The sequence below is a fragment of the Actinoplanes sp. NPDC023936 genome (assembly GCF_040639325.1).
In the GTDB taxonomy this organism is placed as follows: Bacteria; Actinomycetota; Actinomycetes; order Mycobacteriales; family Micromonosporaceae; genus Actinoplanes.
The window spans coordinates 309,213-366,591 of the sequence record NZ_JBEZZR010000005.1 but is presented as its reverse complement, the minus strand read 5'-3'; the positions used below and the strand labels follow the sequence as shown (position 1 = coordinate 366,591).

Below are 57,379 nucleotides of genomic sequence, written 5' to 3'. Positions count from 1 at the left end.
CGCAACGCCGCCGAGGTCATCGCCCTCTCCCCCGGCATGGCCGCCGGCGTGACGGCCCGGCGGCCGCGGACCCGCACGACGGTGATCCCGAACGCCGCCGACATCGACCTCTTCGCCGTGGACACCGACGACGTCGCGCGATTCCGGGCCGAGCACGACTGGCTCGGCGACCGGCCCCTCATCGTCTACACCGGCGCCCTCGGCGCGGTGAACGGCGTGGAATACCTGGTCAAGGCCGCCGCCCGGATGCGCGAGCTGGACCCGGAGATCCGGGTGCTGATCGTCGGGCACGGCAAGGAGTGGGAGCCGACGAAGGATCTCGCGGCACGGACCGGGCTCCTGCGGGAAACCGTCTTCATGTGGGAGAAAGTGCCGAAATCCGCACTCCCGGTCATCCTCGGCGCGGCCACCATGTCGTCCAGTTTCGTCCGGCCGATCCGGGGCCTCTGGGACAACTCGGCCAACAAGTTCTTCGACGCCCTCGCGGCGTCCCGGCCGATCGCCGTCAACTACGGCGGCTGGCAGGCCGACCTGATCCGGGACACCGGCGCCGGCCTTGTGCTCGACCCGCAGGACACCGACGCGGCCGCGTCCCAGCTGGTCCGGCACCTCCGCGACGAGCTGTGGCTGAAGCAGGCACGCGAGGCCGCGCACCGGCTCGCCGTCGAGCGCTTCTCCCGGGACCTGCTCTTCGCGGACTTCGCAGCGGTCCTCGAAGCGGCCGCCGGGCAATCAGCACCAGCGGCCGCCGAGCGATCGGCACCGGCGCCCATCGAGCGATCAGCACCAGCGAACTGACGAGCGGGGGAAGCGTGGAACTGCGTGCGTACGTCCGGGCCTGCCGGCGTCGATGGCTCTGGCTGCTGGTGCCGGTGCTGGTCGCCGTCAGCGTGGCGACCGGGCTCTCGCTGGCCGGCCCGCCCGCCTACACCTCCTCGATGGTCGTCTTCGTGACCGGCGGGAACGGTGATCCGGACGCGGACGCGCGGCGGCTCAACTCGTACATCGCCCTGCTGACCGGCCCGCGGGTGGCGCAGGGCGTGGTCGACCGGCTCGGTCCCGAGGTGACCGCGGACCAGGTGCAGCGCAGCCTCGCCGCGCAGGTCCGCGAGGGCACCGACCTGCTGGTCATCTCGGCGACCGCGGCGGAGCCGGAGCAGAGCCGGCGGATCGTCACCACGGCCGCGTCGGTGCTGGTCAGCGTCGTCCGGCAGATCGGCACGCCGAGCGACGACGGGCCGGCCCCGGCCATCACGATCGTGCAGGACGCGGTGACCGCCGAGCAGCCCGGCAGCCTGGGCCGCAACGCCGGTTTCGCGGCGGTGCTGGGCCTGCTGATCGGCGCGGCCGCGGTGGCGATCCGGGAGGCCACCGCGCGAACGGTCGCCGAGGAGGACGACCTGCGCCGGCTCGGCCTCGGCACGGTCGGGACGATCGCGATCGGCACCCGGCGGTCCGGCGACCCGGACCAGGACCTCGCCGAGGCGTTCCGGCGGCTGCGCAGCCTGCTGCCGGAACTGTCGGAGCTGTCGGACGCGCAGCGCGGGCCGGACCGGGGGCGGTCGGTGCTGCTCACCGGCGCCAGCCGCCGGGAGGGCACCACCGCTGTCACCTGCGGGCTGGCGATAGCGATGGCCGAGACCGGCGCCCGGGTCGCGGTGATCGACGCCAACCTGCGGACCCCCGGCATGGGCCGCTACCTCGACCTGGAGAGCTCCCGGGGGCTGGCCGAGGTGCTCACCGGCGACGCCCGGGTGCCGGACGTGCTGCAGAGCTCGCTCGGCGGCCGGGTGACGGTGCTGCCGGCCGGCGAGAACGCGCCGGATCCGGGCGAGATCCTCGCGTCGCCACGGCTCGGCGCCACGGTCCGTACCCTCACCGAGCGTTTCGACGTCGTGCTCGTCGACTCGCCCGCCCTGCACGGGGTCGCCGACGCCGTGGTGCTGAGCCGGGTCACCGACAGCGCCCTGCTGGTGGTCCGGGCCGGGCGGACCCGGACGGCCGACGTGGAGAAATCGCTGGACCTGCTGCGCCGGGTCGGCGCCCGGCTCGCCGGCGCGGTGCTCAACGCGCTGCCCCGCACGCTGCCGACCGGCAAGGACTGGCACGAGGTGGTGGCCGAGGTGCAGCCCGGTCTGGACAGCATCGGCCTGATCCCGGACGGGCACCGGATGGACGACACGTTCGTCTCGCTGCCGCCGGTCGGCACGGCCCGCGGCCGGGCCCGGGTGGAGACGGCCGCAATCTCCGACGTCCCGGAGGCAGCGGAGCAGGACGTCCCGGAGGCAGCGGAACAGGACGTCCCGGAGGCAGCGGAACAGGAGGTGGTGCGCGGCTCGGCGAAGGTCGTCACGCCGGCCGAGGTCGAGGTGCCCGCACAGCGCGAGCCGGAGCCGGACACCCCGAAGAGCGACACACCGGAGAGCGACAGGCCGGATGAGTGAGGTCGGGGTACGCCAGAGGGAGAGCACCTGGCTCCTCGGGATGCTGCGGGAGCCGTACGTTCAGCTCCTCGCGTCTCAGGTGCTCACCGGCGTGGTCGCGCTGGCCGCGAACATCCTGATGGTCCGCTCGCTCACCCCCACCCACCGCGGCGAGGTCGCGCTCATGCTCCAGGTGGTGTACCTCGCCACCCAGGTGCTGCTGCTCGGGACCGAACGCAGCTTCGTGGCCGCGTACCACAACGTCGCGCCGGCGCCGGCGGTCCGCGCGTACGCCCGGCTGTTCGCCGTTCCGGCCCTGCTCTTCCTCGGCGCCGCGGTGATCTACGCGCTGGTCGCGCCGCACCGGCTCAGCCCCGGCCCGGTGATCGTCGGGATGCTCGCCTGGTACGCGCTGATCGAGGCGGCCGGGCTGGCGACCCGCTCGATCGCGATCGCCGCCGGCCGGGTCCGCGACTTCCTGCTGTGCCGGGTCATCGAGGCGGTCCTGCTGCTCGCCGGGCTGATCGGCCTCTACACGGCGGGCGCGGCCCACCCGGAGACCTGGTTCCTGGCCTATCTGGTCGCCGGGGCCGCGCCGACCCTCGTCTACGTGGTGATCTGGCTGCGGCTGCCGGTCGCCGAGACCGACGCCCCGATCTCGCCCGAGCAGAACCGGCTGGTCCGGCGCGAGGGCCTGGCGCTCTTCCCGGCCGCCCTGTCGAACATGGCGATGCTGCGGGTGGACCGGCTGGTCATCCCGGCGCTCGCGTCGACGGCGGCACTGGGCCTGTACGCCTCGGTCGCCACGATGACCGAGTTGCTGGCGTGGCCGCTGCGCGCGTACGCGGACTCGCGTCTCGGGCGCTGGCGTGCCGCGTACCGGGAAGGGTCGCTGCGGGCGAAACCGATCGTCCTGGCCGCCACCGCCTACGTGCTGGTGGTGGTGCCGCTGGTGGCCGGCGGGCTCTACCTGCTGATCGAGCCGGTCTTCGGTCACCACTACGCGCCGGCCAAGCAGATCGTGCTGCCGCTGGTGGTCGCGGCCGGCCTCTACGGGGTGTCCCGGGTCAGCCTCGGCCTGCTGATCTCGAAAGGGCACGGCGGCCTGGTCTCGACCGCGGAGATCGCCGGTTTCGCCGTCAGCTTCGCGGCCTACGTGCTGCTCATTCCCAAGATCGGCATCCTGGGCGCGGCCTACGGCTCGCTGTTCGGCTACGGCGCCTGCCTGATCTTCTCGCTGGCGGCCACGGCGGTCGTCAAGAGATGACCGAGCGCGCCTTCTTCGCACCGGGACTCGTGCTGGTCCTGGTGACGATCGGTGGCCGGTACACCCTGGATCGGGCCGGCTTCCCGGAGCTGGCCTGGGTGGACCTGCGGGTGATCGGCCTGATCATCGCGCTGGTCCTGCTCGCCGTCGACCTCTCCCGCCGGCCGGCGCTGGGCGAGACAGCGGACAGGCGCGAGGGCTGGCTGCTCGCGGCGATCCTCTTCTTCCTCTTCCAGATCGGCTCGGCGCTGTGGGCGCCGGCCGCGTCGCGGGTCGGCCCGCAAACCCTCGACCTGGTCCTTCTCGGCGTCCTGGTCCTTGCTTTCTACGGGTACGCGGTGAGCGATCCGGAACCGGTCATCCGCGCCACGTTCCGGCTGATGTTCGCCGCCGCGATCGTCTTCGCTCTGCAGGCCCTGCTGATCAGCGGGCCGGGCGAGCAGGGCCGGTACTCCGCGTTCGGCGGCGGGCCGAACGTCTTCGTCCGGATCCAGATCCTCGGCGTGATCAGCGCGGTGGCGCTGCACATGTTCACCGGCCGGATCCTGCCGCTGCTGGTGACGCCGCTGTTCCTGCTCGCCGCGACGCTCTCCGGCTCCCGGGCCGGTCTGCTGGCCGGCCTGGTGGTCGGCGCCTACGCGCTGCTCAAGCTGCGCCGCAGGCTGAGGCCGGGCGTGGTGGCGGCGGCCGGCGTGCTGCTCGCCGCGGTGGTCGCCGCGCTGTGGGCGTTCGCCCCGCCCGAGTTCACCAGCCTGTTCCAGGAGCGGTTCGTCGAGCAGACCGTCCAGGAGCAGTACCTGTCGGACCGGACGTCGATCTGGGCCGCCGCCTGGAACCTCTTCCTGGATCACCCGGTCGCCGGGGCCGGGCTGGACGGCTTCTACGGCGCGATCGGCGTGAACCAGATGGTCGAGTACCCGCACAACTACGTGCTCGGGGTGGCGGCCGAGGGCGGCCTGGTCGGCCTGGGCCTGATGACCACCGCGATCGCGCTCTGGACCCGGTTGGTCCACGGCGGCGGCGCCCGCCCCCGGATGACCGGCCTCTGCGTGGCCGCGGCCGTCTTCGTGGCGCTCAGCAGTCTCTTCTCCGGCGACTACTACGACTCCCGGCTCGCCTGGATCTTCGCGGCGCTGGCGGCGGCGGCCGCCCTGCCCCGCGCCGGGACCACACCCGGTGACGTTGTACCGGCCGTGACAGAACGAGAGCCGGTGCCCCGATGAAACCGTTGAGCAGGCGCAGCGTGCTGCTGCTGAGTGCCGGCGCCCTCGCGGCGGCGGGCACCGCTGCGGCGCACACCGCGGTCCGCGACCACGACGTGCCGGAGGTCCGTGACCCGATGCCCGGCGCCGCGCCGTCGCCTCAGGACCGGCTGAAGGTGAAGCCGGTGTCGCACTGGACGGCCGTGTTCGGCAAGAGCTGGGACTTCCAGTACCGGCACGGCCTGCCGCTGAGCCGCTCCGCCGACAGCCGCGACCACTACGACCTGTCGTACGACGTGGACTCCTGCGTGGCGATGTTCCGGGCCACCGACCAGCGCCGTTACCTGGACCGGGCGCTGACCTTCACGGAGAACGTGGTGGCGTCGGCGCGACCGTCGTCGTCGCTGCCGAAAAGCGGCTTCAAGGACCGCTACCGGGGGTGGAAGGCGGCCGAGGAGGGCGGCGACGAGGTGCCGCTCTACGAGAGCTACTTCTGGCGGTACGCGACCTCGCTGCTCGTGGCGATGCGCGACAACCCGGGCGTGCACGGCGACGCCGGGTACCGCGCGCGGTACGACCGGCTGCTGGCCTTCGCCGAGGTGGACGTCTTCGAGAAGTGGGACAGCCGGGGCGCCGAGGACACCATCTACCGGGAGCGCACGCACATGGCCGCGCACTGGGCCCTGATCGCGCTGAACCTGTCCCGCCTCACCGCCGACGCCGGGCGCAAGGACCGCTACACCACCGTGACGAACACGATCGCGACCCGGCTGCGGGGGCAGCTGCGCCGCAATCCGGCCGAGTCGACGGCGTACTTCTGGAGCGACGTCTGGGACTCGGCGAAACGCCCCGGCCAGGACGTCGGGCACGGCAACGGCGTCATCGCGTACGTGGTGGAGGCGCGCGATCGCGGCAGCGCTCATGGCGGCGCGGCCTGGACCGACGCGGACATGGCGGCGTTCGGCGCCCTGCTCACCAAGGTCGTCTGGCCGCCCGGCCGGACCACCTACGCCACCTACGTGGACGGCACCGGATCCGACAACGGCTGGTTCGCCGACGGATTCGTGAAACTCGGCCGCTACGACCCGGCCGTGCAGCTGCGGCTGGAGAAACACCAGGTGGTGAACGACCAGTTCGCCGCGAACATGGCGCTCAACGCCCGCTTGCTGCGGGGCTGAGGCGCGGAAGGAGACACCCATGACGGCATGCCTGCTGGAGCCATCGGCCCGGGAGTGGAAGGAGACCCTCCAGCACGTCGGGCACGACATGTACCACGTGCCGGAGTACGTCGTCCTCGACGCCCGGCTCTACGGCGGCGCGCCGGCCGCGTTCTGGTTCGAGCGGGACGGCCGGCGGCTGCTGATCCCGTTGATCGTGCGATCGATACCGGGCACGGAGCTGCGGGACGCGATCTCGCCGTACGGCTATCCGGGGCCGGTCAGCGACGCGGCGCCCGGCGACGCCGGGTTCTGGGAGCAGGCCTGTGCCGCGTTCGTGGAGACGATGCGCGCCGGCGGCATCGTCTCCGCGTTCATCCGGATGCACCCGCTGCTCGGTGGCCCGGTGCCGGCGATGCGGCAGGCCGGGGCGGTGGTCCACCACGGCGAGACGGTGTCGATGGACCTCACCGTGAGCCTCGAGGAGATGTGGTCGCAGACCCGCAGCGACCACCGCAACCACATCAACCGGGCCCGGCGGGCCGGCACCCGGGTGGTCTTCGACGACTGGGACCGGCTCGGCGAGTGGGTCGAGGTCTACCACGACAACATGCGCCGGGTCGGCGCGACCGACTACTACTTCTTCACCCGGGAACATCTCGCGGCGCTGCACGACGCGGTCGGCGACCGGATGCACCTGGCGATCGCCCTGGAAGGCGACGAGGTGGTCGGGGGGAACACCTTCTTCGAGTACGACGGGATCGCCACCGGCTACGTCTCGTCGACCCGCCGGGCGCCGAAACGCTACGCCGACGAGATGCTCTACGACGAGGTGCGGCGCTGGTGCAAGGGCCGCGGTGACGAGGTGTTCCACCTGGGCGGCGGCAAGGGCGGGGCGAACGACTCGCTCTTCTCGTACAAGGCGGGGTTCTCCCCCAGCCGGCACCCGTTCCACACCTGGCGGGTGATCGCCGACCCCGCCGCGTATCGCGCGCTGGTCCGGGAGCATCGCCCGGACGCCGACCCGGACGACCTGACCGTCACGTTCCCCGCCTACCGTTAGGAGCTCGCCATGCGGATCACCTGCGTCGGTGGCGGACCCGCCGGCCTCTACTTCGCGGTGCTGGCGAAACTCGCCGACCCGAGCCATGAGATCACCGTGCTGGAACGCAACCCGGCCGGGGTGACCTGGGGCTGGGGCGTGGTCTTCTGGGACGACCTGCTGGACGACCTGTTCCGTTACGACCCGGTGAGCGCCGAGCGGATCTGGGAGTCCGCCCGCAAATGGGACGAGTACCAGGTCCGCGCCACCGGCAAACCCGACACCCACCTCGCCGGGTACGGGTTCAGCCTGGGCCGGCACCGCCTCCTGGAGATCCTCGCCGAGCGGGCGGCCGAGCTCGGCGTGCGGATCAGGTACTCCGACGAGCTCAGCGACCTCGCCGCGCTGCCACCGGCGGACCTGGTGGTGGCCTGCGACGGCGCCCGCAGCCGGATCCGGGACGAGCACGCCGAGCACTTCGGCGCCGAGGTGGAGGTCGCCCGCAACAAGTACATCTGGCTGGGCACCCCGCACGTCTTCGACACGTTCACGTTCGGCTTCGAGAAGACGTCAGCGGGCTGGATCTGGTTCCACGCCTACCCGTTCGACGCCGGGAAGAGCACGTTCATCGTGGAGTGCCAGCCGGCGACGTGGGCGGCGCTCGGCTTCGACACGCTCGACGCGCACGCCGGCACCCTCGCGCTGCAGCGGATCTTCGCGAAGCATCTGGACGGCGAGCCGCTGATCGACCACCGTGCCGAGGTGGGCGGCACCGGCTGGCTGAACTTCCGCCGGGTGACCGCGCAGCGCTGGGACCACGGCAACGTCGTGCTGATGGGCGACGCGGCGCACACCACGCACTTCGCGATCGGCTCCGGGACGAAACTGGCGATGCAGGACGCGATGGCCCTGGCGGACGCCATCGCCTCGGGCGATCCTTTACCGGTGGCCCTGGAACGCTACGAGCACCGGCGCAAGGCGGCTCTCGCGCCGTTGCAGAAAGCGGCACGGGCCAGCAGCGCCTGGTTCGAGCGCCTCCCCGAGTACGCCGGCCTGCCCGCCAAGCGGTTCTCCTACGCGCTGTCGAACCGGCGCGGCGAGTACCCGGCGTGGCGCTACCTGCTGCACATGTCGACGCAGAGCCCGATCCCCCGCACCCTGCTGCGGCGCACCCTGGCCGTCCGCCGGTGGACCCGGGCCCGCCGCCGACCTCCGATCCTGGCCGACACCGCCTGAGCGGGCCCAGCTCTCGACCGCACGACGAAGGGACGACCGATGGCCGAAGGCGCCCTACTGGAACCCGGCGACACGGCGTGGGCGGACGCGCTCGCCCGGACCCGCCACGACGTGTACCACCTGCCAGGCTACGTCGACCTGGACGCGCAGCTGGCCGGCGGCACACCCGCCGCGTTCCGGTACGACGAGGCCGACCATGTGCTGCTCGTCCCCCTCGTGCTGCGGACGATCCCGGAGACCGGGCTGCGGGACGCGGTCTCCCCGTACGGATATCCCGGCCCGATCAGCGACGTCCCCGGCGCCAGCACGGCGTTCTGGGCGCGCGCCGCGAAGGCCATGGTGGAGCTGCTGCGCTGCCACGACGCGATCACCGCGTTCGTCCGGCTGCACCCGCTGCTGCCGGCGCCGGCCGTCTCCCTCGAACGGGTCGGCACCGTGGTGCGGCACGGCGAGACGGTCGCCATCGACCTCACCCTGCCGGCCGACCGGATCTGGAGCGAGACCCACCGCACCCACCGCAACCAGATCAACAAGTCCAAACGGGCCGGAGTGGAGATCGTCTTCGACGACTGGTCCTACCTCGACGCGTGGATCGCGACCTATCACGCGACGATGCGGCGGGTCGGGGCGACAGCGTTCTACTTCTTCGAGCGCGACCACTTCCACCGGCTGCGGGACGCGCTCGGCAGCGACCTGCACCTGGCGACCGCGGTGCGCGACGGCGAGGTGCTCGGCGGCAACCTGTTCTTCTCGCACTCGTCCGAGGGGCACGGCGGCATGATGCACACCCACCTGCAGTCCACCCGGGACGGCCAGATCTGGTGGGCGGACAAGCTGCTCTACCACGAGGTGCGGCTCTGGGGCCGCGAGCACGGCAACCGGGTCTTCCACATCGGCGGCGGCCTGGGCGGCTCGGACGACTCGCTGTTCCGGTACAAGGCGGCCTTCGGCTCCCTGCGCCAGGACTTCCACACCTGGCGGGTGATCACCGACCCCATCGCGTACGAGAAACTGGCCGGCCCGCCGACCCCGGAGTCACTGGCCGGCCGGTTCCCGCCGTACCGCTGACCCGTCGCTTCTGAGGCGGCTTACCCGGGACGTCACGAATCCGCCCGGCGGCTCGGCCCGGCGGCCCGGCGCGGCCCGGCGGCCCGGCGCGGCCCGGCGGCCCGGCGCGGCCCGGCGGCTCGACGCGGCCCGGCGGCTCGACGCGGCCCGGCGGCTCGACGCGGCCCGGCGGCCCGGCGCGGCGCGCGTCATGAGGTGAGGACCGGGCGGACCTCGACCCAGCCGTCGATGACGGGGATCATGCGGCCGATCCAGACCGCATGGTCCAGGTCCGAGGCCTCCACGAGGAAATACCCGGCCAGAGTCTGCTCCGCGCCGGCCAGAGACCCACCGACGGAGACGTTGCCGCGGATCGACACAGCCTTCGACGCGGGCCCCATCGCGTTGCCGGCGACGATCCGCGCGCCGGTCTCGGCAATCTGCCGCGGCAGACGCAAGTGGGCCTCGAGCACGGTCGGCGGCGCCGCCAACGCGCTCTCCGGCACCTCACGTTCGTAGATGAGAATCATGAATCGCGGGAGCGGCGACTGCTTCTCTGACGCGTCCACGGCACCCCCATCGACTTACACCGGCACGCGCCGACGGTAGCAGCGCCACCACTTCCGCCGAATCCGTACCGCTTCACCGGCGCGTCGCGCGCGCAGGATCCCCCGCCGCGCGCAGGATCCCCCCGTCGCCAGCCGTCGCCCCGCCGCGTATGCCGACATCGCAGCAGGACGGTGTCGTGTTCGGGCCCGCCCCACGGAGGACCTCTGCCACCTTTTGGATCCTTCCCCGCTCGACGCCGGCTGCTATCCGGAGCGCACCGGAATCCGGTCGGTAGTCCAGGCATCGCAGCCGTCGGGCGGCCTGCTGCCGGCGGGACTGACGCTGGGGTCCCGCCTCCCGACGGGACTGACGCCGACGTCCCGCCTGCCGACGGCGGCTGGGCTTCGGACTGCGGCCGCGCCTCGGACTGCGGCAGGACCTCGCACTGCCGCCGGACCTCGGACTGCGGCAGGACCTCGGACTGCGGCCGGGTGGGCGGCGGAGCTTGTGGTCGCGGGTCGGCGGTGGGCGCCGGCGGGGCTACGGAACGGTCCGGTTGATCACGCAGCTGACGCAGGCGCCGGGCGTGCCGCTGAGCGAGGCCCCACGCGCGATGCCGCTCGTGCTCACGCCGGAACCTCTCCGCCTCCGGCGAATAATTGCGACGCGCAGCAGGCTCCCGCAAATGCCTCACCGGGAACAAGGAAAGCTGCGCCATAACCCATTGTCGCCCGCCCCGCCAGAACCGGCCAACACAATATCTCATACCACATATGAGTCCCGGAAATGATCGCCCCCTGCCCGTCAGGCCACGAGAAGTCCCGGACGAACAGTGCATCGAGATAAACGGCACGGCTCACCGCTAACCGATCGCTTCCAACCCATCCGGAAGCTGGCCATCCTGCATTGCCAGATTCAGCGACTGCCGGTACTCGATGGCTTCCGGCACCCTCCGACCGTGACCACCGACTCCCCGAATGCGCCGATGTTCGAGATCACGTACACGTAGCCCGCGCGGATGTTCGCAGCGCGGTAGTCGACATCGTTGATCGCCGCGTCGATCTGGGCCAGGCGTCCCTGTAGCTGGATGGCACCCTCGGTGTCCCCCTTGGCCGGCAGCGCGGCCAAGGCGTTCTGGTAGTGGGCGCGCTCCTTGTCGAGGCACGCTCGTTCCCGTTCGATCCCCTGCTGGACTTTACGCTGCTCGCGCAGGCGGGCCTTCTCTTCCCGTTCCTTCTCCTACGCGGCTTCCTGCACGTAGTCAGCGGTAAGGTTCAGCTCCTGCACGCACAACTGATGGCAGCGTCGATGAGCTTCAAACCACGTACCAGATTGTCGGCTTCGGCGTTATACGCCCGCAGCATCAACTTTGAATAGTCGCGCAGCATTGTGCGGCCTTGCGCTTCCGAGCCGTTGACCGTCCAGCTGCGCGCGGCTTGAACCGCTCCATCCTCGGTCTTGACCTGAGACTGCACCCGCGCCAACGCTGTTTGATAGGCGACCGCGTCCGGCAGCGGGTGCCGGTGCTGGTAGATGCCGGCCTCCTGCAGGAGGGCCGTCTCCTCGGTGACCACAGTCTGCTGCCGGGTCTGCGCCAGCGTTGCTTCGATCGCCGATTGCCGGCGGGCCAGGTCCTCCAGGCGAGGTTGATTGGCACCGGGTGGTCGGCACGGTGCCGGTCGTGCCTCGGCAAGTGGCACGACCGGCACCATGCACCGGTAGCGAAAGGCGCGCAACGGCCCGGAGTCGGCAGGTGGCCGCGGGGTAGGCCCGGGACGGGGTGATTGCTTCTGGGAAGGGCCGATGCCCGTACCGAAAAGGGAAGTCAGCGGCGGAGCATCCCGTGGGGGTCGAGCACGTACTTGCGGGCCGCGCCCTGGTCGAAGTCCTGGTATCCCTGCGGGGCCTGGTCCATCGGGATCGGCGTGGCGTTGACGTTCCGCGCGATCTGCACCCGGTCGTGCAGGATCGCCATCATCAGCCCGTGGTTGTACTTCATGACCGGGCACTGACCGGTCACGAAGGAGTGCGATTTCGCCCAGCCGAGGCCGAGGCGCAGGGAGAGCGAGCCGACCTTGGCGTCCTCGTCGACGCCGCCCGGGTCACCGGTGACGTAGAGGCCGGGCACGCCGATCGCGCCACCCGCGCGGGTCAGGTCCATCAGCGAGTTCAGCACGGTCGCGGGCCTCTCCACAGAGGCGTCCCGGCCGTGGCCGCGCGCCTCGAACCCGACCGCGTCGACCGCCGCGTCGACCAGCGGCTGGCCGATCGCCGGCGCGGAACGGCCGAGGATCTGCTGCACCTGCTCGGCCGGGTCGCCCTGGGCGACATTGATCGTCTCGCAGCCGAAACTGCGGGCCTGGGCGAGCCGCTCGTCGTTGAGATCGCCGACGATGACGACCGCGGCGCCGAGCAGGAACGCCGACGTGGCCGCGGCCAGCCCGACCGGTCCGGCGCCCGCGATGTAGACCGTCGATCCGGTCGTCACGCCCGCGCTCACACAACCGTGGTACCCGGTCGGGAAGATGTCGCTGAGCATCGCCAGGTCCAGGGCCTTCTCCAGGGCCTGGTCCCGGTCCGGGAACCGGAGCAGGTTCCAGTCGGCGTACGGGACCATCACGTACGCCGCCTGGCCGCCGACCCAGCCGCCCATGTCGACGTATCCGTACGCCGAGCCGGGCCGGTCCGGGTTCACGTTGAGGCAGACGCCGGTCTTGCGTTCCTTGCAGTTGCGGCACCTGCCGCAGGAGATGTTGAACGGCACCGAGACCACGTCGCCGACCCGGATGAACTCGACGTCCGGCCCGACGTCGATCACCTCACCGGTGATCTCGTGGCCGAGCACCAGCCCTTCCGGCGCGGTGGTGCGCCCGCGGACCATGTGCTGGTCGCTGCCGCAGATGTTGCTGGCCACCGTCTTGAGGATCGCGCCGTGGGGTGTCCTGCGCCCGACGTTCATCTTGTTGACGCCGGGTCCGTCCTTCACCTCGTAGCTCGGGTAGTCGATGTCGCAGACCTCGACCCGGCCGGGACCCTGGTAGACAACCGCTCTGTTGCCTGACATGGTGCGCCTCCAGTTGGTTACGTCGCTGTCACCGCCATGCTTCTCGCCGCGTGACCGGAACAGAACCGTCAGTAGTTGCGGATCGCGAATACGCCCGTGGGCGGATGTGCTCTCCGTTCCCGCCGGGCCTGGCTACCTGACCGGCCGCTTGCCGTGCTTGCCCTCCAGGTCGCTCATCGTGGCGGCGTCCGTGAAGCTCAGCATCCGCACCTCGCCGCGCTTGTTGCCGGTGACGTCCCAGACGCTGACGCTCACCCCGTTCAGCGGGGCGCGGGTGCTGGTCCAGAGCAACCGCACCACCTCGTCGGCGACCGGCACCGGATCCGAGCCCTTGGTGATCTCGACGTTCGCCTGATCTCCGGGTCAGCCATCACCGGCCTCCAGGACCGCGGTCAGATGGGGCGCCACCCAGGTCGGGAAGTCGGCGCGGTCCACCGGCTCCAGGCGGACCTGCCGTACGCCGTCGTCTTTTCCGGCTCCCCCGCCGCTACCGGCTCCGCCGCCGTACCTGGCTCCGCCGCCACCGCCGGCACCGGGAACCGGGCGCAGCCCGGTCCACCGGTTGCCGGTCAGCAGCCAGGCCACCTGACCGGCGAGAACACCGCCGTCCGGGCGCCGGCCGGTGATCAGGGCGGAGACGCTGCCCCGGGTCTGCGCGCGGGCCCGGTCGGCCAGGCCGCTGCCCGCCGGCGGCATCCACGGCTGCCACTCCAGGTCGGCGAGGTCGACAGTGCCCCGCAGCGGCCGTTCCGGATTGAGGGCGGACTGCACGGAGTCGCCGCCCTCAGGTTCGGGTACGGCCCGGAGCAGCTCAGCACCGAGATCGACGGCGTTGAAGAGGGACAGTTCCACTGTCGCGCCGGCCAGCGTGAACAGGCTCGCGCCCAGACTCCCGGCGACGCTGAACAGCCCGCGCAGCACCCGGCCCGGCACCGCGGTCTCGATCCGCACGGCGGCGATCGGGCGGGCCAGGACGGCGAGGTTGACGGCGAGGGCCTGCTCCTGCTCGGGTTCCCAGTGCCGCTCGGCCTTCGGCGCCGTGTCCTCCGGGATCAGCCCCGGTGGCAGTGTCACACCAGCGAACTCGACGAGCGCGGCCATCTCCCCGTGACTCAGCACGAGCCGGCGCGCGGTCACAGCACACGCTCCCGGCTCACGCATCGTGCCGCCGCCGCGTGCTCGATCTCGGCCGCCTGCCGGTCGGTGTCCACCCGGTCCCGGGAGAGCTGCCGCTGATAGGCCGTGGCAGCGCCGGAGACCCATCGTGCGGTCCGGCCGCGTGCCTCGTACGCGGCCGCGTCGTCGCGGATCCGGGCTGCGTCGTCGCGGATCCGGGCCGCTTTGTCGGGGATCCGGGCCGCTTTGTCGCGCAGGCCGGCCGCGAGCCGGTCCAGCTCGGCGGGGTCGCCGTAGAAAGCCATGATGCCGCCTCCCGGGAGGTGTCTCTCCCTGGGGTTTACGCCAGTGTGGACGTCGACGTTCGGTCCCGACCGGTAACCGACACGCCGCGTCTCGCGCATCCTAGGAACCTAGCTTGAAGGGCATGCGGAGGTGGGATGATGTGGCGGCACCGGAGCCCACGGTGGACGAGGGCCTGCACACGGTGGACGGCGGTCTGGCCCGGGGACCCGGTGGCCCCTCCCCACGCGGACCAGGGCACGCACTGAGCTCCGAGCCAGCGATTGCCCTGTCAGCGCCCACCCTCATCACCCGGCGTGCCACCCTCCGAGGTAAAGGCGGCGCTTCACGGAAAGACGTGGACGCCCCACGCCCCGCAGAATGCCGCAAAGCAGCAACGCTCCACCATCATCAGTCACCCACCGTGACACCAGGTGGGACCCAAAGAGCCCTAGAACCATATGCCCGATTTGTGAAACGCGGCGGATCACCCACACGCCCCGATAGCGCCCTCACGACAGCGAGGCGAGCCGACTGACATGGAGGAAAGCACGCGCCATCGCGAAAACACGCCCCGACCGCAAACCCGGAGAATCGCACCGACAAAACCGCAGCGGCAACCGCACCCACGCCGGAGAACCGCACCCCACCCCGGAAATCGAGTCACGCCGCCGACGAACGCCGCCCCGACGGCAACGCGTGCCGCCCCGGCGCCCGATGCGATCCCCCACGTGCCGCGGGCCGCGCGGCGCCTCCCGCCGACCGGGACCCCCGCGCCTCGGGCAGCTGCGGCCCGGCCCACGCCGGCACCGAGCCGGGCACGTTCAGCGTGCGGTCCGGCGGCACCCACAACGGCTGCGGCGTGGTCGGCGACCCCCACCACCGGAACGTCCCGTACCCCCGGACGAGTGGCGGCTGCAGCGCGGGCCAGTGCGCTTCCGGCGGGATGGCGAGCCGCCACGCCTCGACCGGCACCAGGCCGAGCCCGGATTGCGGCGGCACCGCGACGGTGGTGCCGGCGGGGGCCGGGCTGCCGTCGGCGGACTCGACGGCGACGGTGGCGGGCGCGGAGGCGAGCACCACTGCCGCGCCGACGGTGACGATCCCGGCGAGCAGCGCGGCGGGCTCCCAGCCGGGGCGGACGGTGTCGCCCAGCAGGGTCAGGGCGATCACCGAGGGGGCGACCACCTCGCCGGTCCAGTGGACGGCGGTGACCCGGCCGACGTCGCCCTGCTGGAGCGCGTTCGCGTACAGGATCATGCCGTTGATCGGGAAGATCAGCAGCGCCCAGACCAGGGGCTCGGTGGCGATCGCGACGACCGCCGACGGGAACGTGTCCATCGATCCGGGCGGCATCGCGAGGGCGCGGCCGGTGAGCGCGGCGCCGCCGAGGGAGAGCCCGCCGACGCCGGCGATCAGGCCGGGAATGCCGACCTTGGTGGTGAGCCAGCCGAGGATCACGACGCCGACGGCCGCGCAGCAGAACGCGACGCGCATGGTCCACGTCGGTGTCATCTCGTGCTGCTGGCCGGCCGACATGGCCAGGGTGGTGAGCGCGACGCTGGTGCAGACGATGGCGACGGCGTCGCGGTGGCGCAGCTTGGATCGCAGGAACAGCCAGGCCAGCACGGCGGTGACGGCGAGCGAGCCGGCCAGCACGGACTCGACGACGTAGACCGCGAGGTGCTGCAACGCGAACATCGCCGCGACCCAGGCGGAGATGTCGAGGGCGATGCCGATCAGGTAGAGCGGGTGGCCGAGGGTGCTCACCGTGTTGTGGCTGCGCTGCGCGCCGACGGCTTGAAGGATCGATCCCACCGCGTAACTCAGGGCGCCGTAGACAGCCAGCCCGAGCGCTATCCAGCCCGCGGTGGTCATGATCACCGCCCTTGATCACTCTGCGTTGATCGACATATCACGCAATGATGATATGCCGATCCACCGATCGACGCGACCCTAGGCGGCGACGGCGGGTTCGAACGCGGTCACCACCTCCGCCATCCGCAACAAATCCCCTGGTCCGCACCGATGATCGGCGGGCAGCGTCAGCATCCGGCCGGCCCACTCCGCCGCCTCGTGGTCGCCGCTCCACAACCGGCCGCGGTCCTGCCGCCAGTGCACCGGAGCGTAGATCCGGTTCGCGGCCAGATGCGCTTGCAGCGCATCACGCATCCGCGAGGAGGCGCACGCCAGCTGCAGGCGGAACGGGCCGTTTCCCACCAGCTCGATTGCGGGGGTACGGGCGGAGAGCAGTCCCGCCAGCTCCCGGGCCCGGGCCGCCCCCGCCGCCAGCACCCCGCCCACGTCGATCAGCGGCAGCGCCGCCCGGGTGAACGCGCAGGCCGGCCCGGCACTGCCCAGCAGGTCGTGCTCCCCTTGCTGGGCAAGCTCCCGGAACTGCTCCTTGGCGATCGGCCGCCCCGCCAGCCAGGCGGCCTTGAGCAGCATCGCCGCGAGCTTCAGATGCGCGCCGGCGCTCTCCGGACCCCGGGGCCGGGGCAGTTCGCGGCCCGACGGCGACCAGAGCAACCCGCCGTCGGGCAGGGGCAGCGTCTTGCGCAGCGAGGCCACCACGTACGCCGCCTCGCTGTCCCGCGCCCAGTCACTGAACGGGTCGTGCGAGTGGTCCTCGATCACCGGGATGCCGGGGTGCGCCCGGATCCACGCGGTCCACGGCCCGCCCCGCTCCTGCCCGAACAGGTTCTGGGCGAGCACCACGTCCCCGTCACCGGCCCGCAGCGTCTCCCAGCGCGGGCCCCGGCCGTCCGGCAGGTGCCGGTACCAGGCGATCGGCGCCCGCTCGGAGAGCGCCTCGGCGACACCCACGCAGAAGTAGGACGGCACGTGCAGCCGGCCGCCCGGCGCGAGCAGGCGCAGCACCTCGCTGAGCGCGCCGCACCCGGTGGCGAAGAGCGAGCGCCGCGCCGGCAGCCACGCGGGCGGGCCACCCCGCTCGGCGCTGAGCAGGGCGGCCGGGTCCCAGTGGAATTCCGAGCCGATCTCAGGAGACACGCGAGACGTCCTTCTCCGTCTCCATCGTGGCGGCGGCTTCCACCGTGGCGGCGGCTTCCACCGTGGCGACCGTTTCCATCGTGGCGGCGGTCTCCTGGCGCGCGATGTTCAGCGTGTCGACGTGCACCGGCGGCTCGTCACGCTGCAGCGTGATCGCGGTCCGCCAGAGGATCTTCAGGTCGAGGGCCGGCGACCAGTTGTCGACGTACCACCGGTCCAGGATGAAGCGCTGCGGCCAGTCGATGTCGTCCCGGCCGTTGACCTGGGCCCAGCCGGTGATGCCGGGTTTCACCTCGAGCCGGCGGGCGTCCTCGGCGGAGTAGTTGGCGACCTGCGGCAGCACGTCCGGGCGGGGGCCGACCAGGTTCATCTGCCCCCGCACCACGTTGATCAGCTGGGGCAGTTCGTCGAGGCTGGTCCGGCGCAGGAAGCGGCCGCACGCGGTGATCCGCGGGTCGTTCTCCAGCAGGCCGAACGGGTCGTCGATGCCGAGCTCGGCGCTGAGCGCCACCGAGTTGTGCACCATCGACCGGAACTTGAGCATCCGGAACGGTTTGCCACCCCGGCCGGCCCGGTCCTGGACGAAGAGGACGCCCCTGCCGTCGGCGATCCGGATCCAGGCCGCGAGCGCGAGGATCACGGGGGCCAGGAAGAAGAGCATGACGGTGGCGACCAGGCGCTGCAGGCCGTTCCACAGGATGCGTACCACGACTACCTCCGCGGGGTGTCTCAGATCGACTCGACGGTGGGTCCGGTGAGGCGATGGCGGGTGTCCAGCACGTACGTGGCGTGCTGCACGACGAGGTCCAGGTCGAAGTCGTCGTGGTCGGCGAGCAGCACCACAGCGTCCGCGGCGGCGAGGAGTTCCGGCGTGAGCGAGACCCGCTCGACCCGCCTGTCGATGTGGGCGTCCTCGACCACGTGCGGGTCGGCGGCCTGTACCTCGGCGCCCATCTCCAGCAGGAGCGCGGCGACCCGGCGGGCCGGCGACTCGCGCGCGTCGCCGCTGTTCTTCTTGTAGGCGAGGCCGAGCAGCAGGATCGTCGAGCCGTTGACCGCCTTGCGCCGGGTGTTCAGCGCGGCGACCAGGCGGCGGGCCACGTAATCCGGCATGTGGTTGTTGATGTCGTTGGCGAGCTCGACGAAGCGGAAGCTCTGGCCGAGGGTCCGCTGCACCCGCCAGGACAGGTACGACGGGTCGATCGGCAGGCAGTGCCCGCCGACGCCGGGGCCGGGCACGAACCGCATGTATCCGAAGGGCTTGGAGCTGGCCGCGTCGATCGCCTCCCAGACGTCGATGCCGAGCTCGTGCGCGTACACCGCGAGCTCGTTGACCAGGGCGATGTTGACGTGCCGGAAGGTGTTCTCGAGCAGTTTGGCGAGCTCGGCGACCTTGGGGTCGGAGACCGGTACGGTCTGCTCCACCACCGAGGCGTAGAACGCGCGCACCCGCTCCAGCGACGCCGGATTGATCCCGGAGACCACCTTGGGGGTGGTGGCGAGGCTCCACTCCCGGTTGCCCGGGTCGATCCGCTCGGGGCTGTACCCCAGGTGGAAGTCGACGCCGGCGATCAGGCCGGAGCCCTCTTCGAGCAGCGGCGCGACGAGTTCGGTGGTGGTCCCCGGGTACGTGGTGGACTCCAGCGCGACTGTCGCGCCGGGACGCAGGTAGCGCGCCAGGGTGCGGGCGGAGTCCTCGATGTAGCGCAGGTCGGGGGTGCCCTCGCGGAGCGGGGTCGGCACCGCGATCACGGCGATGTCGAAGCCGGCGCAGGAGCGCGGGTCGGACGACGGGGTGAAGGTGCCGGCGGCGAGGATGGCCTGCAGGTCGGCGGAGGAGACGTCGTCGACGTACGACTCGCCGGTGGCGAGCCGCTTGATCCGATCGTCGTCGACGTCGAAGCCGACGACCGTGTGGCCGACCTGGGCGGCGCGGACCGCGAGCGGCAGTCCGACGTACCCCTGACCGGCGATGACGACACGCATGGGCGTGCTCTCCTTCTGCTGCTCCGGATGGTTCTTCTGCCGGGATCGGACCGGGTTCCTCGTCTGCGGCGGGCGGACCGCCCGCGACCGGGCCGTCTTGGGACGCTTGATCACGGGCGCCGGGCCGGTGGGACCGCTGCGGCTTGCGAGTGGCCTTGCGGGTGGCGCTGCTTGCTGACGGGCGCCGGGCGGTGCCATCCGTTCAGCACCGCGGTGGCCGGGCCGGACGACGTTTCCCGTACGGGCAGGGCCGGCGACTCGGCGAGCCAGTGCAGGACGGCGATCAGGTCGGCTCGGGGCGCCGCCGGATCGAGCAGCGACAGCACCGCGCCGTCCAGCGGGGGCACCGGCGCCTGCGAGATCAGCGGATGGTTGGGCCGGTGGTCCGGCTCGTCCGGGCCGAGCAGGATCTCGGCGATCTTCTCGCCCGGCCGCAGCCCGGTGTAGACGATCTGGATGTGCTGGTCGGCCGCGTCAGCGATGCGTTTGGCCACGTCGGCGATCCGGACCGGCTGACCCATGTCGAGAACCAGCACCTCGCCGTCGCTGTCCAGTGCGCCGGCCTGGATGACCAGCCGGACCGCCTCCTGGACGGTCATGAAGTACCGGTTGACGTCCGGGTGCGTCACGGTGATCGGGCCGCCCGCCTCGACCTGCGCGGCGAACGCGGTGAGCACCGAGCCCCGGCTGCCGAGCACGTTGCCGAACCGGACGCTGCAGTAGGTGCCGGTCGACAGCACGTCGGCCGCGGCCGTGAGCCGCTCGGTGATCCGCTTGGAGTAACCGAGGACGCTGCACGGGTCGGCGGCCTTGTCGGTGGAGATGTTGACCAGCCGGTCGACGTTGTGCCGCAGCGCGGTCTGCAGGATCTGGTACGTCCCGATGATGTTGGTCTTGAGCGCCTCGGAGGGGTGCATCTCCAGCAGCGGCAGGTGTTTGAGGGCGGCGGCGTGGAAGACGACGTGCGGCTTGTGCTCGGCGAACACCTCGTCGAGGCGCTGCTGGTCGCGGATGTCGGCGACGACCAGGTTGCGGTCGTCGAGCATGCCCCGGCCGTCCAGCGAGAGCTGCACGGCGTGCAGGCCGGACTCGTCGCGGTCCAGCATGACCAGCGTGGCCGGATTGAACCGGGCGACCTGCCGGCACAGCTCCGAGCCGATCGAGCCGCCGGCGCCGGTGACCAGCACGCGGCGGCCCTCCAGGTACCCGGCGACGGCGGCCAGGTCGATGCCGATCTCGCGGCGGCCGAGCAGGTCCTCGTGGCTGACCGGGCGGATGTCCTCGACCCGGACCTTGCGGCCGAACAGCTCGACGACCGGCGGCACCACCTTGAGGTCGGCGTTGAGCGGCTGGGCCAGGTCGGTGAGCGCGCGGATCAGGTCGGCGCCGGCGCTGGGGATCGCGATGACCACGGCCTCGGCGTTGAACCGGCGGACCACCTCGGCCATCGCGTCCCGGTTGCCGACCACCGGGACACCCATGATCCGGTACGTGCGTTTGGCCGGGTCGTCGTCGAGCAGGGCGACCGGGACGTACGGGCTGCGCGGGCTGCGCAGCATGGCGCGGATGACCTGGGTGGCGCCCTCGCCGGCCCCCATCACCACGACCCGGATCCCGTGCTCGGGCTTCGGGCGCAGCCGGCTGTCCTTGAGCAGCCGCACCGCGTAGCGCACGCCGGCGGCGAAGACCAGGGCGATCAGGCCGGCCGCGATGATCGCGGAGCGGGGCACCAGCCGTCCGAGCAGCGTGTCCAGGAGGAACACGGCCGGTGTGACGACCACAGCGGTCTTCACCAGCGCGGCGATCTCCTCGAAGCACCCGTAGGCCCAGCGTCCGGTGTAGAGACCGAAGTGGATGCCGGCGGCGGTGTGCACGAGCGCGGCGACGGCGGAGAGCGCGACGAGATCGCGGAAGTGGACCTCGCCGATCCGGCCGTCGTGGCGCAGCAGGGTGGCGATGAAGAGCGCGGCCGCGAGGGCCAGCGCGTCGGTTCCGGCGCGGGCGGCCCGGCCGGGTAATACGCTCGCGAACCAGGGCGACGCCGATCGCCGTGCCTGCATGGAATCCCCCTCGTACGATGCCGGCTCTCCGGCAGCGGAACCCGTTTTCGCGCGACAAGAAATGCGAGCCGGCGGAATACATTTCCGGCCTGCCGGAAATGTCAACGCCCACTCGCCTCGGATGACCGTTTGAAGCTTTCTGCAGAATTAGACTTGCAGCCGGGGAGGGCCGATTACAGTAGCAATTGTCATGGCCTACGCGAGAATCATTCATGTTCATCGTTCTGCCAAGAACACGATGATTCGATCAAACCGATCGGGGTCGTCGACCTGCCCATTCGGACGAGGATGTCATGCTGAGAGTGAGAAGCTCTCGCCTTATCCGTGACATCTGCGACTTACGCCGGGCGCACTATTCCGGCAGCGTCTTTCCGGCAACGTGTTCTGGCGCGGATGTCGCAAGCGTTCTGTCGTCAATGCGACCGGGGGACATGAGAGATGAGGGTGCTCCACGTCATCAGCACGCCGGAGCCGGGTGGGGCAGGCCACCAGGTGCGGCTGCTCGTGCGCCGGCTGCCGCACGACCACGAGGTCGTCCTGCTGGAGCCCCCGTCACCCGTACCCGCAGGCATCGGAGATCGCGCCGGCACCCGGCCGGGGGCGGGTCCCGGCGCCCGCGCGCTCCGCGCCGAGGGCGTCCGGGTGCATCAGGTGACCGGCGCATGTGACGCGGACCCCGCCGCGATCGGACGGCTGTGGCGGCTGATCCGGGACGGGCGGTTCGACCTGGTGCACACCCACCTCTACCGGGCGTGCGTGCAGGGGCGGATCGCGGCACGGCTGGCCGGCGTGCGACCGGTCGTCGCCACCGAGCACCACCTGGGCGCCGCGATCCTCGAAGGGCGCCGGGTCTCCCCCGGCATGCGCGCGCTCTACCTGGCCGGGGAACGGTTCGGGCGGATCACCGTCGCGGCGTCGCCGGCGATCGCCGCCCGGCTGCGCGCGTGGGGCGTGCCGGACCGGCGGATCACCATGATCCCCAAGGCGATCGACGCGGCCGAGTTCCGCTTCGACGCGAGGCTGCGCGAGGCGGCACGGACCCGGCTCGGCGTCGCACCCGGCGTCCCGCTGGTCGGCGGCGTCGGGCGGCTCGACCCGGACAAGCGGTTCGACCTGCTGATCCGCGCGATCGCCGAGACGCCGGACGCGTGCCTGCTGCTGGTCGGCGACGGCCCCGCCCGGCCCGCGCTGGAACGCCTCGCGGTAATCGAGGGGGTCGCCGACCGGGTGCTGTTCGCCGGGGCCGTCCCGCACGCCCGCGAGCTGCTCTGCGCCATGGACGTCTTCGTCTCGCCCGGCTCCGGCGGCTTCGGGCTGGCCGCCCTGGAGGCGATCGCGGCCGGGCTGCCCGCGCTGTACGCCACGTGCCCGCCGCTGGAGGAACGGCTCGCCGCCCGCACGCCGGTCCGTGGCACCCACCGGCTCTCCCCGCGTGACCGGGAGTCGCTGCCCCGGGCGCTGCGCGCGGAACTGCTCTGCCTGGCCGAGCGCGGGGGCGTGCGGCTGCCGGCCCGAGCGGTGAGCTCCCCCTACTCCGCGGACCATCTGGCCACCGCGGTCGGCCGGCTTTACGAAACGGTCGCCGGCCGGCCCGCTGTCACACCGCTATCGGCGCCGCGTGGGCGGAGCGGACGAAAGAGCACCTTTCCACTGCCCGGCGGAAACGTGCGGAACGCATGAGCCAGCGGAACAGCAGAAAGCCGAGATAGGCGCCGGTCGTGTTCGATATCAGGTCGTTCACGTCGGCCCATCGGTTGCCGTGCAGGGTGAGCACCAGCACGGCCTGGGTCAGCTCGATCGTGAGGCTCAGCAGGAAACCGGTGAGCACCACCCGGCGCTGATCACGGACCCCGAACACGACGTGCAACACGGCCGCGAGGGGCACTGTCATCACGATGTTCAGCAGGAAGTCCATCGGGCGCATGCTGACCACCGGCTCCAGGATCAGCCGGTTCGCCTCGACCTCGCCGCCGCCCCAGGAGAGACGCATCGGCAGCATCGTCGCGCCGAGGACCGCCACGCTGTACCACCCCGCGGCCCAGCCGGCCAGGAGTCTGCGAATGGTCAGCAGGCCGCGGGCGCCGAGGAAGACGCAGGTGACGACCATCAGGACGACGCCCAGGGGCAGCAGCACAGGCAGGGCGGGGATGTCGAGGTGGTGGTTCCGCATCCGTTCCCACGCTACGCCGGAGGTCTGGGAGCGCCCTGAAAGATCAGCGCAGCCAGCCTTCCTTGCGGGCTATCCGGATGGCGTCGAGCCGGTTGCGCGCGCCGGTCTTCGTGATGATCGCGGACAGGTAGTTCCGCACCGTGCCGCCGGACAGGTAGAGCCGCCCGGCTATCTCCTTCACGGACTCGCCCTCCGCCGCGAGCCCGAGCACCTCCAGCTCCCGCGTGCTGAGCCCCCGGTCGGTGTTGAGCGAGGCGGCCTGCAGCATCGGCGAGACCACCCGCTCGCCGCGGGCCAGGCGGCGCACCGCGTCCGCCAGCATGCTCGGCGAGGAGTCCTTGAGCAGGAAGTTCAGCCCGCCGTTCCACCGCCGGGGCGGGAGCATGCCGCGTTTGCTCGGATCACAGAGCAGCAGCATCGAGCAGGACGGGATCGCGGTGTGCAGCTCGTCGGCGATCGGCAGCACCTGGCTCACCATGTACTGCGTGTCGATCACCACGACGCCGGGCCAGAGCTGCGCGGCGCGCTGCGCCAGGTCGCCCCCGATCGGCAGGGTATCGACATAGTGCATGTCCGGTTCGGTCTCGAGGAACGTCCGCACCGGGACACCGAAGTATCCCTCGTCTCTGACAACGACGACCCGGATCATCACACCACCCTCGTCGAAGGACACGCTGGATGCACTTACCTTTCTATCGCCCCGTGTCCATTCCGGTCTCTCCGGGGCGGCAGAATTTCCATTGATCTCGATTAACGCGAGTCGGGCCAGCTCAGGACAGATCCGTGCCAACGGCGGGTACCGCTGAACACCTACTTAACGTAACGGCCGGAGGCACTCTTCGCACAGAGCCGTAGCCGATCGACTGACTGAGGTTTACCGGATCTACGATTCGGCTGCCGGAAATCGCCGGTACATCGATCAGTTACACCGTAGAAATCAAGGACGAAACCGGTAAATCCGGACTTGTCGGGCGGAAAAGTGATCAGTATTCGTCATGGCGATCACCTGAAAGTGATAATGGCGCGGCGCCGCAACCAGAACGTTATTCGATCAATTCCGGATCAGCGGCGACCGAAAGGGATTACCGTGGCGCCGCGCGGGACGAGACGGCTGGACGGGACGGGACGGCGGGCGGGACGAGACGCCGGGACGGGACGGGACGCTGGGCCGGACGGGACAGGACACTGGGCCGGACGGGACGCTGGGCCGGACGGGACGCCGGGGCCGGCGGCGGCGTGCGCCGGCGGAAGGGGCGTCAGTCAGGGGAGCACCCCGGGACCGGGGTCGCGCGTACCCGATGGGTGGGCGCGCCCAAGGAACTGAGCGCGCCCATCGGTGGGTTATCGCGTGTCGGACTGCTCTCTGGCGATACGCACCAGTTCGATCAGGCCGCCGGCGTATTCCTGTGCCTCCGCGTGGGCCTCGTCGAACGGCGGCTGGAAGCCGACGCCCTCCCACTGCTGGGTGGCCTCGTTCCAGCGGTCGTTGCCGACCTCGAAGTTCCAGGCGGTGATGCCGAGGTCGTAGTAGAGGTGGTCGGCGGAGTTGCCGGCCGCGGAGTAGAGCACGTCGGCGACCGGGCCGGTGTAGGCCGGCCAGGTGACAGTGCCGCGCTCGGCGGCGATGGCGCCGACGATGCGCCGGGCGCTGTCCAGGAAGAACTTGGACTCGTCGATGGACGGCCGGGGCAGGGTGATCCGGCCGGGGACCTTGTAGGCGCCGGGCGACCACATGAAGTAGCCACCGTAACTGTGCACGTTCATCGAGAACTTGATGTTGCGGTTCCGCGATGCGAGCGCGATGACGTTGCGGCTCTCCGCCTCGGACAGTTCCGATGTTCCGGCATACGTTCCGGAGAGGCAGTTGGCGTTGCCGCCGACATAACCGTCGAAGTAGGAGCCGACCGCGTAGTTGCGGTTCACGTCCACGCCCCACGAGTTGCGGTACCGCGGGTCACGCTGCGCGCCCGTGCAGTGGTTGACCAGGTTCTTGCGCTGGAAGTTGAAGTCGTTGAACGAGTAGTTGGCGCCGTCCGGGTTGACCGTCGGGATGATGAAGACGTCGGTCGAGTCGACCAGGCTCCTCGTCGCCGGGTCGGTCGCGTAGTTCGCCAGGAGCCGCTCCGCGAACTCCAGCGTGACCAGCGGCGTGGCCCACTCCCGCGCGTGCTCCTGGGAGTAGGCCAGCACACCCGGCTTCGAGCCGTCGCGGACCTTGCCGATGCGCAGCGCCTGCACGATCTGCGGCTTGCGGGACACCTCGGTCCCGGCCAAGCCGTCGTCGAGCCGCGCCGGACCGGCGACCGGCATGACCAGGCCCGCCGAGCCGTCCTCGACGAACGCGGAGAACCGCTGCGGGTACCGCGCCGCGATGAACGCGGCCACCTGGTCGGTCGTGCTGATCACTTCGCCGCCGGCTCCGGTGGCGAGACGCACGGTCAAGACCCGATCCCGGTACGTGGCGCCGAGCGGGTTGTTCGCCCTCCCCGGATCCACGGTGCGGACCTGGACACCGTTGTAGCCCTGGTCGCCGAACTTCACCGACTCCACGACGATCGCCGCGGTGGCCGGGTCGCCGAGGTAGGCGACGGCCGTCCGCCGGTACCCCTGCGTCCGGTTCGGCAGGTTGATCACGTCGACAAGCGCCGGGTACTGCCGGGACAGCCGCTTGATCCGCGCGGTGACGTCGGTCGGCGTCATGTAGGCGTCGATGAAGTCCTTCTGGTACCCGCCCGGGTTCACCGGCGGGGTGGCGCCGGGCCAGACCCCCGGGGTGACGGCGCGGGACTGCCCGCCGAGGCTGGAGGTGGCGGTCACCTTCACCGGCTTCGCGGGCAGCGGCTGCGGGAGCGCGTAGTGGTACTGGTACTCGTCCGCGTCGGAGAACCGGACCAGCGGGTACGACCCGGTCTGCCCGTCCGCGGTCGTCCACGTCACGGTGATCTCCACGTCCGGGTCGTCGCTCGCGGACGTGGCCACCTGGGTCTGCAGGAACGTGCGCCCGTTGCTGGTCCACCAGTAGGCCTGCAGGAACGACAGGGTGTCGGCGGCCGCGGTCCGGGCGGTGGCCCGGCTTCGCGCGGCGATCCCCTCGCCGTGGATGAGCTGCACCGGATCGGCGCCGCCCGCACGCAACGCGGCGAGTTCGCGGTCGTCCACGACGACGTCGGCGAGCACCGCGCCGGGTGTGGTGCGGGGACGGGCGGCGATGTCGGCGCCCTGGGCGACCAGACGGTCGAACGCGGCCTGATCGGGAAGCTGGAATCGGATGAGGGCCCGTTCACCGGGACTCAGGGTGATGGTCGGTGTCTCCGCGGCCTGTGCGGTCGCGGGTTGGACCGTCAGCATCGTCGCGGTCAACAGAGCGGCGGTCAGTGTGGCCGGCCAGCGCATCGAACCTCCTGCGGCGTCGAAGGATGTCGACCTCCACCGCAATCGATAGATTGCCATCTGTCAATGGGCTGGTCATCGGGCTGACAACGCGACGACCGGGGTTTAGGCTGCCCGGCGATGAATACCTCCGGGTACGGAACCGGGGTCGCGTCGCCGCGTCGCCGCGTCGGCCGGCAGTGGCGGGTCGCGTCGCCGCGTCGGCCGGCAGAGGCGGGTCGCTGACCTTCGAGAACACGGCACCCCGGTGGCGAGCTGGACGTCGGCCGCGATCCGGCTGGTCGAGGCGCGACGAGGTCGCACACAACGCCACCGTGGCCCCGCGCCTACGCCATAGCCAAGACACGGGCACACGAACGGCTTCGGTGTGCTCTCGTCGTCGCCGGCGCGGGCTTCGGTGTGCCCTCGTCGTCGCCGGCGCGGGCTTCGGTGTGCCCTCGTCGTCGCCGGCGCGGGCTACGGTGTGCACTCGTCGTCGCCGGCGCGGGCTACGGTGTGGCCTCGTCGAGTGCCGGCGCGCGGCGTGGCGGCACGTCACCGGCAAGGGCGGTGTCGGACTGGGGGTGCGTCATTCGGCAGCGCCGGGCGTCCGCGACGCTTCCGTCAAGCGCCCGGTTGCCACGGCATCGCCGCAGCCGGCGTGACGATCACGGGCGCAACCGCCGCCCGGCAGGGCTCACCCGGCAGGGCTCACCCGGCAGGGCTCACCCGGCAGGGCTCACCCGGCGGGGCTCACCGAACGGGGCTCACCCGGCGGCCACCCGGTCGAGCCATTCGTTGATCAAGGCGTTGAACAGGGCCGGCTGCTCGATCTGCAGGTTGTGGCCGGCCACGTCGAGCGCCGCGAACGTCGCCCTCGGGTAGTGCGGCAGCAGCGCGAACTGGTCGGCGTAACCGACCGACGCGTCCTGCCGGCCGGTGAGGACGAGCGACGGCCGGGTGAAGGGCGGCCCGGACTCCGGGGACCGGCTCAGCTCCCAGCGGTGGAAGACCCGGGCCATCGCCGCCTCGTCGGCGAGCTCGAGGCCGGCCCAGATCTCGTCGCGGAAGCGGCGCAGCGTCTCCGGTGTCTGCACCACCGCCATCTCCTCGAACTCGGCCGCCAGCTGCGGGTCGTCGCCGAGGTCGAGGGCGGGATCGCGGCGCAGCACCCGGTGGGCGGGACGGGTGCGCCGGTCGCGCGGCAGCACCGCGGCCGGGCAGATCAGCGCGAGGCCGAGGATCTGCTCCGGGCGGTCGTGGGCCAGGGCACGGGAGAGGTAGCCACCATAGGACTCGCCGAGCAGCAGGAACGGCTCGGCGCCGAGGACCGCGTCGATGAACCGGTGCACCGCGGCCAGGATGTCGTCGCTGCTCGCGATCTCCGGCGGCGCGGCCGTGCGGCCCATGCCGGGCAGGTCGGGATAGAGCCGGCGGAAACCGGGGCGGGCCTCGAAGATCGGCTCCAGGCACCCGAGCATCAGGCGGTGGTCCGGCGTCCAGCCGTGCAGCGCGAGCACCGGCGTCCCGGTGCCCTTCTCGACGAAATACATGCCCGGGATGCTGCCATCCACCTACGACAAAAACCGGATGAGCGCCGCGACCTCGGGCAACCGGGCGGTGTCCCCGGGTGTCAGGGCCGGATCGGAGGAGCGGACGGCCAGAGCCGCGTCGAGTCCGGCGCGCACGTCGTCGCCGGCCACCCGTCCGAACTCGGCCAGGAAACGGCGGGCCACCTCGGCCACCGGATGGTCGGGATCGGCCGCGACCTGGGCGACGATGACCGCGGTGAGCGCTACGTCGACCTCCGGTGGTCCTTCCGCCGCGTTGTTCCAGTCGATCACCACGGGCCCGCGGGAGGTCATCAGCACGTTCTCCGGGTGCAGGTCGCGGTGCAGGATCCGATCGCCTGCGCGCCGGCCGGACCGGGCCGGTAGGTCGTGCAGCCGGCGGTGCAGATCGGCCAGGCAGACCGCGCCCTCGGCCACGCTGATCCGCCCGTCGAGGAACGCGCCGGACAGGGTGGGGCCGTCCAGCCGTTCCAGGACGAGGTCGGCGCCGTCGGCTTCGTACACCCGGGGGGTGGGGAAATCGAGGCGCGACAGGTACGCCATGATCTCCGCCTCACCGGTGGCGTCCGTCCCGTCGCGATAGCGGCGCAGGACGCGCCGCTCGTCGAGGGCGTAGACATCGGCCTGGCGTCCGGCTCCGATGAGTTCCAAGGTTGCCCCCGCGAACGGAGGAGGACCCGGAACGAGCCCCGGGTCCTCGTCGTGACGAACGGACGTGGTCAGTGCAGGATGACCGGCGTCGCGGCGCCCTGCTCGGCCGCCAGGTTCGACGTCTCCTTCTTGCGGGGCAGGAAGAACGCCGGGATCAGCGTGAGCAGCGTCAGCACGAAGCCCACCATGAACGTGGTCGCGAACGAATCCGCGGCGAACTGCAGGCCGCGTTCGAGCAGCGTCGGGTCCGGGAACTGCTGGGCCACCGCCGGGTCCTGCTGAGCGGCGATCGCCAGGCCGCTCTCGCTCACCGGCTCGCCGCTGACCGGGTTGGTGACGCCGGGGACGACCGGCGACTGGTTGAGCTGGTTGGTCAGGATCACCGAGAAGATCGCCGAGCCGATCGAGCCGGCGATCTGCTGGAGGATGTTCAGCAGCGTGGAGCCGCGGGCCACCTCGTGGTTGGTGAGCGTGCGCAGCGCCGACGTCATGATCGGCATCATCGTGCCGCCCATGCCGAGGCCCATCACGAACAGCGAGCCGCAGAGCAGAAGGTACGACGTGTCCGTCCCCACCTGGGTGAACGCGAAGAAGCCGGCCGCGATCAGCAGCAGGGCGAACGGCACGGTCCGCCCGATCGGCACCTTGTCGGCGAGGATGCCGGCGATCGGCATGGTGACCATCGCGCCGATCCCCTGCGGCGCCATCAGCAGGCCGGCGTCGAGTGTCGACTCGCCGCGGATCTGCAGGAAGTAGCTCGGGAACAGCAGGCCGGCACCCATGAACGCGACGGTGAACACGGCGAGGGTGATCGTGGCGACGGTCAGGTTGCGGTTGCGCAGCAGGCGCAGGTCGAGCAGCGGGTGCCGCGGCTTGAACGAGTAGAGGACGAAACCGATCACCAGCAGACCGCCGACCAGCATCGGCAGCCACACCTTGGTGGCGGTGATCGTGCCTTCCTCCGGCAGGGAGGAGACGCCGTACAGGAAGAGCGCGAGGCCGGGCGAGAGCATCAGCATGCCGATGAAGTCGAACGACTCGGAGGGCTCGGCGTTGTCCTTCGGCAGCACGACCTGCGCGTAGATCAGCGCGACGGCGCCGATCGGCAGGTTGATCAGGAAGATCCACTGCCAGCTGGCGACGTCGATCAGCCAGCCGCCGAGGATGGGCCCGCCGATCGGGCCGAGCAGCATCGGGATGCCGAGCACGGCCATCAGCCGGCCGATCCGCTCCGGTCCGGCGGCCCGCGTCATGATCGTCATACCGAGCGGCATCAGCATGCCGCCGCCGAGACCCTGCAGCACGCGGAAGGCGACGAGCTGGCTGATGCTGTCGGCGGTGGCGCAGAGACCGGAGCCGAGCGTGAAGAGCAGCAGCGCGGCCATGTAGAGGCGCTTGGTGCCGAATCGGTCGGCCGCCCAGCCGGAGAGCGGGATCACCGTGGCCAGGGCCAGGGTGTAGCCGGTCATGGTCCAGGCGACCTCGGCATAGGACGCGCCGAACTCGGTCTGGAACGTCGGCAGCGCGACGCTGACCACTGTGACGTCGAGGATCGACATGATGGCGCCGAGGACCACGACGCCGGCGATCTTGAGGACGGCGCCGTCGAGCTTGGCCGGCGCTGCCGCGGGTTGATTACTCACGTAAACTCCTGTGAACAGGGAATTTGCGGCTTGCGATGCGGGCGCAGCGCGCACCCTGGATGTCCGCCCCGCAGCCTAGCGACGGATATCCAGCTCCACCTCACCTTTTAACTGTCAGAAGAAGACCGGCGCGCGGCTGTCGACGCGAGCACGCCCAGGCCGTTCGCTGCCCAGTGCAGCGCGAACGGCGCCAGAACACCGCCGGAGACGTCGCGGAGCAGGCCGAGCACCACACCCGCGAACGTGGTGAATGCCACCGTTCCCAGCTGGGCGCGGGTATCCGGATCGGGTGACACGTGCCAGAGGCCGAAGAGCACCGCGGTGACGGCGGTGGCCCAGACCCGGCCGTGCTCGGCGTCGATCAGCGTCCAGAGCACCCCGCGGAAGGCGACCTCCTCGAAGGTGACGGTGGCGAGCGGGATCTCCACCAGCGCGGTGCGCCAGGGAGTCCGGAAACGCCGGGCGGCGAGCGCCCGGCGGGCCGGCGGGATCAGCAGGGCCAGGGCGTATCCCACGGTGATCACGAGGACGGCGCTCAGCGCGTACCCGAAACCGGTGTGGAAAGCCGGCCGCAGGCCGGTGAGAAGGACCAGCGATGCCGCGGCGAGCGGGCCGGTGATCGGCTGAGCCCACGACGGGCCGATCCAGTTCCAGACGCGGACCGCGACCATCACCGTTAAAACGATCGACACCTCCGCCACCGGCCTCGTAGCCTCTCCCCATCATCGCGACCAGGGAGAGGAGACCGCCGTGCGTTACCGCACCGCCGTCGTCGTCCCGGTGTCGCTCTTCGAGCTGATCCTCGTGTCTGGTGTGCCCGGCTTCGGCTGCGCCACCGAGGCCGGACGTGCCTGACCGCATTCCCACAGCGGTCCGGCGGGCGCTGCCCACCATCGGATCAGCTTCGAAAGACAAGAACAATGCGTGTACGCAATCTCGGCATCCTGGCCCACGTCGACGCCGGCAAGACCACCCTCACCGAACGGATCCTGTTCACCACCGGCGTCACCCATAAGACCGGCGAGGTGCACCACGGCACCACCGTGACCGACTTTGATCCGCAGGAGCGGGACCGTGGCATCACCATCTTCGCGGCGGCCGTCAGCTGCGACTGGAACGACCACCGGCTCAACCTGATCGACACGCCCGGCCACGTCGACTTCTCCGACGAGGTCGAGCGGTCGCTGCGCGTGCTCGACGGCGCTGTCGCGGTCTTCGACGGCGTGGCGGGGGTGGAGCCGCAGAGCGAGGCGGTCTGGCGCAAGGCGGACCGGTACGCGGTGCCGCGGATCGCGTTCGTGAACAAACTGGACCGTCCCGGCGCCGACCTGGAGGCGGCGGTGGCCTCGATCCGGGAGCGGCTCGGCGTGGTGCCGCTCGTGGTGCAGTTGCCGGTCGGCCGGGAGGGTGACCTCAGCGGCGTGATCGACCTGGTGAACGACCCTCCCGCGGAGGCCGCAGCGGCGCGGAAGACCTTGGAAGAGGCCGTGGCCGAGCTCCACGAGGGCGCTTTAAACGAAATTTCGGAAATGTCCGATAGCACCCTGCGCGCGGCGATCCAAGATCTCACGCGCAGCCGCCAAGCAGTACCCGTCCTCTGCGGTTCCGCGTATCGCACCATCGGCATCGAAGCTCTATTGAACGCCATCGTCGACTACCTGCCCCCGCCGGACGGCGACCCCGGCAAGCCCCTCGCCGCGCTCGCCTTCAAACGCGCCGGCCGCCTCACCTACCTGCGCGTCTACGACGGCACGATCACGAAGGGAGACGTCGTGTGGGACGCCGGCGCGCACCGCACCGAACGGATCGCCCGGATCCTGCGCGTCCAGGCCGACCGGCACACCGACGTGGACCGGGCGGTGGCCGGCGACATCGTCGCGGTCGCCGGGGTGAAGGCCGCGAAGGCCGGCACCACACTCTGCGACCGGGCGCATCCGGTGCTGCTCGAAGCGCCACGGGTCGCCGAGCCGCTGGTCTCGGTCGCGGTCGAGGCCCGTACCCGGCAGGACGCGCAGCGCCTGCCGCCCGCCCTGGCCGCCCTGACCGAGGAGGATCCGTCGCTGAGCGTGCGCACCGACGCCGAGACCGGCCAGTTGCTGCTGTCCGGGCTGGGTGAGCTGCACCTGGAGGTGGCCGTGGAGAAGCTGCGGCAGACGACCGGCCTCCTGGTGACGACCGGCCGTCCGCAGGTCGCCTACCGGGAACGGGTCGCCGCCGGCGTCACCGGTGTGACGTACCGGCACGTCAAGCAGGACGGCGGCGCCGGCCAGTTCGCTGTCGTCACGCTCGACGTGGCGCCCGCCGAGGGCACCGGCTTCACGTTCGCGTCCACGGTGACCGGTGGGCGCGTGCCCGCCGAATACGTGCGGGCCGTCGAGGCCGGCTGCCGGGAGGCCCTCGCCGGCGGGCCGCTCGGCGGGCACCCGGTGGTCGGGCTGGCGGTCACGCTGACCGACGGCCAGACCCACCCGAAGGACTCGTCGGAGATGGCGTTCCGGGCGGCGGGCCGGTTCGGCCTGCGGGCCGCGCTGCGCGCCGCCACGCTGCAGGTGCTCGAGCCGGTCGCGGAGGTCACCGTGAGCGCGCCGCCCGACGCGCTCGGCGCGGTGCTCGGCGACCTTGCCGCGCGCCGCGGCCAGGTCACTGATTCGGGGGTACGGGGTGTGACGGCGCTCGTGCCGCTCGCGGAGCTGTTCGGCTACGCGAGCCGGCTCCGCAGCCGCACCCACGGCCGCGGGACGTTCACCAGCCGACCGGCCGGTTACCGCCCCGCGGCGTAGGTGACGGTCAGCGGTCCAGGGACGGCCGGCACGGCACGGACCGGTAGGTCATCGGGCAGGCCGGGCCTCGATCAGGGTACGGGTGGAGTGGGCGACGAACGCGCCCTCGGCGCGGATGTGCTCGTCCATCCGCGCCAGCTCCGCCTGATAGCGGTCGACGGTGAAATCCGGGATCCACCAGACGCATCGGCGCAGCAGCCACACCACCGCCCCGATGTCGAAGAACGCCATCCTCAGCCGTACCGTGCGCAGGTCGTGCACCCGCAGACCCGCCGCTCGCGCCGCCGCGGCCTCCCGTTCCGGATCGCGCGCCAGGCGCTGCCGCGGCAGCGGCTCGGTGAAGAACTCGATCAGCTCGAACGCCGACGCCGGCCCGATGTGCTGCGCGAGGTAACTCCCGCCCGGCGTCAGCACCCGGGCGATCTCAGGCCACGCCGGATCCACCGGGTGCCGGCTCGTGACCAGGTCGAACTCGCCGTCCGCGAACGGCAGCGGCGATCCCTGCGGCACCTCCACGACCGTGACGCCGCGCGGTCCGAGCAGCTCACGGGCCCGCGCGGCGTTCGGCGGCCAACCCTCGGTCACCACCATGCGCGGCGCGAGACGTGGCATCCCGGCGAGCACCTCACCGCCACCGGTGTCCAGGTCGAGCGCGGATCCGGCGGCGGGCAGGCGGGTGGCCAGCAGCGTCGCGTACCCCCAGGGTGGCCGCTCCTCGGTGGCGCGTCCCGCCAGCCAGCCGAAATCCCAGCCGGACACGTCCGCCGCGACCGCCTCGTCGATCAGTTCGCGGAACGCGCGCACGGCAGATCCTTCTGGTAGAAGCGGCCAGGCGTTTCGCCGGCGGGCTGGTCGTCGGGTCATGCAGCGGGAGCATCCGTACGCTCACGGGGGTCATTCTGCGGCAATCCGGCGTCCTGGCTCTCCCCATTATCGCCGGCATGGCAGGATGCCCGGATGCGACCCTCAGTGATGACCGTCCATCGCATGGTGACGGCCCTCGAACCGGGCGACAACCTGGAGGCCGAGCACCGGGCGCACACGCTGGGCTGGCTCCGGGGCACCGACGACGTGTTCCGCCGGGTCAAGCCGGCCGAGCCCGCGCAGCACCTGGTCTCCTACGTCGTGCCGGTCGACCCGGCCGGCGGCGGCGTCCTGCTGGCCGACCATGTGAACGCCGGGCTGTGGCTGCCGCCCGGCGGGCACGTCGAGGTGGACGAGGATCCGCGCGAGACGGCATCGCGGGAGGTGCGGGAGGAGCTCGGCGTGACCGGCACACCCGAGCCGGACCCGCTGTTCCTGACGGTCACCCGCACCGTGGGAATCGACGCCGGGCACACGGATGTGAGCCTCTGGTTCGTACTCTCGCTGGGCCGGAACGAAAGCCTGACCCCCGACCGGGGTGAGTTCCGCGCGGTGCGCTGGTGGTCGCCGGACGAGCTGCGCTCGGCCGACCCGGCACGGTTCGATCCGCACCTGGGGCGGTTCCTGGCGAAGCTCTATCGGAGCACGCGGTAGGTCAGATGGGTGACGCCGCGCCCCTCGATCACCTCGGGGCCGGTGAGCCGGATCGGGGCCACGGTGAGACCGCCGAAAAGCCTGGTGCCCTCGCCGAGCAGCACCGGGACCAGCGAGACGGTGATCTCGTCGAGGAGGCCGGCGTCCAGGTACTGCCGGGTGATCGTGGGTGTGGAGACCGCCACCGTCTTGTCGCCGGCCTCGGCCTGCGCGGCGTCGAGCGCGGCCATCGCGTCCGGGTAGAAGGTGACCGGCACGTCGTCGCGCGGCCAGCCGGTCGGCAGCGAGTGACTGACCACGAAGATCGAGCAGCCGGCCGGGTGCCGCCCGTTCCAGCCGTTCGTCAGGTCGAAGAGCCGGCGGCCGCAGACCAGCGCGCCGACACCGGCCAAGGCGGCGCGCAGGAACGCGGCGCTGGCCTCGGTCACGTGGAACGTCCACCGCGGATCGGCGCTGGGAATCTCGACGTCGCCGTTCTGATACCAGCCGAAGAGCTCGGCGACCCCGTCATGCTCGTCGGCCACGAAGCCGTCGAGCGACATGGAGAGCGCGGAAACGACCTTGCCCATCGGCAGGCCTCCTTCGACGTCTGTCTTCGCAGACTCGCCCGCGGGGCCGCCACCTGGCAAGGCTCCGCAGAGTGACAACCACATTCATTCGCGCGGCCGCCACCGGCCGTCGTCGCGTAGGATGAGCGCACCGCGTTGTACGGGAGAACCCGAGATGAATCGAACGCTGACCGCAGCGGTTCACCAAGAAGAAGACTGGTATGTCGCCCGCTGCCTGGAACTCGATGTGGCAAGCCAAGGGCATTCCCTCGAAGAAGCGCTGACGAACCTCCGGGAGGCAGTCGAGCTGTACCTCGAGCAGACCTCACAACCGGAGATCGAAGCCACGCCATTCGTCACGTCGTTCCAAGTAGCCTCGGCTGCATGAGCCCCGCGCTCGCGGACCTTCCTCTGCGTAAGGTCGTCAACGCGCTCGAGAAGGCCGGCTTCGCTCACGTTCGCACGAAAGGCAGCCAACGCACACCGTCCAGGACCTCGACCTGGTGCCTCTGCCTGTTGGGCCACGAGGGCGATACAACGCGTGTCCCCGGGGAGATTCGAACTCCCGGCCGCCGGATTCGTAGACCGGTGCTCTGTCCGCTGAGCTACGGAGACGAGGCCCACCCGGCCGGATCGGCCGGGTGGGCGGGCGCGGCGCGAGAGAGAGGCACGCGGCGCCCGGTGTGCGAAGAACGGGAGAGAAGAACGGGAGAGAAGTCGCCAGAGGGCGGCGTCGATCGGCCAGCGGGAAACGCTAGGCGCGCCACCGGGCACGGAGCACGGCTCGTCGGATCATGATCGTCGTGCTCCTTTCGAAGATCCGTTGTGCTGGTAGGAAGAACGATAGGCGTCCCCGCCGGCACCGGCAATCTATTTGAACGGCGGGCGGGTGGCGTCGGCGATGGCCTTGTGCGAGACGTGCGCGGTGAGGCCGCCGTCGACCACGATCTCGGCGCCGTTGACGTACCCGGACTCGTCCGACACCAGGTAGACGATGAGCGGCGCCACGTCGGCCGGGACGCCGACCCGGCCGAGCGGGATCTCCGGGAGCGCGGCGTCGAAGAACTCCTGCGGCGCGGTGTCCATCAGCGGGGTGTCGATCAGGCCGGGCATCACCGCGTTGACCCGGATGCCGCGGATGCCGAGCTCCAGGGAGGCGCTGCGGGTCAGCCCGCGCAGCGCCCACTTGCTGGCCGTGTACGGTGCTGCCGCGTGCCCGGAGACCGCGGCCACCGAGCAGATGTTGACGATGGACGAGCCGGCTGGCATCAGCGGGACGAGGGTCTTCATGCTGTACATCGGCCCGGTCACGTTGATCGCCATGACCCGTTCCCAGGCCGCCGGGTCGATGTCCGGCAGCCGGTCGCGCCCGGTCACCCCGGCGTTGTTCACGATCGCGTCGACCCGGCCGAACCGATCGCGGAGCTCGGCGGCGAGGGCGGTCCAGTCCTCGAGGCGGGACACGTCGAGCGGGCGGATCCCGGTCTCCGGCAGGATGTCGGTGGCGATCACGATGGCGCCCTCGGCGCGCAGCGCGTCCACCTCGGCCGCGCCCTGACCGCGCGCCGCGCCGGTGACCACCACGATCTTGTCCGCGCACCGTCCACCCATAGCCACGATTCTGCCCACAGGCGTCAGACTGGGTCGCATGGGATGGCGCATCCTGGCCGACGCGACGATGGTGCTGCACTTCACCTTCGTCGCGTTCGTGGTGGCCGGCGGCTTCCTCGCCTGGCGGTGGCCGCGGGCGATCGTGCCGCATCTGCTGGCGGCCGGGTGGGGCCTGTGCATCGCGGTGTTCCGGTTCAACTGCCCGCTGACCTGGGTGGAGGACCGGGCCCGGGAGCGGGCCGGCAGCGCGGGGCTGGACGGCGGCTTCATCGACACGTACCTGACCGGGGTGATCTATCCGGAGCGGTACCTGGTGCTGATCCAGCTCCTGGCCGCGACGGCGGTGGCCGTCTCCTGGGCCGGGCTGGCGTATCGCGTCAGCGCAAGACCTTCGTGACCATGTCCCGGACCGCCTCGGCCGAGGGCCGGACGCCGGTACGGTCCGCGAACAGCAGATGCCCGGTTCCGATCAGCATGGCCCCGAGCGTGTCCGCGTCCGCGTCCGCCCGGATCCGGCCCCGCGCCCGCTCGTCCTCGAGATAGCTCGCGATCATCCGGGCGCCCTCGGTCAGCACCGGCACCCCGGCCGGCCACGTCGCCCGCAGCCGGGCGCGCAGCTCGTCGCGGAACGTCACCAGCGCCACGATCGCGACGGCCACCGACTCGAAGAGGTCGGTCAGCGCGTCGGCCACGTTCGCCACGACGGTCCCGGTGCCGGCGGCCTCGGCGAGCCGGGCCGCCTGTGCGTCCATCCGATGCGCCCGGTCCAGCACGTAGTCGGCGAGGAACGCGTCGAAGTCGGCGAAGTGCCGGTGCAGCACACCCTTGGCGCAACCGGCCTCGGTGGTGACCGCGCGGCTGGTCAGCGCCTCCGGGCCGGCTGTGAGCAGGATCCGGTCGGCAGCGTCGAAGAGCTGCTCCCGCACGTCACGCAGAGCCACGCCGGTCGGCATCCTGACACCCTTCCCCACCGAGTGGGCACCCGCCCACTCCGGCCCTATAGTGGGCACATGCCCACTCCTGATGCGCACCGCCGGATCGCGGAGTCGTTCGGCCTGGACGCCGAGCGCTACGACCGGACCCGGCCACGCTATCCCGCCGCGATGGTGGAGCGGATCGCCACCGCGCTGCCCGGCACCGACGTGCTGGACGTCGGCATCGGCACCGGCATCGCGGCCGAGCAGTTCCGCGCGGCGGGCTGCCGGGTCCTCGGCGTCGAACCCGACGACCGGATGGCGGCGCTCGCCCGGCGGCGCGGCCTCCCGGTCGAGGTGTCGGCGTTCGAGACCTGGGACCCGGCCGGCCGCAGCTTCGACGGGGTGATCGCCGGGCAGAGCTGGCACTGGGTCGATCCGGTGGCGGGCGCCCGGCAGGCGGCACGGGTGCTGCGGCCGGGCGGCGGGATCGCGCTGTTCTGGAACGCGTTCACGCCGAGCGCGGAGCTGGCCGCGACGTTCGCCGAGGTGTATCGCCGGGTGGCGCCGAGCCTGCCGTTCACGGCCTGGGCCAGGCCGTCCACCGACGGGAACGCCGCATTCCACGACCGGGCCGCGGAGAGCCTGCGGCACACCGGAGCGTTCGGCGAGCCGGAACTCTGGACGCACGCCTGGGACCACACCTATCGCCGCGACGACTGGCTGGACCAGGTGCCCACGTCGGGCGGGCACCAGCTGCTCCCGCCCGCCGAGCTGGACGCCCTCCTCGGCGGCCTGGCCGCGGTGATCGGCGAGACGGTCACGATCGGGTACACCACCGTGCTGACGACGGCGACCCGGCTCGGCTGGGCAGCCCGCGAGCTATGACGTGAGCAGCGAGTCCTCCGGGCCGGTGCTGCCGGCCGGGTAGTCGAGCAGCGGGACCGTGCCGGCCCGCCACGCGGCCGTCACCGGCTCGACGATCCGCCAGCACTGCTCGGCCACGTCAGCCCGGATCGACAGCATCGGGTCGTCCTCGAAGACGCCGCGCAGCACCTCGCCGTACGGCGGCAGCTCCCCCGCGCCGAACTCGGCCGACAATGTCACCGGGTCCAGTTCGAACGGGTCACCCGGACCGTTGATGTTGAAGTCGAGCGCGATCCGGTCCGGCCCGAACGTGATCCGCAGCCGGTCCGGCTCGTCGCAGCCCGTCAGGCCGTCCGGCACGCGCGGCGGGCGCCTGAATGTGACCACGGCTTCCTTGCGGCTGTTCCCGATCGCCTTGCCGGAACGCAGCCGGAACGGCACACCGGCCCAGCGCCACGTGTCGACCGCGAGCACGAGTTCGGCGAGTGTCTCGGTCGCGCGGGACGGATCCACGCCGGGCTCCTGCGCGTACCCGGGAAGGCGCCGTCCGGAGAGATCGCCGGCGGTGTACCGCGCCCGGCGGCTGCAGGCCGCCGGGTCCTCGCTCCAGAGGCGGGTGGCGCGCAGCGCGTCGGCCTTGCGGTCCCGGAACTCGCCGGCGTCGAGACTGATCGGCGGCTCCATCGTGAGGATGCCGAGGATCTGCAGCAGATGGCTCTGGATCATGTCGGCGAGCGCGCCGGCGTGGTCGTAGTAGCCGGCCCGGTTCTCCAGCCCGAGGTTCTCGTCGAAGACGATGTCGACCGACTCGACGTGGGTGCTGTTCAGCAGCGGCTCGAAGATCCGGTTGGCGAAGCGCAGGCCGAGGATGTTGAGCACCGTGGACTTGCCGAGGAAGTGGTCGACGCGGTGGATGCGCTCCTCCGGCACCAGGCGGGTGAGCAGGCTGTTCAGCTCGGCCGCCGACTCTGCGGAGGTGCCGAACGGCTTCTCCAGCACGAGCCGGGTCCCCTCGGGGAGGTCGACGTCGAGCAGGGCCGCGCAGGCGCGGGCGGTCACGGCGGGCGGCAGGGCGAAGAAGATCGCCGGCGGTCCGGCGGCGGCGTCCAGGACGGTACGCAGGTCGTCCGCCCGTGTGACGTCGGCGCGGATCCACCGGGTCGGCGGCGTCTGGCCGGCCGCGTCGTGCACCCGTTGCCGCCATCGCGCGTCGTCCCAGTCCTCCTCGAGCGCGGCGCCGATCAGCGTCAGCCCCGGCACGTGTCCGGCCTTGATCAGGGCGCCGGCACCGGGCAGCAGCAGACGCGCGGTCAGGTCGCCGCTCGCGCCGAGAATGATCAACGTCTGGTCCGTCATGGACTCCCGATACCCGCCGGGCCGGGCCGGTACTCGACTTCCGGACGACCCGGTCCGCCGTATCGCGGGCTGCGGGTGACCCTGGCCGTTTCCGCGAGATGCTCCAGGTACCGGCGGGCGGTGACCCGCGACGTGCCGGTGCGGCCGGCGACCTCGGCGGCGGAGAGACCGGCCGGGGCGGCCGCCGCACCGGAGCCGGCGAAGGTGTGACAGCTGCGGGCAGGTCAGGGCAGGGGCAGGGCTCCGGCGAAGACCGCGGCACACCGTGCTGCCACGTCCTCGTCGGCGCCCTGCCACAGCCGGTCCAGCCACGGCCCGGCGAAGAGCCCCACCAGCGTCGGTGTCCCGTCCGCCGCGGTGGCGTCCAGCCACTCGCAGATCTCGTTGTCGCCCGGACCGTGCACCCGGTAGTAGCCCGCCGGATGCTCTGGCCAGAATCGGTCACCGAACCGCAGCACCACCTTCTCCACCCGCCCCGCGCCGAGACGCCCCAGCGCCGCGCGGTGCCGCTCCGGCAACGCCGGCTCGAACCCGATGTCACCGGCCGCGAGCACCGGCAGCGGCGCGGTCACGATCACCGCGTCGGCGTCCAGCGTGTGCCCGTCGCCGGTCAGCGTGACACCGTCCGGGCCGATGCCGATCCGGCGCACCGGATGCCCCAGCCGCACGTCGATCTCGTCGGCCAGGTGCGCGGTGAGCAGCCGGTAGCCGCCGACGATCCACCGGTCCCCCTCGCCGACACCGGGCTCGAAACCGTGCCGCGCGCTGAGCCACGACAGCGGCGCGCCCGAGTCCATCACGATCTCCGCGTCGACGATCTCCTGGATCGCCGCGGCGGTGAACGGCGCCGGATCCCGCAGCCAGGTCTCCAGGACGTCGGCGACGGCCGCCTCCGGCGGCGCTTTCTCCAGCCGGGCGCGCAGCTCACTCTCCAGGCTTGCGGGTACGCGCCCACGCGCCGCCCCGAGCACCAGGGGATCGGTGAAATCAGTGGACACCACGGTCAGCCCGATCCGCTCGGCGAGCCGGGCCAGCACGTTGTCGTCGTACTGCTGGAGCCAGTTGGCGCCCAGGTCGAACGTGAACCCGGCCACCTCCACCCCGCTGGTGCGCCCGCCGATCCGGTCCCGGGCCTCCCAGACCACCGTCTCGACGCCGTGGGCGGCCAGGGTGCGGGCCGCGCCGAGACCGGCCATCCCGGCGCCGACCACCGCGACCCGCCGGTGCCCGAGCCCGGCGGCCCAGATCCCGGCGGCGACGCCCTGCTCGTAGGCGCCGTGGGTCATCCCGGCGCGAGTCGGGTGGGTGGCCTCGCCGGCGATCCGCAGCCGGTCGCCGACCGGCGCGCCGAGCGCGATCCGGTCCTGCGGCGTGCCGTCGCGGCCGATGAGGCTCCACGAACCCCGCGCGTACGGGTCGTCGCCCCATCGGGACACGGCGGAGGCGAGCGGGCGAGGGACTTCGATCATGACGGCAGCCTAGATAACCCGAGAATCTTTCTCAATGCGCAAGGATTACCCAGCGACCCATACCAATGTTCGCTGTGACGGAGCTGAAAGCAGGCTGAGCGTTACCGGTCAATGTATGACACGCGCGTAATACTCGTTAAGGGTTGCGTAGTAACTTGATCGATCTTGTTGTAAAGTCCCGGTCACTAATGTCCTCCCCCTGCCGCAGTGAAGGACACGGGCTCAGGCGATGTTCAACCGCACTGTCATGTTCGCGAAGCAGCACACACCGAACTACCTGCGCGTCCGCGCTCGCCGGGCGATGCAGGAAGCGCACAACGCGCGGCTCCGGCTCACCGTTCCGGTGGCCGCCCGCAGCGAATATGTCAACATCTATCACTGCGCAGTGCGCAAAACGGCGAGTCAGTGGATTAAATCGGTTTTCAGCGATCCGATCGTTTACAAGCACTCCGGATTACTCACCTATGATCCCCGCTTTTACGACTGGCGCGACCCGCGGGTGTGCCCGCCGAACCGCATCGCCCTGTCGCTCTTCTTCTCCCGGAAACGCTTCGACGAGATCCCCAAGCCGGAGCGGTACCGGGCGTTCTTCGTGATGCGCGACCCGCGCGACATGGTCGTCTCCAGCTACTTCTCGACCCGCGACTCGCACGGGCCGATGGGCGACGTCCTGGAGGTCCGCAGGGTGCTGCGGGAGCTGCCGAAGAAGGAGGGCATGCTCTACCTGATCGACGACCTCGCGAAGAAGGGCCGGTTCAACGCGCTGCGCTCGTGGGTGCTCGCGCCCGAGGACGAGGCGATCCGCCTGATCCGGTACGAGGACCTGACCGGCGCCCGGCAGACCGAGGAGATCGACCAGTTGATGCGGCACTGCGGCATCGCCATCCCCCGGCCCGAGCTGGAGACGCTGCTGGACCGCTACAGCTTCTCCCGGATGAACGACAAGCAGGGCGGCGGCACGGTGTCGCACTACCGCAAGGGCGAGGCGGGGGACTGGCGCAACCATTTCGACGACGACATCCAGGAGGCGTTCCAGAAGGCGGCCGGCGCCCGGCTCGTCGAGCGCCTCGGATACCCGGTGGACCAGCGCACCCACGAGTGACAGCGACGCGTCAGGGCCGTGCCAGCACGGTGTGCGGCCCATGACAGCGCCCCGTCGCAGTCTCGATGCGAAACGACATCGAGGAGATGCGACGCATGGAAGATCTGGTGGTGCGCGCCGAGGGGCTGCGCAAACGATTCGGGCGGACACAGGCGCTGGACGGCGTCGACCTGGCGATGCGCCGGGGCACCGTGCTGGGCGTGCTCGGCCCCAACGGCGCCGGTAAGACGACCGCCGTCCGGGTCCTCGCCACCCTGTTGCGGCCGGACGAGGGCAGCGCCTTCGTGGCCGGCGTGGACGTGCTGAAGAACCCGCAGGCGGTACGCCGCATGGTCGGGCTGACCGGCCAGTACGCGTCGGTGGACGAGGACCTGACCGGCGTACAGAATCTGGTGTTGATCGGGCGCCTGCTGGACATGTCCGGCCGGGACGCCCGGCGCCGCGCCGACGAGCTGCTGGCCTGGTTCGACCTGACGGAGGCCGGGCAGCGGCCGGCCAAGACCTACTCCGGTGGCATGCGCCGCCGCCTTGACCTGGCGGCAAGCCTGGTCGGCCGCCCGGAAGTGATCTTCCTGGACGAGCCGACGACCGGGCTCGACCCGGCCAAGCGCGAGGACATGTGGGGTGTGGTCCGCACCCAGGTGGCGCGCGGCGCGAGCGTCCTGCTCACCACGCAGTACCTGGAGGAGGCGGACGCGCTCGCCGACGAGATCGTGGTCGTCGACCACGGCCGGGTGATCGCGCACGACACCCCGGACGGCCTGAAGCGGCGCGTCGGCGGGCAGACGCTGCGGATCCGCCCGGCCGACCAGTCCCGGCTGCCGGAGGTGCTGCGCGTGCTCGACGCGGTCGCCGCGCCGGGCACCACCGCGACCAGGGACGAGGCCGCGGGCAGCCGCGCGGGCGCCGCGAGCGTGCCGGTCGTCGGCGACGCGGTGCTCACCGACGCGCTCACCCGGCTGACCAGCGCCGGCGTCGAAATCACCGAGATGGCCCTGCAGCTGCCGAGCCTGGACGAGGTGTTCCACACCCTGACCGGCCGCGCCAAGACCGAGGAGCTGGTATGACCACGCGGACCGCACCCCAGCCGACCGTCCCGCAGCACAGCGCCGCGCCCGATCGTCCCCGCCGCGGCCTGCCCGCGCTGATCAGGCACAGCGCCGCGCTCGCCCAGCGCAGCCTGATCAAGACGATGCGCACGCCGGAGGCGCTGATCGACGTCACCATCCAGCCGGTGATCTTCCTGCTCCTCTTCACCTACCTGTTCGGTGGCGCCATTGCGGACGGCAACCGGCACGCCTACCTGCAGTTCCTGCTGCCCGGCATGCTCGCGCAGTCGCTCGCGATGGGTGGCGTCGCGCTCGGGCAGAACCTGAACGCGGACATCGAGAAGGGCGTCTTCGACCGGTTCCGATCACTGCCGATCTCCCGGTTGGCGCCGCTGGCCGGCGCGGTGCTCGCGGACGTGATCCGTTACCTGACGGTCTGCGTCGTGATGCTGGCCTTCGGCACGATCATGGGCTTCCGGGTGCAGACCGGTGTGCTGCCGGCGATCGCCGCGGTGGCGCTGTCGATCGGGTTCGGCCTCTGCTTCTGCTGGATCTCGGTGTGGGTGGGCATGCTGGTCCGCACCTCGGGCGCGGTGCAGGGCATCATGTTCCTGCTGGTCCTGCCGCTGACGTTCGGCAGCAACGTGTTCGTCCCGGCGGACACCCTGCCCGGCTGGCTGCAGGCGTTCGTGCACGTCAACCCGATCACGCCGCTGGTCGGCACGATCCGCGGCCTGCTGGTCGGCGGGCCGGTCGCCTCGCACCTGCTCGTCACGCTGATCTGGATGGCCGGCCTGCTGGTGGTCTTCGTGCCGCTGGCGCTGCGGGCCTACGCGAAGCGCGCCTGACAGAAGCGCGCCTGACAGAGGCCCGTCACGCCGGTCCCAGCGACAGGCGTGCCGGGTCGACCCGGGCGAGGGCGGCCGGCGACTCCAGCGACCAGCCGGCCGCGTACGCCTCGCCGTAACCGCTCTCCCCCAGCGCCTCCCGCGCCGTGGCGGCGACCGCGGCGACGTTCAGGTCGGTGTGGTCGTGAGCGCCTCGCAGGCGGGCGGCCGCGCCGATCAGCAGGGCGGCCTCCCGGTGCCGGCCGCGCAGCCCGGCGAGCCCACCGGCGGTGACCGCGACCATCGCCATGATCGGCATGTCGTGGGTGCCGAGCGCGGCATCGTACGCGATCTTGAGCTGTTTCTCGGCGGTGTCCGCATCCCCGCGCCGCAGCGCGAGACCGGCGCGGACGCTGCCGATGATGGCCCCGCCGTGATCGCCACCGACGATCGGCAGGTTCTCCCGGCCCAGCCCGGCGGCCGCCCGGTCGAGCAGCTCCTGCGCCCGGTCGAGGTTGCCCACCACCAGCTGGAACCCGGCCTCCAGCGCGTCGACGAGCAGCACCATCTCGAGCGAGGACGAGCGCTCGGCACGGCCACGGGCGGACTCCACCGCGGCCGCCGCCTCCTCCATCTCGCCCCGGCGCATGTGCAGGTCGGCCCAGCGCAGGTCGATGAAGACCTCGTCGGCGAGGTCCATGGCGCCGAACTGGCGGGCCATCGCCCGGGCCCGGGTCAGGTCGGCGAGCGCGCCGTCGAGGTCGCCCTCGTACTGGCGCAGCAGGGCACGCAGCGGCAGCACCGTGGCCTGGCCCCACCGGTCGCCGGTGGCGCTGAACCCGTCCAGGGCGGCGATCACGTCCGCGCGCAGCCGGACCACGTCGCCGTTGTTCTCGGCGGTCTGCGCCCGGAACATCCGGGCCAGGGCCGCCATCCACGGGTCGGAGCCGCCGATCATCCGCTCCAGGCGCTCGTCGGCGGCCTCGGCCTCGCCGGCGAAGTAGAGCAGGGCGGCGGCGATCGCCCCCGGCGGCCCGGGCAGCAGCTCGTGGCGCCGCACCCGCCCGGCCAGGGACCGCAGCCGCTCGCGGCGCTCGGCGGCGCTCTCGGTGAGGTAGGCCGGCTCGTGCCCGGTCCGGTTGATCATCAACACGGCCTCGGCGCAGTCGGCCTCGACCGGATCGATGTCACCGGGGACGGAGAGCGCCTCGGCCAGCCAGTACCCGGCGTCGGTCTGCCGGCCGAACATCTGCCAGTACCAGCAGAGGTCCAGAGCCAGCCGGACAGCGCCGCGCGCGTCGCCGGTGTCGCAGAGGTGGCGCAGGCCGCTCAGCGCGTTGTCGTACTCCGCGCGGATCACCTCCAGCGCGGTGAGCTGGGCGGCGGTGCGCAGCATCGGGTCGTGCTCGGCGACCAGCGCGGCCAGGTGGCGGGCGGCCAGCTCCCGGACCTCGGTGCGGATGCCCTGCTCGGTGAGGCGCTCGATGCCGTACTCCCGCAGCGTCTCCAGCATCCGGTAGCGGCCGCCGTCCGGCGCGAGCTGCAGCAGCGACCGGTCGACGAGCGCCGCGAGCAGGTCCGGCACGTCCTCGGCGGCCACCCCGCTGCCGGCCACGACCGCCGCCGCCGAGTCCGCTGTGACGCCGCCGGGCAGCACCGCGACGCGCTCGGCCAGGATCCGCTCGTCGCCGGAGAGCAGGTTCCAGCTCCAGGCGATCACCGCGCGCAGCGTGCGATGCCGGGGCTGCGCGGTGCGGCTGCCGGTGGTGAGCAGCCGGAATCGCTGCGAGAGCCCGGCCGCCAGCTCGGGCAGGGCGAGGGTGCGCAACCGGGCCGCGGCGAGCTCCAGGGCGAGCGGCATCCCGTCCAGGCCCCGGACGACCGCCACGATGTCGCGCACGGTGGTCGCGTCCACCGCGAAGCCGGGCCGGACCGCCGCGGCGCGCTCGGCGAAGAGCCGGACCGCGGGTGAGCCGGCCGCCCGCGCCGGTTCGGCGTCCGCCGGGGGCAGGCCCAGCGGCCCCAGGGGTACGAGTGACTCGCCGTCGATCGCCAGCGGTTCCCGGCTCGTGGCGAGAACGCGCAGCAGCGGGCACCGGACGAGCAGCGCGCTCGTCAGATGGGCGACCGCGTCGATCAGGTGCTCGCAGTTGTCGATGACGAGCAGGATCTGCCGGCCGTTCAGCCGGTCGGCGAGCACGTCGAGGTCGGCGCGTTCGGCGCGGGGCCGGTTCGCGGTCTCGAAGAGCGCCGAGCCGCGCAGCCCGGCCGCGGCCACCACGGCGGCGCCGACCTTGGCCGGTTCGGTCACCGAGGCCAGGTCGACCAGCCAGGCGCCGTCCCGGTAGTCGCCGCCACGCCGCCGCGCCGCCTCCAGCGCGAGCCGCGTCTTGCCGGCGCCGCCCGGTCCCAGCACCGTGACCAGCCGGCCGCCGCTCAGCAGCGCGTCCACCCGCGCCAGGTCGTCGTCACGACCGATGAAGCTGGTCAGCGGCGCCGGCAGGTTCGTCGGCGGCGGGCTCTCCTTCCCGGGTACGGGGGACGCCTCGCGCAGCAGCCGTAGATGCCGCTCCCGCAGCGCCCCGCCCGGATCCGCGCCGAGCTCGTCGGCGAGGCGCTCGCGGATCCGCTCGTAGACGGCGAGCGCGTCGGCCTGCCGGCCCTGCCCGGCGAGCGCGTCGATGAGCAGCGCGGCCAGTCGCTCGTCGAGCGGATGCTCGGCCACCGGACCGGCGAGCCGGGTGGCGGCCCGCTCCGGGCGGCCCAGGGCGATCTCCGCCTCGGCCAGGTCGGCGGTGGCCGCCACGACGACGCCGGCCAGCCGGGTGGCCTGGGCCGGGGCGACCTCGGCGAGCTCCGGGGCGAACGGTCCGCGGACCAGCGCGGCGGCCTCGCCGAGGGTCGCCGCCGCGGCGGCCGGGTCACCGGCGCGCAGCCTGTCCCGGCCGGCGGCGGCGAGCTGCTCGAACCGGGTGACGTCCACGTCCCGCGCGGTGACCGCGAGCCGGTAGCCACCCTCGGTCTGCGTCACGGTGTGGCCGGCGCCGAGCTGCCGCCGCAGCCGGGAGACCAGCGACTGCAGGGCGTTGGCCGGATCGGCGGGCCGGTCGCCGGGCCAGAGCGCGTCGGTGAGCTGGGCCGGCGTGACCGGGCGGCCACCGGCGACGGCGAGCCGGACCAGCAGGCCACGGATCCGGGCGCCGGGCAGCGTCACCTCGGCGTCGCCCCGGCGCACGCTCAGCGCGCCGAGCACCGCGACCCGCAGCTCGGCGCCGACCCCGTCTCCGCTCACCCGCCGATCCTCCCCCGCCGTGTCGAGCGGCCACCAGGCGGCTCAGTTGGCGGCGGCGTAGGCCTCCACCTTCTCGGTGTCGCCGGCGACGATCAGGATCGCTCCGTCGGGGACCGGGGTCTCCGGCCGGGCGTACACGAAGTCCTCGCCGGGCCGTTTCGTGCCGACCACCGTGACCCCCCACTTGCTGCGCAGCGCCAGGTCCGCGAGGGTGCGCCCGCCGGCGCCGCGGGGCGCGCGGACCTTGGCGATCGCGAACCCGTCGTCGAACTCGATGTAGTCGAGCATCCGGCCGCTGATCAGGTGCGCCACCCGTTCGCCCATCTCGGCCTCCGGATAGATCACGTGGTCGGCGCCGATCGAGGAGAGGATCTTGCCGTGTTTCACGCTTGTCGCCTTCGCCCAGATCTCCGGCACGCCGAGCTCCTGCAGGGCGAGCACGGTGAGCACGCTGGTCTCCAGGTTGCTGCCGATGCCGACGACGACCCGCGGGAAGTCGTGGATGCCGAGCTGGCGCAGCGCGTCCTCGTCGGTGGAGTCCGCCTCCACCACCTGGGTGAGCCGGTCCGACCAGTCGAGCACGATGCGCGGGTCGCTGTCGACGCCGAGCACCTCGTAACCGAGGTCGAGCAGCGCCTCGGCGACCGAACCGCCGAACCGGCCCAGGCCGATCACGGCCACGTTGGCGCCGTCGCGGGTGGGTTTCTCAGCCAACTAGGGGTCTCTCCTCCGGGTATCGGTAGAGCCGGCGCCGGGTGTTCAGCGCGATCGCGGTGCCGACCGCGATCGTGCCGACCCGGCCCACGAACATCAGGACGACAAGGACGACCTGCGCGGACGGCGGCAGGCTGCCGGTGATGCCGGTGGACAGCCCGACCGTCGCGAACGCCGAGGTGACCTCGAACAGCACCCGGTCGAACGGGATGTCCTCGGTCAGCGCGTCCAGCACGACGGTACCGGTCGCCACCAGCGCGACGCCCATCAGCGCCACCGTGATCGCCTGCCGCTGGGTCTCCTCGGCGATCCGGCGGTTGCGGACCACGACGTCCGGCTCGCCCCGGATCTCGGCCCAGATCACGTACGCGAGCAGCAGGAACGTGGTGAGCTTGATGCCGCCGGCGGTGCTCGCGCTGCCACCGCCGATGAACATCAGGCCGGTGGTGGTCGCGATCGTCTCGCTGTTCAGCTCCGCCAGGTCCACCGTGTTGAAGCCGCCGGACCGGGTCATGATGTCCTGGGTGAACGCGGTCAGCACCTTCGCCGGGGTGCCGAGCGACCCGAGCGTTCCCGGGTTGCGCCACTCGAAGATCAGGAACGTGAGGAAGCCGAACCCGGTGAGCAGCAGGCTGCCGGCGACGGTCAGGAACGTGTGGGTGGACCAGCACTTCGGGGTCCGCCACTCGCGGGCCAGCTCGAACAGCACCGGGAAGCCGATCGAACCGGCCAGCACGCCGAACGCGAGCGGCAGGCAGATCCACGGGTCGGTGACGAAACGGACCAGGCTGTCGGGGTAGAGCGCGAATCCGGCGTTGTTGAACGCCTGGACCGCGTGGAACACCGCGTACCAGAGGGCTCGGCCGGGCGGATACCCGTACCCCAGCCAGAGACGCAGGGTGAGCACGACGGCGATGGCGCCTTCGCAGATGACCATGACCATCGCCACCCGGCGCAGGACGGCGGCGATGTTGCCGCCGGATAGGCCGGCGCTCTCGGCCTGCGCCATCAGCCGCCCGCGCAGACCGAGCCGGCGGGAGACCAGCAGGCTGAGCAGCGTCGCCAGGGTCATGATGCCGAAACCGCCGATCTGCGACAGCACGGTCAGCAGCACATGGCCGAACGTGCTCCAGTAGGTCGGGGTGTCCACGACGGACAGGCCGGTGACGCAGACCGCCGAGGCGGCGGTGAAGAGCGCTGTCACCAGCGGCGCGTGGCCCGGCTCGGCGCGCGCGGCCGGCAGCATCATCAGGGCCGTGCCCACCGCTATCGCGCCGAGGAACGCGAGGGGGACGATCCGAGCCGGATGCTGCCAGGGTGATCGCACCCGGAGATTATTGCTGGTGCACGGCCCCGACGCCGGACAGGAACACGGCGACGCCGGTGGGCGATGAGCGCGCCGACGCCCCGACCCTACCAGGTTGTTGCAGGAATCCTGCAACTACATTCCTCTTCACATCCATGAGCACCTATGTTTTTCTAGCAATCGGGAGCGCTCCCCAATCCCCAAGATCCGCATTCCCCCGATACGGATCACGCTTTTAGAATTGGAGCACAAAATGCCTGGCCGAATCTCTCGGTTCACGCTCGCGGCCGCTCTGCCACTCGCCCTCGTCACCGGGGCCGGCACCGCCTCCGCCGCACCGGTGCAGACGCTCGCCATCACCGACCTGGTCGGATGGGCCACCCAGAACGGCGGCACCACCGGCGGCGGCAGCGCCGCCACCACCACGACGGTGACCAGCGCTTCCGCGCTGACGACGGCGCTGGCGTCGACCTCGGCGGCCACCATCCGGGTGTCCGGCACGATCAGCTGCAGCGGCATGCTCCGGGTCCGGAGCAACAAGACGATCATCGGTAACGCCGGCGCCGCGATCGTCGGTTGCGGATTCAACATCAACGGCGACCGTAACGTCATCATCCGTAATCTCTCTTTCCGGAATTGGAACGACGACGCGATCAACGTGCAGGAGTCGGCCACCAACATCTGGGTCGATCACAACAGTTTCAGCAACGGGAACGACGGTGCGGTCGACATCAAACGCGGCTCGGATTTCATCACCGTCTCGTGGAACCGGGTATTCAACCACGACAAATCGATGCTGCTCGGCCACAGTGACAGCAACGCGAGCCAGGACACCGGGCACCTGCGGGTGACGTACCACCACAACTGGTTCGACGCGTCGACGCAGCGGCATCCGCGGGTCCGGTTCGGGAACCCGGTGCACGTGTACAACAACTACTACTACAACAACTCCGGGTACGGGGTGGCGTCCACCGAGGGCGCCGGGGTGCTCGTCGAGGCCAACTCGTTCGAGGGCGTGGACGATCCGTACCACCTCGGTGAAGGGTCGTCGGACGCCGGGACGCTGGTGGCCCGGAACAACCTCCTTGTCAACTCGGGGAGCGGGCAGACCGGCGGGTCGGTGAGATCGATCCCGTACTCGTACACCGCTGACGCGGCGTCGAGCGTGAAGTCCATCGTGACCGCCAATGCGGGTGCCGGCCGGATCAACCTCTGACCCCGTTTCTGAGAAAGGCGGGCGCCCGTGCCGGGCGCCCGCTTTGCGTCCCAGTGCCGGCACCAGTGTGGCGACGCGACCACCATTCGGGTGCGGGCGCGTGCAGTGGAGCCCGAGCACATACCCGACTTATCGCCTTTACCCGCGCGCCGCGCCCGTGACGCGGCTCTCGCATGTGGGGACAGCGCACCGTAGCCCTCACCAGCAGCGACAGGGCCACACCGATGCGGTGCGTGTGCTCACGTCTCGCCCCGGGCATGGATGAAATCGCACACTGGCGTCGCGTGTGCCCTGATCCACGCTCTGCCGCCGGCAGCTGGCACCCAGCCGCCCGCAGCGAGCGCCTGGCCGCCGGCAGCGAGCGCCCGCTCAGCCGCTGGCAACGAGCGCCTGGCCGCCGGCAGCGGGCGCCCAGCCGAGCGAGACCACCGCGCTAGAGGCAGCGGGCCCGCAGGCGCGCGAAGAACATGGTCAGGCTTCCCTGTGCGCCCTGGCCGCCGTCGAATCCACGCCAGCTGGTGCGCAACAGACCGGCCAGTTCGTAACATGCGTCGATCGGGACCAGGAAACAGCCCGCGCGGCGCATCAGCAGCGCCTCCACGCCGGGACTCAGCGTCGCGAACGCCGGATGCCGCGCCACGAGGCGGTCCCACACCGTGCCCGGGAGCTCCGACTCGGCCGCGCCGCCCGGCGCGGGCCCGCAGACGACGAGGCTCTCCGCCGTCCGGGTGACCAGCGCCAGCCCGGCCGGCGCCCGCAGGTCGTCCCACGTCTCCTGGGCCGGCACGTCGCCGGGGAACTCCAGGTAACGGTCCGGCACGGGCCGGATCCGGTCATCGGCGGGGCTGGCGTGGCAGGCCGGGCAGCCGCACAGCAGGGCCCGCCGGGACTCGTCGAGCAGATGCCGGTGCCGCGAGCTGATCACCGCCGAGCAGATGCCACACCGCGGACCCGCCCGCACCGCCCCGCGAAGAACCGCCCCGCGAGGAACCGCCCCGCGAAGAACGGCCCCGCGAGGAACCGCCCCCCGGAGAACGGCCCCGCGGGAAACAGCTCCGCTCGACGCGACTCTGCCCGCGACGGTCCTGTGCAGCACGGTCCTTGAGGTCATCGAAGCCTCCCGAGCGCCAATGAGGCCCACAGGTTAAACGCCTGCCAGCGACGTCCCGCAAGGCCAGCCACCCCACGGGGTGGACACCTGTTGAAAGAACTTTCATAGCACCCGAATGTGGCGTAGTGGTTGCACGTAGACGCAGCTCACGAACGTCTTGAGTTCCCGGAAGACACATACCACTGTGGATGCAGGCGGCCCGCTGCGGACCGAGAAGCAGCAAGAAGTTTCAAATCTTGCGGCCGCCGTAAGAAGGGAGAGTCATGCGTACGAAGCAAGTCCTGGCCCTGGGCGCCCTCGCCGGCGTCCTCGCCGCCCCGGCCCTCGCCACCCCGGTTCTGGCAGCGCCGGAGCAGGTGGAGAAGCAGGCGGTGAGCGCCGCCGAGGTGGCGCCGATCGCCGCGACGTTCAACGTGGTCGTCGGCTTCACGTCCTACGGGCAGAACGTCTACGTGGTCGGCAGCATCCCCGAGCTCGGCTCGTGGAACCCGGCGAACGCCGTCCCGCTGACCACGACGAGCAGCACGTTTCCGACCTGGACCGGTGGGGTGGCGCTGCCGGCGAACACCTACGCCGAGTTCCAGTACATCGTGAAGAACCCGGACGGCACCGTCGCCCGCTGGGAGAAGGGCTACCGGCAGAACCGCTCCACGATCACCCCGCCGACCGGCACCTACATCACGCACGACACGTTCGGCGGTTACTGATCACCAGGAAGCGGTAGGGCTCACCAGGAAGCGGTAGGGCTCGCCGGGAAGCGGTAGGGCGCCGAGGGATATGGCTTAGATATCCCTCGGCGCATGATCATCGTATCGGCAGTGCGGTCCGTCCCTATAGTTCAGTGCGTGGCTCAGGGTCTGTCCTACACCGATGCGCTCAAACTGCTGGGCGGCTCCGGCCCGCTCGCCAAGGTCACCGACAACGTGCTGGGTGGCGCGCTCTCCGTCGCCACGGCCGGCGGCAGCGACGCGGCGATCAGCCTCTTCGACGCGAAGACCGAGGTGGTCCGGCTGGGACGCCTGGTCACCCAGAAGATCACCGATTTGGTACGGGGCCAGAGCCGCTACAACCGCAGCCAGCGCCTGCACGCCGCACACAGCGTCCTGGTCGTCACCGCCTTCTTCGAGACCCTCGACACCGACGTGGGCCGCGACGACCAGCTCGCCGTCGTGGCGTCCGCGGCGGGCACCTGGATCGAGCAGTTGCTCACCGCCACGATCCCGGCGCCCGGACCGGACGTCCCCTACGACGCCCTGCTGGGCCGGCTGCACGACTGGTTCACCCGGCACGCCGACGACCGGATCGCCGGCGCGGCTCTCTCCCGCTACCAGGAGCACGTCCGCGCCCTGATCACCGAGGTCCCGGAGTTCGCGATCTGGATGCGGCAGCAGGAGGACCGGGCCGTCTCCCGCGGGCTGGAGGGGCTGGAGGCCACGCTGCTGCGGGTCACCTCGCACCGTGACCCGGCCCGGCACCGTGCGGCGCTGGCCGTCGCCTACCGCGCGGGGCTGGGCAGCCCGGTTCTCGGCGGGGACTCGGGTGACCTGACTCTGCCGAGCCTCGGTAGCGCGTACCTCGATCCGCGCTTCCGGGTGAAACAGGGCGGTCCCGGCGCCCGGCCGGCGGAGGACGGCTGGTGGGACACCGCCGTCCGCGACGACTTCGCCGGGCTCCTCGCGGTGTACCTGACCACGCCGCAGGCCGCCGTCGCGCCGATGCTGCTGCTCGGCCAGCCCGGCGCCGGCAAGAGCGCGCTCACCCGGATCCTCGCGGCACGCCTGCCCGCCGCCGACTATCTCGTGGTCCGGGTGGCGTTGCGCGAGGTGCCCGCCGAGTCCCCGATCCAGGACCAGGTCGAGGCGGCGTTGCGCAGCGCGATCGGCGAGACCGTGGCCTGGGCGGATCTCGCCGGCGACGCGGGCGGTGCGATGCCGGTGATCCTGCTCGACGGCTTCGACGAGCTGTTGCAGGCCACCGGCGTGCACCAGTCCGACTATCTGCAGCGGGTCGCCGAGTTCCAGCGGCGCGAGGCGGTGCTCGGCCGCCCGGTCGCGGTGATGGTGACCAGCCGGGTCGCTGTCGCGGACCGGGCGCGGATGCCGGCCGGCAGTCTCGCGGTCCGCCTGGAGCCGTTCGCCGAGCCGCAACTCGAGCGCTGGATCGCCACCTGGAACCATGCCAACGCCGCGTACTGGGAGGCGACCGGCCGCCGGCCGCTCACCCTGGACGTGCTGAAACGCTACCCGGACCTGGCCGGGCAGCCGCTCCTGCTGCTGATGCTGGCGATCTACGACGCCGACGCCAACGCGCTGCAGCGGGCCGGCGACGAGCTGGGCGCCGGCGAGCTCTACGAGCGCCTGCTGCACTCGTTCGCCGAGCGCGAGGTCCGCCGGATCCACGCCGGCCGCCCGGACTCCTCGCTGCCCGACCTGATCGAGGACGAGCTGCTGCGCCTCTCCGTGGTGGCGTTCGCGATGTTCCACCGGGGGCGGCTCTGGGTGACGACCGCCGAGCTGGACGGCGACCTCGCCGGGCTCGGGCTGCGACCCCGGCGGGAGACCGGCGAGGCGTTCCGCAGCCCGCTCACCGCGGGCCAGGAGGTGGTGGGGCGCTTCTTCTTCATCCAGCGCGCCCAGGCCCTTCAGGACGATCAGACCCTGCAGACGTACGAGTTCCTGCACGCCACGTTCGGCGAATACCTGGTGGCCCGGCTCGTGGTGCAGGCGCTCGCCGACGCCGCGGCGCGCGCGAGGGCCCGCACCCTCAGCCTCGGCGCCGGAGCCGAGGACGACCTGCTGCAGTCGCTGCTGGGGTACACGCCGCTCAGCGCCCGCGCGACGGTCCTGCCGTTCGTCGCCGAGCTGCTGACCGGGCATCCCGGCGTCGGCGAGTGGCTGATCGGCCGGCTGCGGGTGGCGGTGACCCGGCCCACCTACCAGCCGCGCACCTATCAGCCGATCGAGAAGCGCGTCGACTACTGGATGTCGACGTACTCGTTCAACCTGGCCCTGCTGGTCCTCGCCAGCGGGCGCGAGGTGCGGGCCTCCGACCTGTTCCAGTACGCGAAGAGGCCGGCCACGTGGCTGCGGGACACCGCGCTGCAGTGGCGTGCCGCGGTCCCGGCCAACATGTTCCTGGAGGCCATGAAGTCAATCGGCGTCGTCCGGACCTGGACCGGCGACGGCCGCCGGGACCTGATCCTGACCGGCACGCCGCACGATGTTCCCCCGCCCGTCGACATCACCTGGTCCCAGGACTACGGGATGATCCGCGACGCCGGGGTCGCCCGCCAGAACCTGCCGCTAAGCTACGCCCTGACGTCGATGGACCTGAGCGGCGCGCTCAGCGACGACCTGCTGCGTCACGCCCTGCAGCCGCTGCTCGACCGCTTTCCGGAGTCCGTGGAGCTCATCGTGACGGACGACGAGGGACGGTCAATGTCGATGGCGCACGTCGTGGTCGAGGTCCTGCTCGCCGCGGCGACGGAGAAGGACCCCGACGCGCTGCGGGCCATTCGCGAGCGCGCCCGGATGCTGACCTTGATCGAGGAGTTCAAATTTCTCGCCGACTATCTGCCCGGCCCCGAGGAGTAGAGATCAGGCGGCCGGGTTGCGGTGGATCGCCAGGTCCCCGATCGTGTCGGTGGCCCGCTGGCGGGGCAGCGGGAACCCACCCGCCCGCAGCTCCCTGGTCAGCTCCGGGAGCAGCGCCTCGATCCGGATCAGCTCGCCGCCGCCGCTGATGCCGTCCCGCAGGATGCGCAGCAGGGCGGCGGTGAAGGCCGAGTTGCGGGCGCCCTCCGGCGCGTGCGCCTTGTCGGTACGCGCGGTGGCCGTCAGCACGTAGGCGCCCTTGATGTCGAGCTCGCCGCCGGGCTGGTCGCCGGCCATGAACTCGATGGCGGTCCCGGCGTAACAGCAGTCCAGGATGACCACGCACCGGCGGCACGGGCTGCGCTGGATGAGGCGGCGGATCTGCGTGTACGGCAGCGAGCTGACCTCGATGTGCGCCGCTTTCGTCGCACTGAGCCCGAGGTAGAGCCCGTCCTCGGAGAACCCGTGGCCCGCGTAGTAGAGCAGCAGCGTGTCCAGCGGCTCCGCGGCCAGCTCGGCGATCCTCGGGATGTCCGCCCATCCGGGGTCGGCGAAGACGTGCACCCGTTCCGGGGCGAAGGCGCCGTGCTTCGGATCGGTGAGCACGTCCCGCAGGTCGGTCAGGTTGGCCGCCACCGACGGCAGATCCGGAAGCCGCGGATCGCTGTAGGCGGCCGTCCCGATCAGGATGGCGGCGGAGTCGGCGGGAGCGGGCAGCAGCCGGTTCACCACGCGGACGGCAGCCGGCGACCCGGCGTCCGGAACCACGTCGACGACCGGCACCGGGATCCCGGACATCTCCAGCACCGCCATCACGTCCTCGGCGCACACGACCGGCTCGTCCAAAATATCCGATATCTCCGGATCGCGGCTGGCCGCTCGCACCCGCGTCAGCGCGGCGGCCTCGTCCAGGAGGTCGAGGGCCCGCGCCGGCAACGCCAGATCCGACTCGTATCGGCCGGCGTGCGCCGCGGCCACCACAAGAGCCTCGTCGGCCACCGACACGTCATAATGACCTGCGACAGCCACCATCCCCCGCCGGAGCATCGGCAGCGCCTCCGCCGGGCCGGGCTCCTCGACGGCGAGCGAGATCAACCGGCCCCGCAGCCAGGGATCGTTGAGCAGGCTGTCCCGGGCTTCCTCGTCCCGGACCATCAGGATCGTCTGCCGGTTCCCGCTGGCGATCTCGTGGTGAAGCCAGAGGAGCGGCGTGTCCTCGGTCAGTCGTTCAGCGCCGTCGACGCACACGACGTCCTCGG

50 protein-coding genes and 1 tRNA gene (2 of these 51 only partly in view) are annotated in these 57,379 nt (G+C 71.5%); 20 read left to right on the top strand and 31 right to left on the bottom strand.

What is annotated here, in order from left to right; genetic code table 11:
* The 8 genes in view from AB0F72_RS10290 to AB0F72_RS10255 are tightly spaced (at most 39 nt apart) and all read left to right on the top strand, a layout consistent with a single transcriptional unit that may run on beyond the window.
* Positions 1–798, top strand: the 3' portion of a protein-coding gene (locus AB0F72_RS10290) for a glycosyltransferase family 4 protein (protein ID WP_360428353.1). Its footprint begins 477 nt before the window's first position; only the last 798 of its 1,275 coding nucleotides appear in the window; its start codon lies off the left edge, out of view; the stop codon is at positions 796–798.
* 14 nt (positions 799–812) lie between these two features.
* Positions 813–2,444 carry a polysaccharide biosynthesis tyrosine autokinase gene (locus tag AB0F72_RS10285; RefSeq protein ID WP_360428350.1) on the top strand — a complete coding sequence of 544 codons (1,632 nt, stop codon included), beginning with the start codon at positions 813–815 and terminating at the stop codon, positions 2,442–2,444.
* On the top strand, positions 2,437–3,690 hold the full coding sequence (locus AB0F72_RS10280; protein WP_360428347.1) for an NAD(P)H-quinone oxidoreductase: 1,254 nt from the start codon (positions 2,437–2,439) through the stop codon (positions 3,688–3,690). Before AB0F72_RS10285 ends, AB0F72_RS10280 begins: the two co-directional genes overlap by 8 nt.
* On the top strand, positions 3,687–4,913 hold the full coding sequence (locus tag AB0F72_RS10275) for an O-antigen ligase family protein (RefSeq protein ID WP_360428344.1): 1,227 nt from the start codon (positions 3,687–3,689) through the stop codon (positions 4,911–4,913). Before AB0F72_RS10280 ends, AB0F72_RS10275 begins: the two co-directional genes overlap by 4 nt.
* Complete coding sequence (locus AB0F72_RS10270; protein ID WP_360428341.1) at positions 4,910–6,070, top strand: hypothetical protein; 1,161 nt, start codon at positions 4,910–4,912, stop codon at positions 6,068–6,070. Before AB0F72_RS10275 ends, AB0F72_RS10270 begins: the two co-directional genes overlap by 4 nt.
* A 19-nt stretch (positions 6,071–6,089) precedes the next feature.
* Positions 6,090–7,112, top strand: a complete 1,023-nt coding sequence (locus AB0F72_RS10265) for a GNAT family N-acetyltransferase (protein ID WP_360428338.1) — start codon at positions 6,090–6,092, stop codon at positions 7,110–7,112.
* 9 nt (positions 7,113–7,121) lie between these two features.
* Positions 7,122–8,327 carry an FAD-dependent monooxygenase gene (locus AB0F72_RS10260; RefSeq protein ID WP_360428336.1) on the top strand — a complete coding sequence of 402 codons (1,206 nt, stop codon included), beginning with the start codon at positions 7,122–7,124 and terminating at the stop codon, positions 8,325–8,327.
* Between the two features lie 39 nt (positions 8,328–8,366).
* Entirely contained in the window at positions 8,367–9,395 is a 1,029-nt protein-coding gene (locus AB0F72_RS10255; protein ID WP_360428333.1) for a GNAT family N-acetyltransferase, read from the top strand.
* A gap of 188 nt (positions 9,396–9,583) precedes the next feature.
* Here the strand turns inward: AB0F72_RS10255 and AB0F72_RS10250 are convergent, their stop codons facing one another.
* The 12 genes from AB0F72_RS10250 to AB0F72_RS10195 form a co-directional block, all read right to left on the bottom strand.
* Complete coding sequence (locus AB0F72_RS10250; protein WP_360428330.1) at positions 9,584–9,904, bottom strand: YciI family protein; 321 nt, start codon at positions 9,902–9,904, stop codon at positions 9,584–9,586.
* Positions 9,905–10,838: 934 nt separating this feature from the next.
* The gene (locus tag AB0F72_RS10245) at positions 10,839–11,051 is read right to left on the bottom strand and encodes a hypothetical protein (protein WP_360428327.1); all 213 of its coding nucleotides are present in this window, start codon (positions 11,049–11,051) and stop codon (positions 10,839–10,841) included.
* Positions 11,052–11,197: 146 nt separating this feature from the next.
* The gene (locus AB0F72_RS10240) at positions 11,198–11,635 is read right to left on the bottom strand and encodes a hypothetical protein (protein WP_360428324.1); all 438 of its coding nucleotides are present in this window, start codon (positions 11,633–11,635) and stop codon (positions 11,198–11,200) included.
* 113 nt (positions 11,636–11,748) lie between these two features.
* Positions 11,749–12,987: a formaldehyde dehydrogenase, glutathione-independent gene (gene fdhA, locus AB0F72_RS10235; protein ID WP_360428321.1), complete on the bottom strand. Its 1,239-nt coding sequence runs from the start codon at positions 12,985–12,987 to the stop codon at positions 11,749–11,751.
* Between the two features lie 132 nt (positions 12,988–13,119).
* Entirely contained in the window at positions 13,120–13,305 is a 186-nt protein-coding gene (locus tag AB0F72_RS10230) for a hypothetical protein (RefSeq protein ID WP_360428318.1), read from the bottom strand.
* A 45-nt stretch (positions 13,306–13,350) separates the two neighbouring features.
* Entirely contained in the window at positions 13,351–14,124 is a 774-nt protein-coding gene (locus AB0F72_RS10225; RefSeq protein ID WP_360428315.1) for a hypothetical protein, read from the bottom strand.
* Entirely contained in the window at positions 14,121–14,408 is a 288-nt protein-coding gene (locus tag AB0F72_RS10220) for a hypothetical protein (protein ID WP_360428312.1), read from the bottom strand. Before AB0F72_RS10220 ends, AB0F72_RS10225 begins: the two co-directional genes overlap by 4 nt.
* A gap of 640 nt (positions 14,409–15,048) precedes the next feature.
* Positions 15,049–16,263 carry a hypothetical protein gene (locus tag AB0F72_RS10215; protein WP_360428309.1) on the bottom strand — a complete coding sequence of 405 codons (1,215 nt, stop codon included), beginning with the start codon at positions 16,261–16,263 and terminating at the stop codon, positions 15,049–15,051.
* Between the two features lie 78 nt (positions 16,264–16,341).
* Positions 16,342–17,397, bottom strand: a complete 1,056-nt coding sequence (locus tag AB0F72_RS10210) for a hypothetical protein (protein ID WP_360428306.1) — start codon at positions 17,395–17,397, stop codon at positions 16,342–16,344.
* Complete coding sequence (locus AB0F72_RS10205) at positions 17,387–18,106, bottom strand: sugar transferase (protein WP_360428303.1); 720 nt, start codon at positions 18,104–18,106, stop codon at positions 17,387–17,389. Before AB0F72_RS10205 ends, AB0F72_RS10210 begins: the two co-directional genes overlap by 11 nt.
* A gap of 20 nt (positions 18,107–18,126) precedes the next feature.
* Positions 18,127–19,383 carry a nucleotide sugar dehydrogenase gene (locus AB0F72_RS10200; protein WP_360428300.1) on the bottom strand — a complete coding sequence of 419 codons (1,257 nt, stop codon included), beginning with the start codon at positions 19,381–19,383 and terminating at the stop codon, positions 18,127–18,129.
* Positions 19,384–19,493: 110 nt separating this feature from the next.
* The gene (locus tag AB0F72_RS10195; protein ID WP_360428298.1) at positions 19,494–21,443 is read right to left on the bottom strand and encodes a nucleoside-diphosphate sugar epimerase/dehydratase; all 1,950 of its coding nucleotides are present in this window, start codon (positions 21,441–21,443) and stop codon (positions 19,494–19,496) included.
* Between the two features lie 438 nt (positions 21,444–21,881).
* Here AB0F72_RS10195 and AB0F72_RS10190 point away from each other — a divergent pair, with 438 nt between their 5' ends.
* Positions 21,882–23,123 carry a glycosyltransferase gene (locus AB0F72_RS10190; RefSeq protein ID WP_360428296.1) on the top strand — a complete coding sequence of 414 codons (1,242 nt, stop codon included), beginning with the start codon at positions 21,882–21,884 and terminating at the stop codon, positions 23,121–23,123.
* Here AB0F72_RS10190 and AB0F72_RS10185 read toward each other — a convergent pair.
* The 7 genes from AB0F72_RS10185 to AB0F72_RS10155 all read right to left on the bottom strand — a co-directional run bounded on the left by AB0F72_RS10185 (position 23,041) and on the right by AB0F72_RS10155 (position 31,539).
* The gene (locus AB0F72_RS10185; RefSeq protein ID WP_360428293.1) at positions 23,041–23,613 is read right to left on the bottom strand and encodes a VanZ family protein; all 573 of its coding nucleotides are present in this window, start codon (positions 23,611–23,613) and stop codon (positions 23,041–23,043) included. The two genes, AB0F72_RS10190 and AB0F72_RS10185, sit on opposite strands and share 83 nt — an antisense overlap.
* 43 nt (positions 23,614–23,656) lie before the next feature.
* On the bottom strand, positions 23,657–24,286 hold the full coding sequence (locus AB0F72_RS10180; RefSeq protein WP_231859115.1) for a response regulator transcription factor: 630 nt from the start codon (positions 24,284–24,286) through the stop codon (positions 23,657–23,659).
* Positions 24,287–24,954: 668 nt separating this feature from the next.
* Positions 24,955–27,006, bottom strand: coding sequence for a M14 family zinc carboxypeptidase (locus tag AB0F72_RS10175; protein ID WP_360428290.1), 2,052 nt, complete (start codon positions 27,004–27,006; stop codon positions 24,955–24,957).
* Positions 27,007–27,749: 743 nt separating this feature from the next.
* On the bottom strand, positions 27,750–28,535 hold the full coding sequence (locus tag AB0F72_RS10170) for an alpha/beta hydrolase (protein WP_360428287.1): 786 nt from the start codon (positions 28,533–28,535) through the stop codon (positions 27,750–27,752).
* A gap of 21 nt (positions 28,536–28,556) precedes the next feature.
* On the bottom strand, positions 28,557–29,204 hold the full coding sequence (locus AB0F72_RS10165; RefSeq protein WP_360428284.1) for a phosphotransferase: 648 nt from the start codon (positions 29,202–29,204) through the stop codon (positions 28,557–28,559).
* 68 nt (positions 29,205–29,272) lie between these two features.
* On the bottom strand, positions 29,273–30,901 hold the full coding sequence (locus AB0F72_RS10160; protein ID WP_360428281.1) for a DHA2 family efflux MFS transporter permease subunit: 1,629 nt from the start codon (positions 30,899–30,901) through the stop codon (positions 29,273–29,275).
* Positions 30,902–30,954: 53 nt separating this feature from the next.
* Positions 30,955–31,539, bottom strand: a complete 585-nt coding sequence (locus AB0F72_RS10155) for a CPBP family intramembrane glutamic endopeptidase (protein WP_360428278.1) — start codon at positions 31,537–31,539, stop codon at positions 30,955–30,957.
* A gap of 228 nt (positions 31,540–31,767) precedes the next feature.
* On the opposite strand from AB0F72_RS10155, the gene AB0F72_RS10150 reads away from it, so the two are divergent.
* Positions 31,768–33,627, top strand: coding sequence for an elongation factor G (locus AB0F72_RS10150; RefSeq protein WP_360428275.1), 1,860 nt, complete (start codon positions 31,768–31,770; stop codon positions 33,625–33,627).
* Positions 33,628–33,675: 48 nt separating this feature from the next.
* On the opposite strand, the gene AB0F72_RS10145 is transcribed toward AB0F72_RS10150, so the two are convergent.
* Positions 33,676–34,431, bottom strand: coding sequence for a class I SAM-dependent methyltransferase (locus AB0F72_RS10145; protein ID WP_360428272.1), 756 nt, complete (start codon positions 34,429–34,431; stop codon positions 33,676–33,678).
* Between the two features lie 153 nt (positions 34,432–34,584).
* On the opposite strand from AB0F72_RS10145, the gene AB0F72_RS10140 reads away from it, so the two are divergent.
* Complete coding sequence (locus tag AB0F72_RS10140; protein WP_360428269.1) at positions 34,585–35,145, top strand: NUDIX domain-containing protein; 561 nt, start codon at positions 34,585–34,587, stop codon at positions 35,143–35,145.
* Here AB0F72_RS10140 and AB0F72_RS10135 read toward each other — a convergent pair.
* The gene (locus AB0F72_RS10135) at positions 35,127–35,714 is read right to left on the bottom strand and encodes a dihydrofolate reductase family protein (RefSeq protein ID WP_360428266.1); all 588 of its coding nucleotides are present in this window, start codon (positions 35,712–35,714) and stop codon (positions 35,127–35,129) included. The two genes, AB0F72_RS10140 and AB0F72_RS10135, sit on opposite strands and share 19 nt — an antisense overlap.
* Before the next feature lie 154 nt (positions 35,715–35,868).
* Here AB0F72_RS10135 and AB0F72_RS10130 point away from each other — a divergent pair, with 154 nt between their 5' ends.
* Positions 35,869–36,081 carry a type II toxin-antitoxin system HicB family antitoxin gene (locus AB0F72_RS10130; RefSeq protein ID WP_360428263.1) on the top strand — a complete coding sequence of 71 codons (213 nt, stop codon included), beginning with the start codon at positions 35,869–35,871 and terminating at the stop codon, positions 36,079–36,081.
* A gap of 154 nt (positions 36,082–36,235) precedes the next feature.
* On the opposite strand, the gene AB0F72_RS10125 is transcribed toward AB0F72_RS10130, so the two are convergent.
* Positions 36,236–36,308: transfer RNA gene (locus tag AB0F72_RS10125), tRNA-Arg, on the bottom strand.
* 255 nt (positions 36,309–36,563) lie between these two features.
* Positions 36,564–37,304 carry an SDR family oxidoreductase gene (locus AB0F72_RS10120; RefSeq protein ID WP_360428260.1) on the bottom strand — a complete coding sequence of 247 codons (741 nt, stop codon included), beginning with the start codon at positions 37,302–37,304 and terminating at the stop codon, positions 36,564–36,566.
* Between the two features lie 37 nt (positions 37,305–37,341).
* On the opposite strand from AB0F72_RS10120, the gene AB0F72_RS10115 reads away from it, so the two are divergent.
* Positions 37,342–37,701, top strand: a complete 360-nt coding sequence (locus AB0F72_RS10115; protein ID WP_360428258.1) for a DUF2784 domain-containing protein — start codon at positions 37,342–37,344, stop codon at positions 37,699–37,701.
* Here the strand turns inward: AB0F72_RS10115 and AB0F72_RS10110 are convergent.
* Entirely contained in the window at positions 37,682–38,257 is a 576-nt protein-coding gene (locus tag AB0F72_RS10110) for a TetR/AcrR family transcriptional regulator (RefSeq protein ID WP_360428255.1), read from the bottom strand. The genes AB0F72_RS10115 and AB0F72_RS10110 overlap by 20 nt on opposite strands.
* A gap of 57 nt (positions 38,258–38,314) precedes the next feature.
* On the opposite strand from AB0F72_RS10110, the gene AB0F72_RS10105 reads away from it, so the two are divergent.
* Entirely contained in the window at positions 38,315–39,106 is a 792-nt protein-coding gene (locus AB0F72_RS10105) for a class I SAM-dependent methyltransferase (RefSeq protein WP_360428252.1), read from the top strand.
* Here AB0F72_RS10105 and AB0F72_RS10100 read toward each other — a convergent pair.
* Together AB0F72_RS10100 and AB0F72_RS10095 are read right to left on the bottom strand one after the other, a co-directional pair.
* Positions 39,101–40,441 carry a glucose-6-phosphate dehydrogenase gene (locus tag AB0F72_RS10100; protein WP_360428249.1) on the bottom strand — a complete coding sequence of 447 codons (1,341 nt, stop codon included), beginning with the start codon at positions 40,439–40,441 and terminating at the stop codon, positions 39,101–39,103. The two genes, AB0F72_RS10105 and AB0F72_RS10100, sit on opposite strands and share 6 nt — an antisense overlap.
* 224 nt (positions 40,442–40,665) lie before the next feature.
* Positions 40,666–41,910 (bottom strand): FAD-dependent oxidoreductase, encoded by a 1,245-nt coding sequence (locus AB0F72_RS10095; protein ID WP_360428246.1) that lies wholly within the window; start codon positions 41,908–41,910, stop codon positions 40,666–40,668.
* A gap of 229 nt (positions 41,911–42,139) precedes the next feature.
* Here AB0F72_RS10095 and AB0F72_RS10090 point away from each other — a divergent pair, with 229 nt between their 5' ends.
* The 3 genes from AB0F72_RS10090 to AB0F72_RS10080 all read left to right on the top strand — a co-directional run bounded on the left by AB0F72_RS10090 (position 42,140) and on the right by AB0F72_RS10080 (position 44,909).
* A complete protein-coding gene (locus AB0F72_RS10090) occupies positions 42,140–43,012 on the top strand; it encodes a sulfotransferase domain-containing protein (RefSeq protein ID WP_360428244.1) in 873 nt (290 codons plus the stop codon).
* 65 nt (positions 43,013–43,077) lie between these two features.
* Positions 43,078–44,079, top strand: a complete 1,002-nt coding sequence (locus AB0F72_RS10085) for an ATP-binding cassette domain-containing protein (protein ID WP_360428241.1) — start codon at positions 43,078–43,080, stop codon at positions 44,077–44,079.
* A complete protein-coding gene (locus AB0F72_RS10080) occupies positions 44,076–44,909 on the top strand; it encodes an ABC transporter permease (RefSeq protein WP_360428238.1) in 834 nt (277 codons plus the stop codon). The genes AB0F72_RS10085 and AB0F72_RS10080 overlap by 4 nt, the downstream gene beginning before the upstream one ends.
* A 25-nt stretch (positions 44,910–44,934) precedes the next feature.
* On the opposite strand, the gene AB0F72_RS10075 is transcribed toward AB0F72_RS10080, so the two are convergent.
* From AB0F72_RS10075 to AB0F72_RS10065, 3 genes are read right to left on the bottom strand one after another with little or no spacing between them, the layout of a single operon-like run.
* Positions 44,935–48,180, bottom strand: a complete 3,246-nt coding sequence (locus AB0F72_RS10075) for a BTAD domain-containing putative transcriptional regulator (RefSeq protein WP_360428236.1) — start codon at positions 48,178–48,180, stop codon at positions 44,935–44,937.
* Positions 48,181–48,222: 42 nt separating this feature from the next.
* Positions 48,223–48,894, bottom strand: coding sequence for a TrkA family potassium uptake protein (locus tag AB0F72_RS10070; protein WP_360428233.1), 672 nt, complete (start codon positions 48,892–48,894; stop codon positions 48,223–48,225).
* Entirely contained in the window at positions 48,887–50,221 is a 1,335-nt protein-coding gene (locus AB0F72_RS10065) for a potassium transporter TrkG (protein ID WP_360428231.1), read from the bottom strand. Before AB0F72_RS10065 ends, AB0F72_RS10070 begins: the two co-directional genes overlap by 8 nt.
* 232 nt (positions 50,222–50,453) lie before the next feature.
* On the opposite strand from AB0F72_RS10065, the gene AB0F72_RS10060 reads away from it, so the two are divergent.
* Complete coding sequence (locus AB0F72_RS10060) at positions 50,454–51,416, top strand: right-handed parallel beta-helix repeat-containing protein (protein ID WP_360428228.1); 963 nt, start codon at positions 50,454–50,456, stop codon at positions 51,414–51,416.
* Positions 51,417–51,849: 433 nt separating this feature from the next.
* On the opposite strand, the gene AB0F72_RS10055 is transcribed toward AB0F72_RS10060, so the two are convergent.
* Entirely contained in the window at positions 51,850–52,527 is a 678-nt protein-coding gene (locus AB0F72_RS10055) for a DUF5947 family protein (protein WP_360428225.1), read from the bottom strand.
* 263 nt (positions 52,528–52,790) lie between these two features.
* Between AB0F72_RS10055 and AB0F72_RS10050 the strand changes: the two genes are divergently transcribed.
* Positions 52,791–53,234: a CBM20 domain-containing protein gene (locus AB0F72_RS10050; protein ID WP_360428223.1), complete on the top strand. Its 444-nt coding sequence runs from the start codon at positions 52,791–52,793 to the stop codon at positions 53,232–53,234.
* Between the two features lie 138 nt (positions 53,235–53,372).
* Positions 53,373–56,120 carry a hypothetical protein gene (locus AB0F72_RS10045; protein WP_360428220.1) on the top strand — a complete coding sequence of 916 codons (2,748 nt, stop codon included), beginning with the start codon at positions 53,373–53,375 and terminating at the stop codon, positions 56,118–56,120.
* Positions 56,121–56,123: 3 nt separating this feature from the next.
* Here AB0F72_RS10045 and AB0F72_RS10040 read toward each other — a convergent pair whose 3' ends face one another.
* A protein-coding gene (locus tag AB0F72_RS10040; RefSeq protein ID WP_360428217.1) for a Clp protease N-terminal domain-containing protein crosses the window boundary here: on the bottom strand, positions 56,124–57,379 show its 3' portion. It continues 685 nt past the right edge of the window; only the last 1,256 of its 1,941 coding nucleotides appear in the window; the start codon falls outside the window, past its right edge; it ends in the stop codon at positions 56,124–56,126.

Bases quoted from the DNA above. Each gene is read 5' to 3' on its own strand.
- AB0F72_RS10280 (WP_360428347.1), top strand. From the start codon at position 2,437: ATGAGTGAGGTCGGGGTACGCCAGAGGGAGAGCACCTGGCTCCTCGGG.
- AB0F72_RS10275 (WP_360428344.1), top strand. From the start codon at position 3,687: ATGACCGAGCGCGCCTTCTTCGCACCGGGACTCGTGCTGGTCCTGGTG.
- AB0F72_RS10270 (WP_360428341.1), top strand. From the start codon at position 4,910: ATGAAACCGTTGAGCAGGCGCAGCGTGCTGCTGCTGAGTGCCGGCGCC.
- AB0F72_RS10265 (WP_360428338.1), top strand. From the start codon at position 6,090: ATGACGGCATGCCTGCTGGAGCCATCGGCCCGGGAGTGGAAGGAGACC.
- AB0F72_RS10260 (WP_360428336.1), top strand. From the start codon at position 7,122: ATGCGGATCACCTGCGTCGGTGGCGGACCCGCCGGCCTCTACTTCGCG.
- AB0F72_RS10255 (WP_360428333.1), top strand. From the start codon at position 8,367: ATGGCCGAAGGCGCCCTACTGGAACCCGGCGACACGGCGTGGGCGGAC.
- AB0F72_RS10250 (WP_360428330.1), bottom strand. From the start codon at position 9,904: ATGATTCTCATCTACGAACGTGAGGTGCCGGAGAGCGCGTTGGCGGCG.
- AB0F72_RS10240 (WP_360428324.1), bottom strand. From the start codon at position 11,635: ATGGTGCCGGTCGTGCCACTTGCCGAGGCACGACCGGCACCGTGCCGA.
- fdhA (WP_360428321.1), bottom strand. From the start codon at position 12,987: ATGTCAGGCAACAGAGCGGTTGTCTACCAGGGTCCCGGCCGGGTCGAG.
- AB0F72_RS10220 (WP_360428312.1), bottom strand. From the start codon at position 14,408: ATGGCTTTCTACGGCGACCCCGCCGAGCTGGACCGGCTCGCGGCCGGC.
- AB0F72_RS10215 (WP_360428309.1), bottom strand. From the start codon at position 16,263: ATGACCACCGCGGGCTGGATAGCGCTCGGGCTGGCTGTCTACGGCGCC.
- AB0F72_RS10200 (WP_360428300.1), bottom strand. From the start codon at position 19,383: ATGCGTGTCGTCATCGCCGGTCAGGGGTACGTCGGACTGCCGCTCGCG.
- AB0F72_RS10195 (WP_360428298.1), bottom strand. From the start codon at position 21,443: ATGCAGGCACGGCGATCGGCGTCGCCCTGGTTCGCGAGCGTATTACCC.
- AB0F72_RS10190 (WP_360428296.1), top strand. From the start codon at position 21,882: ATGAGGGTGCTCCACGTCATCAGCACGCCGGAGCCGGGTGGGGCAGGC.
- AB0F72_RS10185 (WP_360428293.1), bottom strand. From the start codon at position 23,613: ATGCGGAACCACCACCTCGACATCCCCGCCCTGCCTGTGCTGCTGCCC.
- AB0F72_RS10175 (WP_360428290.1), bottom strand. From the start codon at position 27,006: ATGCGCTGGCCGGCCACACTGACCGCCGCTCTGTTGACCGCGACGATG.
- AB0F72_RS10170 (WP_360428287.1), bottom strand. From the start codon at position 28,535: ATGTATTTCGTCGAGAAGGGCACCGGGACGCCGGTGCTCGCGCTGCAC.
- AB0F72_RS10150 (WP_360428275.1), top strand. From the start codon at position 31,768: ATGCGTGTACGCAATCTCGGCATCCTGGCCCACGTCGACGCCGGCAAG.
- AB0F72_RS10140 (WP_360428269.1), top strand. From the start codon at position 34,585: ATGCGACCCTCAGTGATGACCGTCCATCGCATGGTGACGGCCCTCGAA.
- AB0F72_RS10135 (WP_360428266.1), bottom strand. From the start codon at position 35,714: ATGGGCAAGGTCGTTTCCGCGCTCTCCATGTCGCTCGACGGCTTCGTG.
- AB0F72_RS10130 (WP_360428263.1), top strand. From the start codon at position 35,869: ATGAATCGAACGCTGACCGCAGCGGTTCACCAAGAAGAAGACTGGTAT.
- AB0F72_RS10120 (WP_360428260.1), bottom strand. From the start codon at position 37,304: ATGGGTGGACGGTGCGCGGACAAGATCGTGGTGGTCACCGGCGCGGCG.
- AB0F72_RS10115 (WP_360428258.1), top strand. From the start codon at position 37,342: ATGGGATGGCGCATCCTGGCCGACGCGACGATGGTGCTGCACTTCACC.
- AB0F72_RS10110 (WP_360428255.1), bottom strand. From the start codon at position 38,257: ATGCCGACCGGCGTGGCTCTGCGTGACGTGCGGGAGCAGCTCTTCGAC.
- AB0F72_RS10105 (WP_360428252.1), top strand. From the start codon at position 38,315: ATGCCCACTCCTGATGCGCACCGCCGGATCGCGGAGTCGTTCGGCCTG.
- AB0F72_RS10100 (WP_360428249.1), bottom strand. From the start codon at position 40,441: ATGACGGACCAGACGTTGATCATTCTCGGCGCGAGCGGCGACCTGACC.
- AB0F72_RS10095 (WP_360428246.1), bottom strand. From the start codon at position 41,910: ATGATCGAAGTCCCTCGCCCGCTCGCCTCCGCCGTGTCCCGATGGGGC.
- AB0F72_RS10090 (WP_360428244.1), top strand. From the start codon at position 42,140: ATGTTCAACCGCACTGTCATGTTCGCGAAGCAGCACACACCGAACTAC.
- AB0F72_RS10085 (WP_360428241.1), top strand. From the start codon at position 43,078: ATGCGAAACGACATCGAGGAGATGCGACGCATGGAAGATCTGGTGGTG.
- AB0F72_RS10080 (WP_360428238.1), top strand. From the start codon at position 44,076: ATGACCACGCGGACCGCACCCCAGCCGACCGTCCCGCAGCACAGCGCC.
- AB0F72_RS10060 (WP_360428228.1), top strand. From the start codon at position 50,454: ATGCCTGGCCGAATCTCTCGGTTCACGCTCGCGGCCGCTCTGCCACTC.
- AB0F72_RS10055 (WP_360428225.1), bottom strand. From the start codon at position 52,527: ATGACCTCAAGGACCGTGCTGCACAGGACCGTCGCGGGCAGAGTCGCG.
- AB0F72_RS10050 (WP_360428223.1), top strand. From the start codon at position 52,791: ATGCGTACGAAGCAAGTCCTGGCCCTGGGCGCCCTCGCCGGCGTCCTC.